Genomic DNA, 57,671 nt, shown 5'->3' on the forward strand with positions numbered 1-57,671 from the left:
GATCCTGCTTCACGGTTCTGCTGAGTGCTATCAAGCCCAGACCACAGAGCGAGAAGAACGCATACAGAATATTGCCACCCAGAGGGGCGATTAGCGCGCCCACAGCAAGTGGCCCGATACTGGCACCCACCCCGAATGACATCAGCAAACATGCCGCCAATGACACTCGTCGCTCAGGGGCAATTAGGTCATTCGCCAACGCCACCACTAATGGATAGAGTGTGAACTGCAACATGCTGACGATAAAGCCCACAACCAGTAAGAAGTGGAACGAAATATGGGGCACCAGCGCCAGTGGCAGGGCCGTTAATGCCAGTAATAACGCGTTAATTCGGATCAATAGCGTGCGGTTATAGCGATCTGACAACCAACTGAGTGGCAATTGAGCCACCAAACCGGCAAAAATAGATAACGCCATAAACAGCCCGGTCTCTTGCGTTGATAGCGATTGCAGGCTGGTATAGACCGGTGCTAGCCCATAAAACGAGCCAACAATCATGCCAATGACTAAGGTTGATGCCAGTATCTTGGGGATCGAGCGGATAAAGAATTTCAGCTCCATCGGGGCTGGAGACATCTGCTGGGCGTTACTGCGTGTGGTGAGTGCGACCGGGACCAGACAGAGGGCAAAAAATAGCGCAATAATTATCAGGGTGCTCAAACCTAGTTCGGGTTGGAGCATTAACACCACTTGGCCTAGCGCCATGCCTGCGTAGGTTGCCGCCATATAAAAACCAAACACTGTGCCGCGTTGATTGGACTCGGCCTGATCATTAAGCCAGCTTTCCAGCACCATGAATTGGCACATCATGCAGAGGCCAATGATCAAGCGTAGAATAACCCACGCGGGGATATATTCAGTAAGTCCATGGCTTAACACGGCAGCGGTGATAATACCGGCACAAGCTACATAAGCGCGAATATGCCCTACTCGGGCAATCAGGAAGTGGCCGACCTTACCGCCGATAACCAAACCAATATAGTTTGCGGCAATGATTGCCCCGATTAATGCTCCTGAGACATGGATGGCGGTCAAACGTAACGAGATATAGGTCGTCAGCAAGCCAGAGCCAAGCAACATCAAGACCGTTGCGCTATAAAGCGGGAAGAAGGCGTTAAGAATTTTTTTCACTGCCACGTCCTTAGTTCATCATCCCGGAAAAATGACTAGCACCACAGATGTCGCCAACTGGATCTCTTTGTTTCGATACTAACAGCTGAGTCCCTGAGGTAAAGCTTTGTACGGGAAAGTGCTTTTTTTCATTGCACCCTGCGAACTGTTTCGCATAACTGACAGCGGTTGTCGATCCGAGCTAAAGAAGTGCTACTATCGGCAGCGAAGATTTAATGACGGTGGGGGCAACAATGAGCGAAAAACAATTACGTCAGCTCAGTATTGCGGTCGGTGATAAATTGAAAGCGCGGGGGGGCTGGGTTACCTGCGCCGAATCCTGCACGGGTGGCTGGGTTGCCAAAGCGCTGACCGATATCGCAGGCAGTTCAGCGTACTTTGACCGTGGTTTTGTGACTTACAGCAATGCGGCAAAACATGATTTACTGGGTGTCGACGAAACCACTTTGGCAAATTTTGGGGCGGTAAGTGAAGCCGTGGTGCGTGAGATGGCAAAAGGGGCATTGAGAGCCGCCAACGCCGACTTTGCGATAGCTATCAGCGGTATTGCTGGGCCTGAGGGGGGCAGCGCCGATAAGCCAGTGGGTACGGTGTGGTTCGCTTTTGCGACACGCGAAGGGCAAGCCGCAGCACACAGGCAACTTTTATCTGGTGATCGTGACGCTGTAAGGCTGCAAGCGGCTGTTTTCGCACTACAAACACTATTCGATGATTTTCTGTAAAAATAGGCTTGATACTGTATGATTGTACAGTATAATTAGCGTTAATTTCCTGTACAAAACAACATTCAGTGGTGATGGCAGGGGCAACCCCGACATACCAGAGAGGGAGTAAAAATGGCTATTGATGAGAATAAACAAAAGGCGTTAGCAGCAGCACTGGGCCAAATTGAAAAACAATTCGGCAAAGGCTCTATCATGCGTCTTGGCGAAGACCGCTCAATGGATGTTGAAACCATCTCTACCGGTTCACTCTCTCTTGATATCGCATTGGGGGCTGGTGGCCTGCCAATGGGGCGTATTGTTGAGATTTATGGCCCTGAATCATCCGGTAAAACAACACTGACGTTACAGGTTATTGCTGCCGCACAGCGTGCAGGCAAGACCTGCGCATTTATCGATGCCGAGCATGCTCTTGACCCAATTTATGCCAAGAAATTAGGCGTAGATATTGATAACTTGCTGTGTTCTCAGCCAGATACTGGCGAGCAAGCACTGGAAATCTGTGACGCATTAACCCGCTCTGGTGCTGTTGACGTCATCATCGTTGACTCTGTGGCAGCACTGACACCCAAAGCTGAAATCGAAGGCGAAATTGGTGACTCTCACATGGGCCTCGCGGCGCGTATGATGAGCCAGGCCATGCGTAAATTGGCAGGGAACCTTAAGAACGCGAATACGTTGCTGATCTTCATCAACCAGATTCGTATGAAAATTGGCGTCATGTTCGGTAACCCTGAAACCACTACCGGTGGTAATGCGCTTAAGTTTTACGCCTCCGTACGTTTGGATATTCGTCGTATTGGTGCAGTAAAAGATGGCGATGTGGTTGTGGGCAGCGAGACTCGCGTTAAAGTCGTGAAAAACAAAATTGCCGCACCATTTAAGCAAGCTGAGTTCCAGATTCTGTACGGCGAAGGCATCAATATTAACGGCGAGCTGGTTGACTTGGGTGTTAAACACAAACTGATCGAGAAAGCTGGTGCATGGTATAGCTATAACGGTGACAAGATTGGTCAGGGTAAAGCGAATGCTAGCAACTACTTAAAAGAAAACCCAGCCGTTGCTGCTGAGTTAGATAAAAAACTGCGCGAAATGCTGCTCAACGGCGGTAACGGCGAGCAACCTGTAGCAACCGCAACAGTTGCCGACGAAACTGATGAAACCAGCGAAGAGTTTTAATTCCTCGGTTTAACAGCGTTAGCGAGTTAATTAGTTAGCAAATGGCCCAGAGATTGGGCCATTTTAATAAATAGCGGTTCGTATATAGCCTTCCATTTATATCCATCCCCAAATTAATTCGATACGTTGCTTGCAACTGCCACTTCAAGTAAGAAGGGTATTACCCAAAGTAATTGGAGTGACAGCAAGGCAGCAAACGAACGACAAGTCGGTCGAAGACCGGTTTGAACAGCATTTATGCTAGCCCGCAGGGTGAGCCTCAAGGATGAGGCTCATTAATCCCGATGAGCTGACATCAGTCAGTGATTCGGGTAAGCGAGAGCCGCTAACACCGCTGCCACTTCAAGTAAGAAGGGTATATGAATGACCTACTAAGTCGCGCTATGAGACTGCTCTCCCAACGCGATCATAGTGAATCTGAACTGCGTCGAAAACTCGCAGCTCAACCCTTTTCGGCCAAAGGCAATTGGGGGAAGCGCACGAATAGTGAAGGTGGCAAAATTGTCGACGATATCGATCCAAAAGTTATCGATCAGGTGATTGCGTATTGCTACCAACATGATTGGTTAGATGATTCCCGGTTTGCTACCAGCTACATTAATAGCCGTAGTCGTAAAGGATATGGCGCACAACGTATCCGCTCAGAATTGATGCAAAAAGGCGTCGATAAAGAGAGAATTCAAGCCGCATTTGAAATCAGTGAAATCGACTGGTGTAGACTCGCAAAAGAGGTGGCTCAGCGTAAATTTAGTGAAACTTTGCCTGTTGAATGGAAAGAAAAGGCTAAAGTTCAGCGTTATCTCCTCTATCGTGGCTTCTTCCAAGAAGAAATTCAGTCGATTTACAATGATTTTGCCGAATGAATGCACGTGGGATTTTACTTCCCCTCGAAGAAAATTTATCTTATTCCCACTTTTTGTTCGTGAGCTTACCCCGTGTGTTGCCAGTTACAGGCATACGATGTGCTCACGGACTATTCTTCTAGCTTGTTTCCGGGACAATTATGAGCAAGAGCACCGCTGAGATCCGTCAAGCGTTTCTCGATTTCTTCCATAGCAAGGGACATCAGGTTGTATCAAGCAGCTCTTTGGTCCCTAATAACGACCCTACGCTGTTGTTTACCAATGCCGGGATGAACCAGTTTAAGGACGTATTCTTAGGTTTAGATAAGCGGGCTTACTCCCGTGCGACAACCTCTCAGCGCTGTGTGCGAGCAGGTGGTAAGCATAATGACCTTGAAAACGTAGGTTATACTGCGCGTCATCACACCTTCTTTGAAATGTTGGGTAACTTCAGCTTTGGTGATTATTTCAAACATGACGCCATCAGTTTCGCGTGGGAATTATTAACCGGCGAGCAGTGGTTCAATTTACCTAAAGAAAAGCTTTGGGTGACTGTTTATGAAACTGACGACGAAGCCTACGAGATCTGGGCTAACGACGTTGGTATACCTCACGAGCGTATCATCCGTATTGGTGATAACAAAGGCGGTGCTTTTGCCTCAGATAACTTCTGGCAAATGGGTGATACCGGCCCTTGTGGCCCATGTACAGAGATTTTCTTTGACCATGGTGATCATATCTGGGGTGGCCCTCCTGGCTCGGCAGAAGAAGATGGCGACCGCTATATTGAGATCTGGAATATCGTCTTTATGCAGTTCAATCGGCAATCTGATGGCACAATGTTGCCATTGCCTAAGCCGTCAGTTGATACTGGCATGGGGCTTGAGCGTATTGCTGCGGTATTACAACACGTCAACTCTAACTACGAGATTGACTTGTTCCGTGATTTGATTACTGCGGTGGCTGATGTCACGGGGGCTACAGATCTTTCAAGTAAGTCACTGCGTGTCATCGCGGACCATATCCGTTCATGTGCTTTCCTGATCTCTGACGGTGTCATTCCATCAAATGAAAACCGTGGCTATGTTTTACGCCGCATCATTCGCCGTGCCATTCGTCATGGCAATATGTTGGGCGCTAAAGAAACTTTCTTCTATAAATTGGTTGCTCCATTGATCGCTGTAATGGGGTCTGCCGCTGATGAATTGAAGCATCAACAGGCAATGGTTGAGCAAGTTCTGAAAACCGAAGAAGAGCAGTTTGCGCGAACATTAGAGCGCGGTTTAGCTTTGCTGGATGAAGAACTCAGTAAATTGACTGGTGACACCCTCGACGGTGAAACCGCCTTCCGCTTGTATGACACCTACGGCTTCCCAGTTGATTTAACGGCTGATGTCTGCCGTGAGCGTAATCTGAAAGTGGATGAAGCGGGTTTTGAGCAAGCGATGGAGGCTCAACGCCGCCGCGCTCGTGAATCCAGTGGCTTTGGTGCAGACTATAACAGCCTGATTCGCGTTGATAGTGCGAGCCAGTTCTCCGGTTATGACCACGTGCACCAGCAAGCCACGGTTACGGCATTATTCCGTAATGGCGAGGCTGTTGATGAAATCCATGAAGGCGAAGAGGCGGTTGTCGTACTGAATCAAACGCCATTCTACGGTGAGTCTGGCGGGCAGGTTGGTGATACCGGTGAGCTGAAAAATGCGACTGCAACTTTCGCTGTCGCTGATACCCAGAAATATGGTCAGGCTATTGGGCATCTGGGGAAATTGACTCACGGCACTTTACGGGTAAACCACAGCATTGATGCTCAAGTTGATGTCACTCGGCGTAACCGTATTCGTCTGAACCACTCTGCAACTCATTTACTGCATGCTGCATTGCGTAAAACGCTGGGCGAGCATGTGGCGCAGAAAGGCTCCTTGGTGAATGACAAATATCTGCGTTTCGATTTCTCGCATTTTGAAGCAATGAAACCAGAACAAATTCGCTTGGTAGAAGATTTAGTTAACGAGCAGATTCGTCGTAACTTGCCCATTCAGACTGAAGTGATGGAACTGGATGCAGCGAAAGAAAAAGGTGCCATGGCCCTGTTTGGCGAGAAATATGATGATCAAGTGCGCGTCTTGAGCATGGGTGATTTCTCAACCGAACTTTGTGGTGGTATCCATGCGAGTCGTACTGGCGATATTGGCCTGTTCCGCATATTGTCAGAGTCAGGCACTGCTGCGGGCATCCGCCGTATTGAAGCTGTGACGGGTGAGGGTGCGATTGCATTGGTGCATCAGCAAAGTGACTTACTTCAGGATGTTGCTCACTTGGTAAAAGGTGATACCAATAATCTGACAGAGAAAGTCCGTGCAGTGCTCGATCGCAGCAAAATGCTTGAACGTGAACTCCAGCAGCTAAAAGATCAGCAGGCGGCTCAGGAAAGTGCCTCTTTGTCATCCAGCGCAAAGCTGGTCAGTGGCGTGAAACTTTTAGTGAGTCAGTTGGATAATGTTGAACCAAAAATGTTGCGTACTATGGTTGATGATCTTAAGAATCAACTGGGTTCGGCCATTATTGTGTTGGCAACGACAGCAGATGATAAGGTCAGCCTGATTGTTGGCGTAACCAAAGATCTTACGGGTAAAGTAAAAGCGGGCGAGTTAATCGCTGATATTGCCCAACAGGTAGGCGGTAAAGGCGGTGGACGCCCTGATATGGCTCAAGCAGGCGGTACTGATGTGCAGGCATTGCCATCAGCATTGGCAAGCGTAGAGGCATGGGTAGAATCCCGGCTATAAACAAGTAATGATCCATTAAATCAATACGCCATATCTCTGTGTTGGATATGGCGTTTTTCAATTTTCCTGTCATAGTTCGATAACAAAGTTAAACGCAAAGTTGTTTGCTTCAGCTAAACTTGTTTTAGGGATTAGTTAAAGACTCGACCAAGCTACTTACATTTTATGTGAATGTGATGGCTTACGTTTTCACGGTGTATGATGGATAATGGCGGGGAAACTGAGAGACCCGACTCTTTTAATTTTTCAAGGAGCAAAGAATGCTTATTCTGACTCGTCGAGTTGGTGAAACACTCATGATTGGCGATGAGGTTACGGTTACTGTATTAGGAGTTAAAGGCAACCAGGTTCGAATTGGTGTAAATGCTCCGAAAGAGGTTTCTGTTCACCGTGAAGAAATCTACCAGCGCATCCAAGCAGAAAAGTCTCAACCGACGACTTACTGATTTTGAAGCAGCGTCTCGTGTCAAACGAGGCGCTACTGCTGCTTATTCCCCTCGTTTCGTTGTTTTAGTCCCTTTTTGGGTTTTTTCTTCAGCTCTCATTCCTATTTTCGCCCTATTTGGCAGACTGCCGAGATAATTTCTTTTTTACCCCCATGACGGTTGCACCTCAATAAGTCCTATCTTGCCTGTTGATAAAACACTCTTTTCGGCGTCAAACTAGTCATGTTGCGTGTGAATTGTGCAAATGAACGTGAGTTGGGAAAAATTGTTTGACTTATAAGTGCGGGAAAGTAATATGTGCGCCACGCAGTGCCGATGAGCTTCTTCAAAAGCAAGTTAGGCACAATTCGAAAGAAGCGTATGGTGAGGTGGCCGAGAGGCTGAAGGCGCTCCCCTGCTAAGGGAGTATACGGTCAAAAGCTGTATCGAGGGTTCGAATCCCTCCCTCACCGCCATTTACTATGCACCCATAGCTCAGCTGGATAGAGTACTCGGCTACGAACCGAGCGGTCGGAAGTTCGAATCTTCCTGGGTGCACCATATTTTGCAGTATGGTGAAATAGTCAAATGAACATCAGGTAGTGTCAAAGAATTAATTGCACCCATAGCTCAGCTGGATAGAGTACTCGGCTACGAACCGAGCGGTCGGAAGTTCGAATCTTCCTGGGTGCACCATCTTCTCGGTCATACATCTTGTTGTTAGTTTCACTTGTTGAAACGCCTTCGTAAAACTAGAAACACAAAATCGCACCCATAGCTCAGCTGGATAGAGTACTCGGCTACGAACCGAGCGGTCGGAAGTTCGAATCTTCCTGGGTGCACCATATTAAGAAACCTCGCTACGGCGGGGTTTTCTGCTTTCTGGCTTTGCGCGACTCAACTGCTTGAAATCTTTTGACTCTCCAATCTTACTATTAACCGCCAAACTCACTTGTTTTCCTTATGAAGAATATGACCATACTTCAGTGGAAAATATTTTTTATTCATTAAATTCATATGATTATACAGTCAGCGACAATGTGGTTAGTTTGCGATAAAGTAGCTTTTCATTTTCTGCCTGGTCGTGGGGTCACGATGTACGATCATTATGATGGCCTGATCTTTGATATGGATGGCACCATTCTGGACACCGAGTCCACGCATCGTCAGGCATGGCGTCAGGTGCTCACACCTTACGGGATACATTTTGATGAGCAAGCCATGGTCGCTTTAAATGGTTCGCCTACTTGGCAAATTGCCCGCGTAATCATCGCTAATCATCAATCAGATCTAAACCCTCATTTATTGGCTGCGGAAAAAACTGCGCTGGTGAAAACGATGCTGCTGGATAATGTGAAGCCTCTGCCGCTCATAGACGTGGTTAAAGCCTATTATGGGCGTAAACCTATGGCTATAGGCACTGGGAGCGAACACTCTATGGCAGAGATGCTTTTACGGCATCTGGGTCTGCGAGACTATTTTGATGTGATTGTTGGTGCTGATGATGTCACCAAACACAAACCCGAGCCTGAGACATTCCTGCGTTGCGCAGAGCTACTCGGCGTGCGCCCGGATCACTGCGTGGTCTTTGAAGATGCTGATTTTGGTGTTGAGGCTGCGAAACGGGCGAATATGGCAATAGTTGATGTGCGCCTACTGTGAGTAGTACGCTAGCCATTGCTTCATTGTTTGGGAGTAGTTTTCTCAGCGCGACGCTCTTACCCGGAAATTCTGAAATTCTGTTAGTCACCCTACTAACGACAGGAAGTGCGCCCGCCATGGTGCTGGTGTTGTCTGCCACTGTTGGAAATACCTTGGGGGGGCTAACAAATGTTGTTATAGGGCGTTTATTACCGGAACTAAAGCCACAGCGTGGAATGAGTACAGCACTCGGCTGGCTTCAGCGTTTTGGGCCGGCAGCTTTGCTGCTGAGCTGGCTACCGATAGTGGGCGATTTGATGTGTGTGTTGGCAGGCTGGTTGCGTATGCCTTGGGCTCTTGTCGCTTTTTTTCTCTGTTTGGGAAAAGCATTGCGTTACATCGTGTTAACGGTGATCACGCTGCAAGGAATCGCTTGGTGGCAGTAAAGCATGTGACAAACTTACGTAGTCACATCTATGCAGTTTCAGTATGCTGACGAGTTATGGTTTTCAAGAGCGGGAGGTCGATTTGATCCCGGATGTATCACACGCGCTGACTTGGTTGGAAGCGCACCCTAAAGCCCTGAAAGGGATCCGTCGCGGTATCGAGCGGGAAACATTGAGAGTGACTGCCGATGGCCAATTAGCCTCGACGGGCCATCCAGAATCATTGGGTGCAGCACTGACACATCAATGGATTACCACTGATTTTGCTGAGGCATTGCTGGAATTTATTACGCCAGTCGATGGTGATATTGACCATCTACTGACGTTTTTACGTGATATCCACCGTTATACCGCCCGTAAATTGGGTGACGAGCGCATGTGGCCACTTAGCATGCCTTGTTTCATCGGGGCTGAGCAGGATATTGAGCTGGCTAAATATGGTTCTTCTAATATTGGTCGCTTCAAAACACTCTACCGTGAGGGTTTAAAAAACCGTTACGGGGCGTTGATGCAAACCATTTCAGGTGTGCACTATAACTTCTCTCTGCCGCTGGAGTTCTGGCAGGCATGGGCAGGTGTCACTGATGAGAAAAGTGGTAAAGAAGAGATTTCAGCGGGATATTTCCGCCTGATTCGCAATTACTATCGCTTTGGTTGGGTTATTCCTTATCTGTTTGGCGCATCACCGGCGATTTGCTCATCATTCCTGCAAGGGCGTGAGACTGCATTGCCGTTTGAACGCAACGATAAAGGGATGTGCTATTTACCTTATGCCACCTCATTGCGCTTGAGTGATTTGGGATATACCAATAAATCGCAAAGTAATTTGGGCATTACGTTTAATGACCTGAACACCTATGTTGCTGGGCTGAAGCGTGCGATTCAAACGCCATCAGAAGAGTATGCAGTACTGGGGCTTAAAGATGGCGATCATCACCTGCAACTGAATACCAATGTGTTGCAGATTGAAAATGAGCTCTACGCGCCTATCCGACCTAAGAGAGTGACTCGTGCGGGGGAGTCACCTTCTGATGCCTTGTTGCGTGGTGGCATTGAGTATATTGAGGTGCGTTCGCTGGACATTAACCCATTCTCTCCGATTGGTGTTGATGCGGTTCAGGCTCGTTTCCTCGACCTGTTCCTGATTTGGTGTGTGTTGGCAGATGCGCCTGAAATGAGCAGTGACGAATTACTGTGTACCCGTAAGAACTGGAATCGGGTCATTTTGGAAGGGCGTAAGCCAGGGCAAACAATTGGTATGGGATGTAACGATACCCGTGAGCCGCTGGAGAAAGTCGGTAAAGATCTGTTTGCAGACTTGCGCCGCGTGGCAGAAGTATTAGATGGAAAAGAGAGCACGCAGTATCAACAGGTCTGTGACGAACTGGTTGCGTCGTTTGATGACCCGAGCCTGACGTTCTCTGCGCGTATTTTGCAAGCGATGAAAGAAGGTGGTATTGGTGGTGTCGGTCTTGATTTAGCTGAGCACTACAGAACCCTGCTGCAAAGTGAGCCATTGGAGTTGCTGACAGAAGAGCAGTTGGTCGCAGAGGGCGAGGCGTCATGGCAGCGTCAACGTGAGATAGAACTGAAAGATAAGCTAAGCTTTGAAGAGTATTTGGTGCTTCACGGCGGCCAGTAAAAAGAAAAGGCCACATAACTTCTGTGGCCAAATTAACATCTCTGGTAAAACAGGGATGATGATAACAAATGCGCGTCTTTCACATATTAAGACGCGTGGGATAGAAAAAAGTTTCACCGGTTGCGAAAAAAGATCGAATAAAAATTACTTTTTTTATGAGGAGGTGACTAAATGCCATTATTGGATAGCTTTACCGTAGATCATACCATTATGAAAGCACCGGCAGTGCGTGTTGCTAAGACGATGAAAACCCCTCATGGCGACGAGATAACGGTATTTGATTTACGCTTCTGTGTGCCGAACAAAGAAGTGATGCCAGAGCGTGGGATTCACACGTTGGAACACCTGTTTGCGGGTTTCATGCGTAACCACCTTAATGGTAACGGTGTTGAGATTATCGATATCTCGCCAATGGGGTGCCGTACTGGTTTCTATATGAGCCTAATTGGTACGCCAGATGAGCAGCGGGTAGCGGATGCTTGGAAAGCGGCAATGGCCGATGTGCTGAAAGTAACGGATCAACGGAAAATTCCTGAGCTTAATGAATACCAGTGCGGGACTTATCATATGCACTCGTTGGAAGAAGCGCAGGAAATTGCCAAAGGTATTATCGACCGTGGTGTACGTATTAACCATAACGAAGAGCTGGCCTTGCCGAAAGAAAAACTGACTGAGCTGCATATTTAGTTTTAAGTTGGCATCTGTTTGATTTTAGGTGAGTGCAAAAGACGCTGAAAGGCGTCTTTTTTATGCTTACGAGGCCATGTTCGTGGTGTACTTAGACTGAATTGGAATGATCCTGAGAAACAATAGGTTTTACTCGCACCCGCTTAATCATATTTTCTTGCACATCCAGTACATCAATCAAATAATTGCCAATACGAACTTGAGTCTCTACCTGCGGAATTTCTTCCAGTGCTTCCAGTAACATGCCATTGATCGTGCGGGCATCAATGGGTAATGACCAGTTAAAGGCTTTGTTGAGTTCACGGACACTGGCGCTGCCCTCAATCAGCACTGAACCATCACTTTGCGGATTGACCTCTTCGGCAAGTGTAGGAGACATTGAAGTGGTAAAGTCACCAACGATCTCTTCCAGAATGTCTTCAACCGTCACCAGCCCTTGAATATCACCATACTCATCGACAATCACGCCGACTTTCTCTTTATTTCTCTGAAACTTCACCAATTGCACATTCAGCGGCGTACCCTCGGGGATAAAGTAGATTTCATCGGCTGCCCGCAGCAGGTTTTCTTTATTGAACTCTTTCTTTTCCGTCATGAGCCGATAGGCTTCTCGCACACGTAGCATACCTATTGCATCATCCAATGATTGGCGATACAGCAAAATACGACCGTGAGGAGAGTGGGTGAGTTGGCGCATGATTGATTTCCAATCATCATTGATGTCAATGCCTACCACCTCATTACGCGGCACCATAATGTCACTGACCGTGACCTTTTCCAGATCCAGTACGGATATCAGCATATCTTGATTACGGCGGGAAATTTGTGATTGGGATTCATTCACAATGCTGCGTAATTCATCTTTGCTGACTGCATCGCTGCGGTGCACATTCCCACGAATACCACATAGACGCATCAGCCCACGAGTGATGGTATTGAGTAACCATACCAGCGGTAGCATGATTTTCTGCAAGGGAGCCAGCAGGACGCTGCTGGGAAACGCAACACGCTCAGGATAAAGGGCCGCGATAGTTTTCGGCATCACTTCAGCAAAAACCAGCACAACAAAGGTAAGTACCCCGGTTGCGATGGCGACTCCGGCATTTCCGTATAAGCGGATGCCCACGATAGTCGCGAGTGCTGAAGCTAGAATATTAACCAGATTGTTACCGATCAAAACCAAACTTATCAGGCGGTCAGGGCGGCGCAGCAGCTTCTCAACCCGGCGAGCGGCACGATTACCTTGCTTGGATAAGTGGCGCAGACGATAGCGGTTAAGTGTCATCATGCCAGTTTCAGAAGCAGAAAAATAAGCCGAAACCACGACCATGATGACAAGAATGATGATCAGCGTACTCGTTGAGACATGATCCAACACAGTGTTCCTTAATGGAGGTGAAGGACCCTGTCAGCTAAGCAGGGCCATGTGTGGATGGTAATAACTGACTAAGAAACCATGATTTCCTGAACCAGGCGGCTACCAAAATAAGCTAGCGTAAGCAGAAATGCGCCGGCAAAACTGAACCAAATCACTCTACGCCCGCGCCAGCCTTCATGGTAATGGCCCCACAGTAAAACAATATAGACAAACCATGCCATGATCGATAACACCGCTTTATGGACGTTCTCTTTACTGAATATGTTGTCCATGTAAAGCAAGCCAGTACAGAGGGTGAGTGTAAGCAATACCACACCAATCTGGGTAATATGGAACATTTTGCGCTCAATGCTCATCAATGGTGGCATGTCGGTATTAAAGGTCACTTTCTTATTCTTTAGCTGATAATCGAGCCACGCCAACTGTAGTGCATAGAGTGCCGCGATGATAAGTGTCGCATAAGCAAAGAGTGCCAGCCCAATGTGGACAAATATTGTGGGGCTGGCCTCTAGGTGGGTAATAAATTCACCGGGGAGCAAGCTGGCAAGGGCCAGATTGATCATGGCAAAACTGTAAACAATGGGCAGCAAGAACCAGCCGCGTCCCTGTGAGGCGACAATAGTCATGATTGAACAGATCATCAGCCCGACAATAGAGCCGATATTCAATAAAGTGAGATTTTGACCACCACCAACATCAAATATCTGATGCTTCAGCGCAATAGCATGGCACACTAGCGCAACGACAGCAGAAATCAGCGCTAACCGTCGGTAAGCACTATTTTTCTGCACCAAGCTTGGGACAATCAAGCCCAGACTGAGCGAATAAGCGATCAAAGCCAAAATGGAGAACACGGGCATAGCGTTATATAAGCATCGGCTAAGTGAATTAGATTGCCAGTATAGCGTTGAGCGCGTCCTGCTCCAACCGTTCTCCGACGTGAGGGCAGAGATCGTTTACGCTTCGTGTTATAATCCTCCTATTGTGTCGCCAGAGCGGCCTGTTTCCACGTTGAGTATGAGACAATGTTTGAGAACTTAACTGATCGATTGTCGCGCACACTGCGCAATATCAGCGGCCGTGGCCGGCTGACAGAAGAAAATATTAAAGAAACGCTACGTGAAGTGCGCATGGCGTTACTGGAAGCTGACGTTGCTCTGCCGGTTGTTCGTGACTTTATCAACCGGGTAAAAGAGCGTGCTGTCGGGCATGAGGTGAATAAAAGCCTTACGCCAGGGCAGGAATTCGTCAAAATAGTTAAAAATGAACTTATTGCCGCTATGGGCGAGGTCAATAACGAACTGAATCTGGCCGCGCAACCGCCAGCAGTAGTGTTAATGGCGGGTCTACAAGGGGCGGGTAAAACTACCAGTGTCGCCAAACTGGGTAAGTTCCTTAAAGAGAAACACAAGAAAAAAGTGCTGGTGGTCTCTGCCGACGTCTATCGCCCTGCGGCGATCAAACAGCTAGAAACGCTGGCACAACAGGTTAGCATCGATTTCTTCCCGTCTGATGTGCAAGAGAAACCGATTGATATCGTTAATCGCGCTCTGCAACAGGCAAAGCTAAAGTTTTATGATGTTCTGATTGTCGATACCGCTGGTCGTCTGCACGTTGATGAAGCGATGATGGACGAGATCAAACAGATTCATGCCGCGATTAATCCGGTTGAAACGCTGTTTGTTGTTGATGCCATGACCGGGCAGGATGCTGCGAATACCGCAAAAGCTTTCAATGAAGCACTGCCCCTCACGGGGGTGGTACTGACCAAAGTTGATGGCGATGCTCGTGGTGGTGCTGCGTTGTCTATCCGCCATATTACCGGCAAGCCGATTAAATTCCTCGGTGTCGGTGAGAAAACTGAAGCGCTTGAGCCGTTCCATCCCGATCGCGTGGCTTCACGTATTCTGGGGATGGGCGACGTTCTCTCCCTGATTGAAGACATTGAGAGCAAAGTTGACCGCGCACAGGCGGAAAAACTGGCAACCAAGCTGAAGAAAGGCGATGGCTTCGATCTGAATGACTTCCTCGATCAGCTCAAGCAGATGCGTAACATGGGCGGTATGGCCAGCATGTTAAGTAAAATGCCGGGTGCGGGTCAGTTGCCAGAAAATGTGAAATCGCAGATGGATGATAAGGTAACAGTGCGCATGGAGGCCATCATCAACTCGATGACGCTGAAAGAGCGCGCAAAACCAGAAATCATCAAAGGTTCACGTAAGCGCCGCATTGCTACCGGTTCTGGTGTGCAGGTGCAGGACGTTAACCGCCTGCTGAAGCAGTTCGATGAAATGCAGCGCATGATGAAGAAAATGAAAAATGGCGGGTTGGCTAAAATGATGCGTGGCATGAAAGGTATGATGCCACCGGGTTTCCCAGGTCGCTAAACGTCATTTCACGCTGTGAGGTTCGCCAGTGTGAGATGTGTGAAGATTTCCCGCTGAAAACGGCGGTAAACGAAGGAAATTGCACTCATTACAAAACTAGCGCATAGGAATCTACGCTTTAGATTGCTTTTTGCGCCAAAATGAGTAAAATTTTCGGGCTTTTTATATTGCAACTGGACCCCGTTCCCCGATGGGGTCCAGTTGTTTTATTAACTAAAGAGGATGTTATGGTAACAATTCGTTTGGCTCGTGGCGGCGCTAAAAAGCGTCCGTTCTATCAAGTAGTAGTGACCGACAGCCGTAATGCTCGTGACGGTCGTTTCATCGAACGTGTAGGCTTCTTTAACCCGATCGCATCTGGTCAGGCTGAAGCTCTGCGTTTAGATCTAGACCGTATCGAACATTGGATCGGCCTGGGTGCTACCGTTTCTGATCGCGTATCTGCGCTGATCAAAGACGCTAAGAAAGCAGCTTAATCTGTCGCGGTGGTGGTTATTATGAGCAAGCAACTCAATCCAGTCGTTCCCGAACAGCCGATTGTTCTCGGTAAAATGGGGTCGACTTACGGCATTCGCGGTTGGCTCAGAGTATTTTCATCCACCGAGAACGCCGAAAGCATTTTCGATTACCAGCCATGGTTTATCCAGCAGGCCGGTAAGTGGCAGCATGTCGAGTTGGAAGACTGGAAGCGCCACAGTCAGGATCTGATCATCAAAGTTAAAGGTGTTGATGATCGGGATGCCGCGAATTTACTGACTAATTGCGAAATTATCGTAGATTCCAAACAGCTACCCGCACTGGAAGAGGATGATTACTACTGGAAAGACCTCATGGGTTGTCAGGTAGTAACAACCACGGGTTACGAACTGGGTAAAATCATCGATATGATGGAAACCGGTTCTAACGATGTGATGGTAGTGAAAGCAAACCTGAAAGATGCATTCGGTATGAAGGAGCGGTTGGTCCCGTTTCTTCATGGGCAGGTTATCAAGAATGTCGATCTCACTGCTCAACGTGTTGAAGTAGATTGGGATCCTGGTTTTTGACCTCCGAATTAAACGGCAAAAGTGAGTGGAACAAAACAATGTGGATCGGTGTTATTAGCCTGTTTCCAGAGATGTTCCGCGCAATAACCGATTACGGGGTAACTGGCCGGGCAGTAAAAAATGGCCTGCTGAGCGTGCAGTGTTGGAGTCCTCGTGACTTTACCTACGATCGGCATCGTACCGTGGATGATCGCCCCTACGGCGGTGGCCCGGGAATGTTGATGATGGTGCAACCGTTAAGGGAAGCCATTCATGCAGCAAAAGCAGCGGCAGGCGAGGGAGCAAAGGTGATTTATCTGTCACCTCAAGGGCGCAAACTGGACCAACAGGGTGTTTGCGAACTGGCGATGAATCAGAAAATGATTTTGGTTTGTGGTCGGTACGAAGGAGTTGATGAGCGCGTAATCAAAACCGAAATTGATGAAGAGTGGTCAATTGGTGATTACGTTCTCAGCGGTGGCGAGCTACCGGCAATGACCCTGATCGATTCAGTATCCCGATTTATACCGGGCGTGCTAGGTCATCAGGCTTCAGCTGAAGAAGATTCTTTTGCTGACGGGTTGCTGGATTGCCCACACTACACTCGTCCTGAGGTGTTAGAAGGGATGGAGGTTCCGCCAGTATTACTGTCGGGTAACCATGCCGAGATTCGTCGCTGGCGCTTAAAGCAGTCGCTGGGCCGTACCTGGCTTAGAAGACCTGAACTTCTAGAAAGCCTAGCTCTGACTGACGAGCAAATGGTGTTGCTGGCTGAGTTCCAACGGGAACATAAGCCCTGAGCAACAGAACTATCAAAGGAGCATTGCACTACGTGCTAATGATCCTGATATATCAGTTTACCTAGGGTAAGAGACTTATTATGAGCAATATTATCAAGCAAATCGAACAAGAGCAGATGAAACAGGACGTACCTGCATTCCGTCCGGGTGATTCCGTGGAAGTTAAGGTATGGGTTGTTGAAGGTGCTAAAAAGCGTCTGCAGGCATTCGAGGGCGTGGTTATCGCTATTCGTAACCGCGGTCTGCATTCTGCGTTCACCGTTCGTAAAATTTCCAACGGCGAAGGTGTTGAGCGTGTATTCCAAACTCACTCCCCAGTAATCGACAGCATTACTGTGAAACGTCGTGGTGCCGTTCGTCAAGCGAAACTGTACTATCTGCGTGAGCGTACTGGTAAGTCTGCTCGTATTAAAGAGCGTCTTAACCGTATTAACTAAGATACAGCTCAGGCTTCATCCAAAAGTTAATAGTTATGAAGGGGTTAGCCATGTGCTAACCCCTTTTTTTATTTATTTTTGTGGCGACAAAATGGCAACAGAGATTTCAGTGCAGAAAATAAGTAGTGGAAATGGGGGGATATCTGGGGGAACTAGCGTGGCATTACACCACGCTAAGGATATTCATGAATAATTACAGGCCGTACACCAGAGTGACTGATGTTGTGGTATCCGTATTTTTTGGCGCACTGGCCGGTGGCTTGGTGTTATAGGTCACAACATAAGCTAAGCGCAATGCGAAGCTTTTATTGATGGCGACATTCAATGCTGTTTCTGAGTTCAGTGTCGTTTCTTCGTTCGCTAATGCTGAAACCCCTTCACTGAATACTGTGTTATCAGTCAACTGATAAGTATAGTTTGCACCGCCATAAGCTAATGCCTTAGTCGCGCGGCCACCTTCATAAAACTCATCGTGGCGAACACCGGGACCAAACTCCACCCGCAGGTTATGCAGCGGCGTGGTCATAATCTGGCGGCCGTAACCTGTCGTTAATACCGAACGGGAATCAAAACCGTTGTAACGGTCATTCAACCAGCTGGCTTGTCCAAACAGATAGTTACGATCCGTCAGATTGTAACGAGTACGTCCACCTAATTGATAACGTTCGGAAGAGCGCTGATCGTTCGCGCTGGTATTGCGCGCAGCGCCCCACAAACTGTAGGCCGTATTGGGCTGGAACCACGTCAACGTTGAGTTAGCGGTCAGTGTTGAGTTAGTCGTATTACCTGATTGAGCGGTATAACCAGCCTCGACCGTACCATCGAAGCTCTTCTTGGCTGTGGCTGGATCGTCTAAGGCAGTAAAAACAGTGGCGTCAGCAAGAACTGATAGGCTGACTAGGGATAATGCGAGTGTGCTGATTTGAAACGGCAACGCCCTGGTATGACGCAAAGAAAACATAATAGGTCCATGGTGAAAAAAAGTAATGTTTGTGATGCGGCCCGCATTGTAGCAGTTGTGATCCAACTTATTCAGAAGATATTTCAGATTGAATAATTAATTATAATGAGGTGGTTTTAACGATGAGTTCATTCTTAAAATCTAATAAAAATCGGTACATTCTCTTTTTGCTCAGCGTGATGACGTAATAAAAAAGTGTTTTTTCGCAGATTAAAATTTTGATGTCCCATAAATAAAGAGACCAGAAATATAAACTGGTCTCTTCACATCCCATCCATGACAGCTTTTATCAGTGATTACATAAAAGTCGTCACCAGCAGGTAACCCGTAATACAGGAGCAGATAACACCGATAAGTCCCGGAATAATAAAGCTATGATTAATAATAAATTTACCAATCTTGGTGGTCCCGGAGCGATCAAAACCGATACAAGCCAAGTCACTTGGGTAGGTCGGTAGAACAAAATAGCCATAAGCTGCCGGGAAGAATGCAATCAGCATTTTGGGATCAACACCGAGCTGCAAGCCCATTGGTGCAATAGCTGCCAATGCGGCTGCCTGACTGTTAACCAGCTTGGAAACCAAGAATAGAACAATGGCATACGTCCATGGCTGACTTTTCACGACATCTTCCAATACGAGTTTCAAATCCCCCATATGGGCTTGGAAGAAGGTATCGCTCATCCAGGCAACACCAAATACTGAGAAAATGGCGACCATACCGGCTTTAAATACAGCGCCGTTAGAGATATCGCTAGGCTTAACTTTGCAGCCAATAAGAATAACTGCGCCTGCAATCAGCATCATCATCTGAATAACCAGATTCATCGACAGCGATTGCATTTTGCCTTTAACCTCAAATGCAGGACGCAGGTCAGCAAAAGCACCGAGTAATACCACAATGACGATAGCGGCGAAGAATATCCAGGTAGACCAATAAGCTTGCTTCGGAAAAACTTGATTTAATAAGGTATCTGTTGAGCCATAGATAAAGGCACGTTGCTCTGGATCTTTAATTTTCTCCTGAAAATCAGGGTCTTTATCCAGATCTTTACCGCGACGCAGGCTCCACAATGCGGCCATCAACACCCCAACTAAAGAGGCTGGGACTGAAACGGCCAGAATTTCCAGAATGCTGTACGCATGGCCAATGCCGTGGTTGGCTCCAATAATTGATACCAATGAAACTACCGCTACCGAGACGGGAGATGCGGTAATTGCCATTTGTGATGCGACAGATGCCACTGCCATTGGTCGTTCTGGGCGAATCCCTTTTTTAATTGCGATGTCTGAAATAATAGGGAACATGGTATAAACGACATGCCCTGTACCACATAAAAAGGTTAATGACCATGTAGTGAATGGAGCTAGTAGCGTAATATGCTGAGGGTGTCGACGTAATAATCGCTCAGCAAATTGCATCATGACATTTAATCCACCGGCAGTTTGTAATACAGACGCACAACCAATGACGGCTAATATTGTCAGCATCACATCAACGGGGGGTTTACCGGGTTCGAGTCCAAAGATAAAGGTCAGAATAAATAAGCCAATACCACTTATTAACCCCAGCCCCATACCTCCGTAGCGCGTGCCGGCTAATAGACATAAGATTATAATTATAAATTGTAGTGTTATCATAATATTACCTTGCTTCCAACATGAATAAAAATTCGGTTGTGTATTCGCTGGTTTTAAGCAATGAGCATGGCTCTTACTTGATTTTCTCTATCAGAGCACGGATCGCATTGATTAAAACTTGGCTAATATCAAGGGAGTATTGTTTAGTTATGTAATTAATTAAATCTGAGATCTGCCTCTATTTTTATATCAGATTAGACTTTTCTAATTAATTAAAGTGGCGTCGAAAGATTGAGGTGGAATATAAGGGTTAATTGTAAAAGTAATGTATTAATATTGTTTTAATTTGACGAGTTAATTAATCCACCGATAACCTCTATTAACTTGTTTATTTCTGTTTTAGCTCATTAACATCATAAATTCGGTTTCGCTTATATTTTGTGTTTCGCTCTCAGCGCCATAGGGATGTTGATAATAGGATGTTATGTGTTGAGTCATTTGGCGGTTAGGCCACTATTACACTCAATTTGGATGCAGAAGAATATTCAGCTAATCCCCAATTTCTCCTTTAGGGATTTTAAGTAACGGCGACTCACGGGGATATGCTTACCGCTGCGGGTAATGACTTCAGCTGAGCCATTATCCATCAGTTGGATTTCTCCTAACTGCTCGGTATTGACCATATATTGCCGATGGCAGCGGATAAAGGGGGTTTTCTCTTCTAATATTTTTAGCGATAACTGGGTATAGCCCGATTGTATTGTCCCGATGACATGTACCCCGCTCAGCTCGGAACTGAGATATTCGACCTCCTCAATTTTCAGCAAAAAAATTCGGTTATGGCCGGAACAGGGAATATGGCGCAACATGGGTTCGGTGATTTTGTGTAAGTTATTATTTACACTTGTGCCGCGTCTCAAGCGAATCAGTGTTTTTGCTAATCGTTGATGATCGAGTGGTTTGAGCAGATAGTCGAAGGCGTGCTCTTCAAAAGCACGGATAGCGTATTCATCGTAAGCCGTGACAAAAACGATATGCGGCATACTTTCTGGGTTCAACATTGAGGCCAGTTCCAGACCATTAATTCTGGGCATCTGGATGTCAAGAAACACCACATCAGGTTGCAGGCGTTGGATGGCGGGAATAGCTTCCAATGCATTGCTGCATTCGGCGACGATTTCAATATCTTGTTCTGCACTCAGTCTTTCGCGTAAATCTTCGCGCGCGGGTTGTTCATCGTCGACGATGATGACTCTTAACATACTGCCTCCACAAATTTTCCGCATCTTATCATGGCCTCAAAGTGAGGTTTGGACCATCTGCAGAAACTGCGACTCACCGCAAAAGTCCAACTGAAATATGCCTGTAAAGTTGGTGGTAATTATTTATTTACACATATGGATTGAAAACTTTACATGGCATGTTATTGTGAAGCCCTCAAACGACAAACACGCTAAAACGACATCCGCTAAACAGAGACAGGTAAAGAATATGATCATGCAAAAAGATGCGCTCAATAATGTCCATATCAGTGCCGAACAAATACTGATAACTCCGGAAGAGCTGAAAAATCAGTTTCCTTTGAGCGACAATGATCAGTATGCGATTGCCAATGCACGCAAAACTATTGCTGATATTGTTCAGGGACGTGACCCACGCTTATTAGTGGTGTGTGGCCCATGTTCGATCCACGATGTGGATGCTGCTCTGGATTATGCGCGTAGTCTGAAAAAACTCTCTGCTGAGTTGAGTGATAGCCTGTATATCGTGATGCGTGTCTATTTTGAAAAACCGAGAACCACTGTTGGCTGGAAGGGCCTGATTAACGATCCGGCAATGGATGGCTCATTTGATGTGGAAACGGGGTTACATATTGCCCGTCGATTACTGCTCGATTTAGTTGGTATGGGGTTGCCACTGGCAACGGAAGCGCTGGACCCTAACAGCCCACAATACTTAGGTGACCTGTTCAGTTGGTCAGCCATTGGTGCTCGCACCACAGAATCACAAACTCACCGTGAAATGGCTTCAGGTTTGTCCATGCCGGTCGGGTTCAAGAATGGGACGGATGGCAGCTTAGGTACGGCAATTAATGCTATGCGTGCCGCAGCGATGCCTCATCGTTTTATGGGGATTAACCAGTCGGGTCAGGTTTGCTTACTACAAACTCAGGGAAACCCGCATGGACATGTGATTTTGCGTGGCGGTAAAACACCTAACTACAGTGCACAAGATGTCGCTCAGTGTGAAAAACAGATGCAGGATGCGGGACTCATCCCATCCTTAATGATAGATTGCAGTCATGGTAATTCGAATAAAGACTACCGCCGTCAGGTTGCGGTCGCTGAATCTGTGGTTGAACAGATCAAGGCAGGCAATTGTTTTATCACGGGTGTAATGCTGGAAAGTAACATCCACGAAGGCAATCAATCATCTGAGCAGCCACGTGCTGATATGCACTACGGTGTTTCAGTAACCGATGCCTGCATTAACTGGGAAAGCACTGAGACATTGTTACGTAGCATGCATCAGGAATTGCGTTCAGCGCTGGCGGCCCGGACTGTAGAGGAAAAGTAAGTATGGTGGCTGAACTGACCGCTTTGCGCGATCAAATTGATGAAGTCGATAAAGCACTGTTGGATTTACTGGCTAAACGCCTGAATTTGGTGGCCGAAGTCGGTGAGGTTAAAAGCCGCTATGGCCTGCCTATTTATGTTCCAGATCGTGAGGCGGCGATGCTGGCTTCACGTCGACAGGAAGCCGAGGCTTTAGGCGTACCGCCGGATTTGATTGAAGACGTATTGCGTCGGATAATGCGAGAGTCTTATACCAGCGAAAATGACAAAGGTTTCAAGACATTGTGTCCAAGCTTGCGTCCAGTGGTCATCATCGGTGGTCAGGGGCAGATGGGGCGCTTATTTTCACGCATGCTGAATCTGTCTGGCTATCAGGTGAAAACACTGGAACAAGAGGACTGGCCGCAGGCTGAATCTATTCTGGCAGATGCCGGAATGGTGATTGTCAGTGTGCCAATCCACATCACGGAAGAGGTAATTGGTCGGTTACCTAAATTGCCGTCAGATTGCATTTTGTTGGATCTGGCGTCAGTTAAGAATAAACCACTGCAAGCTATGCTGGCAGCGCATGATGGGCCGGTTGTTGGCCTGCACCCGATGTTTGGCCCTGATGTGGGTAGTCTGGCGAAGCAAGTTGTGGTGTATTGTGATGGTCGCGATCCGCAAGCTTACCAGTGGTTGCTGGAGCAGTTGCAGGTTTGGGGCGCAAGGTTGCACCGGACCAGTGCCGTTGAGCATGACCAGAACATGGCGTTTATTCAGGCGTTGCGCCACTTTGCGACTTTCGCCTATGGGCTGCATTTGGCTGAGGAAAATGTGCAATTAGAGCAGTTGCTGGCACTCTCTTCGCCAATTTACCGTCTGGAGTTGGCCATGGTAGGGCGGCTGTTCGCGCAGGATCCTCAGCTTTACGCCGACATTATTATGTCTTCAGAAGATAATTTGGCGCTGATTAAGCGCTACTACAAACGTTTCGGTGAGGCGATCACACTGCTAGAGCAGAGTGATAAAAAAGCGTTTGTCGAAAGCTTCCAGAAAGTCGAACACTGGTTTGGTGACTATGCAGAGCGCTTCTTGGTTGAGAGCCGTTCACTACTGCGTCAGGCCAACGATAACCGTCAATAATCTAAGTCAGCAATTCATTCAGCTTGATCAAAAAGTCATCCCAGCAGCATTCATTGGGATGACTTTTTGCATTTTAGCTTGGGTTGACTGGCACCACGTTTTCACTCGGGTAGCAGCCTAATACTTTTAGTGAACGGGTTATCGGTGTCAGATTCGCCAGCGCCTTTTGCATTGCTTCAGAACGCAAATTTGCCTGCACATCAATATAAAACATCTCCTCCCACGGATTGCCATTAATTGGTCGGGACTCAAGTTTCGTCATGATGATACCTTGGTCCCTCAGCACCAGCAGCGCTTCAACCAGTGCCCCTGATTGCTGGCCTGTTGCCATAATTAAGGTGGTTTTGGCTGGGATCTGCTCAGAAACATCAATGGCCTTGCGGGCAAGAATAATGAAGCGGGTAATGTTTTGCTGCTGATTTGCTAAATTATGTTCCAGCACCTGCAAATTATAGAGTGCGCCACCGGCCTCACTGCCTAATGCGGCGGCTTTTGGCGACTTCATTTGCGCGACTTTTTCCATTGCCGCAGCGGTACTTTCGCAATACTCAATTTTCCAATGGGGGAAGCGATTAATAAATTGGCTGCATTGCTGGAAAGGTTGCGGATGGCTGTACACTGTTTCTATTTGATTGAGGTCAGTCTCGGTTGCCACCAAGACGCAATGGTCAATCGGATTGGTGATTTCACCCACAATAGACAAGCTGGTGTGTTGCAGCAAATCATACACGTCATTAATAGACCCTGAACTGGTGTTCTCTATTGGCAATACGGCGTAATCAGCTTGCCCGGTTTCTACCTGAGTAAAGATATCTTGAAACTTCTGGCAACCACACTCAATCAATTGCTCAAAATGACGCGCAGCATATTGGCGAGCGGCAAGATGTGAATAGGAACCTTTCGGCCCAAGAAAGGCGATGCGGGCAGAGTGCAAGGTAGTTTGATTAAGTTGATGCTGTAACAGCGCCTGCTGCGTCAAGACAGAATCTTCGATAATCAATTGGAACAGACGCGTGACATAGAATCCATCAAGGTCATAAGGTTTAGCGGCGGCAACCAGCGCCTCTAGCAAATCACGTTCGCGTTCTTTATCGCGAATCGGGCGATGATGAAGTTGCTTCGCTTTGGCAACATCCACCGCCAATTCACGTCGTTCTGCCAGTAACGCCAGCAGTTTTAAGTCTAGTGCACTGATGCGCTCACGTAGCACCAGTAATGGATTATCGGTCATAGGGTCTGCCTTCTTATCATTCTAAATGTCTTATGCATAAAAAAAGCCTCCCGCTTGGGAGGCTTTATTGTTCGTCTTCGCATTCTTTATCACACGACGAAACGCCTCCCAATCAGGGGAAGGTAAAAAAGAATGCGAAGAAAAACACTTTATTGATCATCGTCGTTGGCGACCTGTTTTTGATGCTGGTAAAAGTAAGCAGCCTTTAAACTAACCGCGAGCCTGAATTGCTGTCAATAAAAAACGCGCCCGAAAGCGCGTTAGATCCGAAATGAGATGGATTTACCCGGCTATTGTTCCTGCTCGGATTCTTCTTCCTCTACATCTACTGACTCCAGATTAGTCTCTTTAACACTGTTTGCTGCGCGGCGAGCTTCACCTTTGTGTTGAACTTTATTTAATTGACGTTCTAGTTTAGTGATCAGTTCGTTAATAGCAGCATACATATCGTCATGTTTGGCACTGGCAACCAAGGGGCCCATCGGCGTACTGATAGTTGCATCGGCAACAAATCCTTGTGGATCTTTGGACAGTACAATATGTGGGTTTATCAACTGGGCCTGCCATTTATCCAGTTTGGTGAGACGGTCTTCAACATGCTTGCGAATTGCTGGGGTGATATCCATTTGCTTACTGGTAATGTTGACTGTCATATGACTTACCTCTCTGTCTGCTCCGTCTTGGATAACTTCAGCATACCTCGCTTTTTCGTAAAATGTATGACCAAGATCACTTTTTTTTGTCACTTTTTGCAAAGGTCATGGGAACTGTGATTTAACGTCAGGAATAGGGGCTGAGGGCTTGAATCATTGATTGTAATGTCGCATTATCGATAAGTTATATTGCCTGCGTATAGTTAAAAATGACGTTATTTTCCTATCTTAAATGCGATGTCAGCGCAATAGTCTGAAGTGGCCAATCCCTCGCGGTTGCCCCCATAAAAGTCAGAATTGAAAACGGCAGCCTAGGCTGCCGTTGGGTATTTTAGCGGTTCAGATAATATCAGGCTGGGTTCGCTGCAATTATCTTGGCAACTTTGTCTGCCTGAGCATTTAGTTGCAGCTGTTTGTAAGCATTTTCCATCAGCGGCAACGCATCACGGGTTGCTTTAGTATCAGGATAATCTCTCAGCATTTGCTCAACACGGTTAACTACCGCGACGTAAGCGCCTCGTTTAGTGTAATATTGCGCCACGGCCAGTTCATGCTTGGCCAGACGATCTTTCAGGAACATTAGGCGCTTTTGCGCATCCGTTGCATATTGGCTGTTCGGATAGCTTTGAATCAACTGGCTAAAGTCGCGGAATGCGGCCTTGGCATGTTGCGGATCACGGTCTGAACGATCAATCCCGAAGAAGCCTTGCAATGCACTGTCATCCAGAGCCATGTCAGTCAAACCACGCATATATAATACGTAATCGATGTTAGGATGTGTGGGATTGAGGCGCATAAAGCGATCAATTGAGGCTTGTGCCAACGGCAGATCAGCTGATTTATAATAGGCATAAATCAAATCAAGCTGAACCTGTTGGGAGTAAGGCCCGAAAGGATAGCGGTTATCTAACGCTTCTAGTTGCGTAATTGCTCCCTTAAAGTTACCGTCCTGCAATTTTTGCTGAGCGGTAGCATAGAGCTCAGAAGGCGGGTTATCGGGAACCACGTCCTTGTTACTGGAGCAACCGGTCAGCACCAGGCTCAACGTGGCGGCAGCCACCAGATATTTCATACGCGTCATGACGTTTTGATTATCCTCGAAGTGTTATTCCGGGAGACTGTCCGTTAAGCTCCCGACAAAGATCTAGATACAATAGCACATTATATTAAACGGCATCGCCGTCAAAACCCAACGTTAACGAACAAGAAGCTGCATATGGCACAACAAGTACAACTCAGCGCAACGGTGGCCGAATCACAACTCGGTCAACGGTTAGATCAGGCTTTGGCCGAATTGTTCCCTGATTATTCAAGATCCCGCATAAAAGAGTGGATTTTGGAAGACAGGGTCACAGTCGACGGTAAAACAATTAACAAGCCTAAAGAAAAAGTGTTGGGTGGTGAGCTCGTCGCAATTGACGCGCAAATTGAGGAAGATGCCCGCTGGGCGCCTCAAGAAATCCCATTGGATATCGTCTACGAAGATAGCGATATTTTGGTGATTAATAAACCCCGTGGTTTGGTGGTGCACCCCGGGGCAGGTAATCCGGATGGTACTGTATTGAATGCGTTGCTCTATTATTATCCAGAAATTGTTGATGTCCCTCGTGCGGGTATCGTACATCGTCTGGATAAAGATACCACTGGTCTGATGGTAGTCGCAAAAACGGTTCCTGCGCAGACCCGTTTGGTTGAAGCACTGCAAGCACGTGAAATCACGCGTGAATATGAAGCTGTTGCTATCGGCAATATGACGGCAGGTGGCCGTGTGGACGAACCGATTTCTCGTCACTCTACCAAACGCACTCATATGGCTGTGCACCCAATGGGTAAACCGGCGACCACTCACTACCGCATTATGGAGCATTTCCGTGCCCATACTCGCCTGCGCCTGCGTTTAGAGACCGGTCGTACGCATCAGATCCGCGTGCATATGTCTCATATTAACCATCCGCTGGTGGGTGATCAGCTTTATGGTGGACGTCCGCGTCCGCCAAGAGGGGCTTCTGATTCCTTTATTGCTATTTTGCGCGGTTTTGATCGTCAGGCACTGCATGCAACTATGTTGCGTTTGTATCACCCAATCAGTGGTATTCAAATGGAATGGCATGCGGCATTACCAGAAGATATGGTTGAGCTGATTAATGCGCTGAAGGCCGATACCCTAGAATTCAAAGACCAGATGGATTGGTAATGAACGAGCTGATACTCCCCGACTGGCCGATGCCTGCTGGTGTTAAGGCCTGTAGCACGACTCGTCATGGCGGTATCAGCGCCCCGCCTTATGATTCATTAAACCTTGGTACCCATGTGGGCGATATCACCGCTAGTGTGGTCGCCAACCGCCAATGTTTAGTGGAACTGGCGGGGTTGCCGCAAATGCCGGTCTGGCTAGAGCAGGTGCACGGTATCCGTGTCTTGCATCTGGAGGGAGAGGCAATTTCTGATGTGCAGGCCGATGCGGTCTATAGCCGTGTCGCTGGGCAAGTCTGTGCGGTCATGACCGCCGATTGCCTGCCAGTCCTATTTTGCTCTTTAGCCGGTGATGAAGTCGCTGCCGCCCATGCGGGCTGGCGTGGTCTATGTGCTGGCGTCCTTGAACAGACGTTGGCACAGTTCAATGCTGCACCCTCTTCTATTATGGCCTGGTTAGGCCCTGCAATTGGCCCTCAGCAGTTTGAAGTGGGCGAAGACGTAAAACAGGCATTTAGCGATATCGATGCTCAATCGGCTACCGCCTTTACTCCCTCCGGTTCCAAATATCTTGCAGATATCTATTCATTGGCTCGCTTGCGGTTACGGGCCGCAGGTATTCATGCTATTTATGGCGGCAATCACTGTACTGTGAGTGAAAAACAGCAATTTTTCTCTTATCGGCGTGATGGAATCACCGGACGTATGGCAAGTTTAGTCTGGCTGATATAACCTATTGAATTAGGACGATCCGCTGACGCATGACGTATTACTTTAAATATAGTGTCAAAATAACCTTGAAAATTTGAGGTATGACCTCATCTAATCTCCAGTAGCAATTTTGACCAATATTGGAGGTGTTATGCGTCTGGATCGTCTTACCAGTAAATTCCAGCTTGCCCTCGCCGATGCTCAGTCTTTAGCACTTGGGCGCGACAATCAATTCATTGAACCATTACATTTGATGAGCGCACTGCTCAATCAGGATGGGGGTACGGTTCGCCCATTGTTGACCTCGGCGGGGATTAATGTTGCCAATTTGCGCAGCGAGATTGAGCAAGCGTTAGGTCGTCTTCCACAAGTTGAGGGCACAGGCGGTGATGTTCAACCATCAAACGAGCTGGTCCGTGTACTCAATCTTTGTGACAAATTAGCGCAGAAACGCGCTGATAAATTTATCTCTTCAGAGCTGTTCGTTCTGGCAGCACTTGAGGATCGCGGTACCTTAACTGACATGTTAAAGGCTGCGGGTGCAACAACTGACAATATAGATAAGGCAATTGAAACTATGCGTGGTGGTGACAAAGTCGATGACCAAGGGGCTGAAGACCAGCGTCAGGCATTGAAAAAATTCACTATCGACCTGACTGAGCGTGCGGAACAAGGCAAGCTCGATCCGGTTATTGGTCGCGATGAAGAGATTCGCCGCACTATTCAGGTATTGCAGCGCCGCACCAAAAATAACCCGGTGTTAATCGGTGAACCCGGTGTCGGTAAAACGGCTATTGTAGAAGGTCTGGCGCAACGTATCGTGAATGGCGAAGTGCCTGAAGGCTTGAAACACAAACGTGTGCTTTCCTTAGATATGGGGGCACTGATCGCGGGTGCTAAATACCGTGGTGAGTTTGAAGAGCGCTTGAAAGGCGTGCTGAACGATTTATCAAAACAAGAAGGCAGTGTGATCTTGTTCATTGATGAATTGCATACCATGGTTGGTGCCGGGAAAGGTGACGGGGCAATGGATGCCGGTAATATGCTGAAACCGGCGTTAGCACGCGGTGAATTGCATTGTGTGGGTGCAACAACACTTGATGAGTATCGTCAATATATAGAGAAGGATGCGGCGCTGGAGCGGCGTTTCCAGAAAGTTTATGTAGCAGAGCCGAGTGTAGAAGATACCATCGCCATTTTGCGTGGGTTGAAAGAGCGCTATGAGCTGCATCACCATGTGCAGATCACTGACCCGGCGATTGTTGCCGCAGCAACACTGTCACACCGCTATATTGCGGATCGCCAGTTACCGGATAAAGCCATCGACCTTATCGATGAAGCCGGTTCCAGCATCCGTATGCAGATGGATTCAAAACCAGAATCCTTAGATCGGTTGGAACGTCGGATTATTCAGTTGAAACTGGAGCAGCAGGCACTGAAGAAAGAGTCTGATGATGCCAGTAAAAAACGGCTGGAAATGCTCAATACCGAATTAGAGCAGAAAGAGCGTGAATATTCTGAGTTGGAAGAGGAGTGGAAAGCTGAAAAAGCCTCACTAACCGGGACTCAGAATATTAAAACTGAACTGGAACAAGCCAAAATCACCTTAGAGCAGGCACGTCGTGTGGGTGACTTGGCACGAATGTCAGAGCTTCAGTACGGTAAGATTCCTGAGCTGGAAAAACAGCTAGCAGCGGCCACTGCGCTGGAAGGGAAAACCATGAAGCTACTGCGCAATCGCGTCACTGAGGTAGAGATTGCGGATGTGCTGGCGCGTTGGACGGGTATCCCAGTATCGCGCATGCTGGAAAGTGAACGAGATAAACTGCTGCGTATGGAACAAGATCTCCATAAGCGAGTGATAGGGCAGGATGAAGCGGTTGAAGCGGTATCCAATGCGATCCGCCGTAGTCGCGCTGGGTTATCAGACCCGAATCGCCCAATTGGTTCCTTCTTATTCTTAGGGCCAACTGGGGTGGGTAAAACCGAGCTATGTAAAGCACTGGCAACGTTCTTGTTCGACAGTGATGACGCGATGGTGCGTATCGATATGTCCGAGTTTATGGAGAAACACTCCGTATCTCGGCTGGTGGGTGCGCCTCCGGGCTACGTTGGCTATGAAGAGGGTGGCTATCTGACAGAAGCGGTACGCCGTCGTCCTTATTCTGTGATTTTGCTGGATGAGGTGGAGAAAGCGCATCCGGATGTCTTCAACATTCTCTTGCAGGTGTTGGATGACGGGCGCTTGACTGACGGGCAGGGTAGAACGGTCGATTTCCGTAACACGGTCGTTATTATGACCTCTAACCTGGGTTCAGATCTGATTCAGGAACGTTTCGGCGAAAGAAGTTATACCGAAATGAAGAATATGGTGATGGAAGTTGTTACCCATCATTTCCGTCCTGAATTCATTAACCGTATAGATGAGGTTGTCGTCTTCCATCCGCTGGGTCGGGCGCATTTGGCTTCAATCGCCAGCATCCAACTGGAGCGGTTGTACAAACGTCTGGAAGAGCGTGGCTACCAAGTCACTATTACTCAGTCTGCGTTGGAGTTCTTGGGTGAAGCGGGTTTCGACCCTGTGTATGGTGCACGACCATTGAAACGTGCAATCCAGCAGGAGATCGAAAACCCACTATCGCAACAGATACTTTCCGGCAAATTAATACCGGGAGTACCTGTAACTCTGGATGTAGAGAATGGGCATATTGTTGCCAAACAGTAATAGCCAATCCTTTGGGGGCGAGAAATCGCCCCCTTTTTGTTTCCTTTTTCACCATATTTGGTGTTTTCGCCGCATTAATGAGCGGTTGAAAAGTTTTTTCAAATTAGGGGTTGCAGCCTGTCAGGAACTCCCTATAATGCGCCTCCACTGACTGGGAACAACGAAACACACTTCGCCGGGTCAGGAAGAGAAAAGAAGGCGTTTGAGTTCGAAAGAAACCAAATAAAACCTTGACTCTTCAGCGGGAAAGCGTATTATCTGCCTCCCGCGTTACCGTAAGATTCGCCGCAAGGCAAACGGGTAACGAACGCTCTTTAACAATTTATCAGACAATCTGTGTGGGCACTCGCAAGACGATATCGAAGCCTGTTTCGGCAGGCAGAAGCAATATCAAAGTCTTGAAGAGTGACCAAAGCAGTACACATTTGAACTTCGGTTCGAATGCATATTTGCAGAAAGTAATCTTTGAGCATCGCTACTTTCATTAGTAGCAAATCAAACAAATCTTAAATTGAAGAGTTTGATCATGGCTCAGATTGAACGCTGGCGGCAGGCCTAACACATGCAAGTCGAGCGGCAGCGGAAAGTAGCTTGCTACTTTGCCGGCGAGCGGCGGACGGGTGAGTAATGTCTGGGAAACTGCCTGATGGAGGGGGATAACTACTGGAAACGGTAGCTAATACCGCATGACCTCGCAAGAGCAAAGTGGGGGACCTTCGGGCCTCACGCCATCGGATGTGCCCAGATGGGATTAGCTAGTAGGTGAGGTAATGGCTCACCTAGGCGACGATCCCTAGCTGGTCTGAGAGGATGACCAGCCACACTGGAACTGAGACACGGTCCAGACTCCTACGGGAGGCAGCAGTGGGGAATATTGCACAATGGGCGCAAGCCTGATGCAGCCATGCCGCGTGTGTGAAGAAGGCCTTCGGGTTGTAAAGCACTTTCAGCGAGGAGGAAGGCAGTCGTGTTAATAGCACGGTTGATTGACGTTACTCGCAGAAGAAGCACCGGCTAACTCCGTGCCAGCAGCCGCGGTAATACGGAGGGTGCAAGCGTTAATCGGAATTACTGGGCGTAAAGCGCACGCAGGCGGTTTGTTAAGTCAGATGTGAAATCCCCGCGCTTAACGTGGGAACTGCATTTGAAACTGGCAAGCTAGAGTCTTGTAGAGGGGGGTAGAATTCCAGGTGTAGCGGTGAAATGCGTAGAGATCTGGAGGAATACCGGTGGCGAAGGCGGCCCCCTGGACAAAGACTGACGCTCAGGTGCGAAAGCGTGGGGAGCAAACAGGATTAGATACCCTGGTAGTCCACGCTGTAAACGATGTCGACTTGGAGGTTGTGCCCTTGAGGCGTGGCTTCCGGAGCTAACGCGTTAAGTCGACCGCCTGGGGAGTACGGCCGCAAGGTTAAAACTCAAATGAATTGACGGGGGCCCGCACAAGCGGTGGAGCATGTGGTTTAATTCGATGCAACGCGAAGAACCTTACCTACTCTTGACATCCACAGAACTTAGCAGAGATGCTTCGGTGCCTTCGGGAACTGTGAGACAGGTGCTGCATGGCTGTCGTCAGCTCGTGTTGTGAAATGTTGGGTTAAGTCCCGCAACGAGCGCAACCCTTATCCTTTGTTGCCAGCACGTAATGGTGGGAACTCAAGGGAGACTGCCGGTGACAAACCGGAGGAAGGTGGGGATGACGTCAAGTCATCATGGCCCTTACGAGTAGGGCTACACACGTGCTACAATGGCAGATACAAAGTGAAGCGAACTCGCGAGAGCCAGCGGACCACATAAAGTCTGTCGTAGTCCGGATTGGAGTCTGCAACTCGACTCCATGAAGTCGGAATCGCTAGTAATCGTAGATCAGAATGCTACGGTGAATACGTTCCCGGGCCTTGTACACACCGCCCGTCACACCATGGGAGTGGGTTGCAAAAGAAGTAGGTAGCTTAACCTTCGGGAGGGCGCTTACCACTTTGTGATTCATGACTGGGGTGAAGTCGTAACAAGGTAACCGTAGGGGAACCTGCGGTTGGATCACCTCCTTACCTAACGATACGCATTGCGCAGTGTCCACACAGATTGTCTGATAGAAAGTAACGAGCAAATAAGGCCGGACTGAGAAATTAGTCGGGCTTTAGTACCTTGTTGGGTCTGTAGCTCAGGTGGTTAGAGCGCACCCCTGATAAGGGTGAGGTCGGTGGTTCAAGTCCACTCAGACCCACCAACTCACCATTCCCTGTTGAGTTGCAGCAATAAGGTGATTTGCTTTTTATATGGGGCTATAGCTCAGCTGGGAGAGCGCCTGCCTTGCACGCAGGAGGTCAGCGGTTCGATCCCGCTTAGCTCCACCATATAAAAAACTATTTCAAAACGTACTGCGGTCGCAAGACACAGTGGGTTGTGAAATATTGCTCTTTAACAATCTGGAACAAGCTGAAAATTGAAACAATACAGCTGAAACTTATCTCTCCGTAGCAGTACTGAGATAAGAAGTAACCTGTATTAGAGTCTCTCAAATAATCGCAATGCGAATGTGTTTATTCATTCTGCAGTGTGAGCGAGAAGATACTCGGCAAGGCGTACAGCGCACAGCAACCGGAGTGAACTTCATGTTCATGAGGATTGCGCGCACTGCACAACGACGCAGAGTGTGTTCGCAGCCACAGCAGTAAAGAAAAGACACCTTCGGGTTGTGAGGTTAAGCGACTAAGCGTACACGGTGGATGCCTAGGCAGTCAGAGGCGATGAAGGGCGTGCTAATCTGCGATAAGCGTCGGTAAGGTGATATGAACCGTTACAACCGACGATACCCGAATGGGGAAACCCAGTGCAATTCGTTGCACTATTGCATGGTGAATACATAGCCATGCAAGGCGAACCGGGGGAACTGAAACATCTAAGTACCCCGAGGAAAAGAAATCAACCGAGATTCCCCCAGTAGCGGCGAGCGAACGGGGAAGAGCCCAGAGTCTGAATCAGTTTGTGTGTTAGTGGAAGCGTCTGGAAAGTCGCACGGTACAGGGTGATAGTCCCGTACACAAAAATACACCTTCTGTGAACTCGATGAGTAGGGCGGGACACGTGACATCCTGTCTGAATATGGGGGGACCATCCTCCAAGGCTAAATACTCCTGACTGACCGATAGTGAACCAGTACCGTGAGGGAAAGGCGAAAAGAACCCCGGCGAGGGGAGTGAAATAGAACCTGAAACCGTGTACGTACAAGCAGTGGGAGCACCTTCGTGGTGTGACTGCGTACCTTTTGTATAATGGGTCAGCGACTTATATTTTGTAGCAAGGTTAACCGAATAGGGGAGCCGTAGGGAAACCGAGTCTTAACTGGGCGTCTAGTTGCAAGGTATAGACCCGAAACCCGGTGATCTAGCCATGGGCAGGTTGAAGGTTGGGTAACACTAACTGGAGGACCGAACCGACTAATGTTGAAAAATTAGCGGATGACTTGTGGCTGGGGGTGAAAGGCCAATCAAACCGGGAGATAGCTGGTTCTCCCCGAAAGCTATTTAGGTAGCGCCTCGTGAACTCATCTTCGGGGGTAGAGCACTGTTTCGGCTAGGGGGTCATCCCGACTTACCAAACCGATGCAAACTCCGAATACCGAAGAATGTTATCACGGGAGACACACGGCGGGTGCTAACGTCCGTCGTGAAGAGGGAAACAACCCAGACCGCCAGCTAAGGTCCCAAAGTCATGGTTAAGTGGGAAACGATGTGGGAAGGCATAGACAGCCAGGATGTTGGCTTAGAAGCAGCCATCATTTAAAGAAAGCGTAATAGCTCACTGGTCGAGTCGGCCTGCGCGGAAGATGTAACGGGGCTAAACCATGCACCGAAGCTGCGGCAGCGACGCTTAGGCGTTGTTGGGTAGGGGAGCGTTCTGTAAGCCGTTGAAGGTGGCCTGTGAGGGCTGCTGGAGGTATCAGAAGTGCGAATGCTGACATAAGTAACGATAATGCGGGTGAAAAACCCGCACGCCGGAAGACCAAGGGTTCCTGTCCAACGTTAATCGGGGCAGGGTGAGTCGACCCCTAAGGCGAGGCTGAAAAGCGTAGTCGATGGGAAACAGGTTAATATTCCTGTACTTGGTGTTACTGCGAAGGGGGGACGGAGAAGGCTAGGCTAGCCGGGTGACGGTTGTCCCGGTTTAAGCATGTAGGCGGAGCGACTTGGTAAATCCGGTTGCTTATCAACGCTGAGGTGTGATGACGATGCACTACGGTGCAGAAGTAGTTGATGCCAAGCTTCCAGGAAAAGCCTCTAAGCATCAGGTAACATTGAATCGTACCCCAAACCGACACAGGTGGTCAGGTAGAGAATACTCAGGCGCTTGAGAGAACTCGGGTGAAGGAACTAGGCAAAATGGTGCCGTAACTTCGGGAGAAGGCACGCTGGCATTAGGTAAAGAGACTTGCTCTCGGCGCCGAAGCCAGTCGCAGATACCAGCTGGCTGCAACTGTTTAATAAAAACACAGCACTGTGCAAACACGAAAGTGGACGTATACGGTGTGACGCCTGCCCGGTGCTGGAAGGTTAATTGATGGGGTCAGCCGCAAGGCGAAGCTCTTGATCGAAGCCCCAGTAAACGGCGGCCGTAACTATAACGGTCCTAAGGTAGCGAAATTCCTTGTCGGGTAAGTTCCGACCTGCACGAATGGCGTAATGATGGCCAGGCTGTCTCCACCCGAGACTCAGTGAAATTGAACTCGCTGTGAAGATGCAGTGTACCCGCGGCAAGACGGAAAGACCCCGTGAACCTTTACTATAGCTTGACACTGAACATTGAGCCTTGATGTGTAGGATAGGTGGGAGGCATTGAAGTGTGGACGCCAGTCTGCATGGAGCCAACCTTGAAATACCACCCTTTAATGTTTGATGTTCTAACTCGGCCCCGTAATCCGGGGTGAGGACAGTGTCTGGTGGGTAGTTTGACTGGGGCGGTCTCCTCCCAAAGAGTAACGGAGGAGCACGAAGGTTAGCTAATCACGGTCGGACATCGTGAGGTTAGTGCAAAGGCATAAGCTAGCTTGACTGCGAGAGTGACGGCTCGAGCAGGTACGAAAGTAGGTCTTAGTGATCCGGTGGTTCTGAATGGAAGGGCCATCGCTCAACGGATAAAAGGTACTCCGGGGATAACAGGCTGATACCGCCCAAGAGTTCATATCGACGGCGGTGTTTGGCACCTCGATGTCGGCTCATCACATCCTGGGGCTGAAGTAGGTCCCAAGGGTATGGCTGTTCGCCATTTAAAGTGGTACGCGAGCTGGGTTTAGAACGTCGTGAGACAGTTCGGTCCCTATCTGCCGTGGGCGTTGGAAGATTGAGAGGGGCTGCTCCTAGTACGAGAGGACCGGAGTGGACGAATCACTGGTGTTCGGGTTGTCATGCCAATGGCATTGCCCGGTAGCTAAATTCGGAAGAGATAACCGCTGAAAGCATCTAAGCGGGAAACTTGCCTCGAGATGAGTCTTCCCTGGGGCTTTAAGCCCCCTGAAGGAACGTTAAAGACTATGACGTTGATAGGCTGGGTGTGTAAGTGCAGCGATGCATTGAGCTAACCAGTACTAATGATCCGTGAGGCTTAACCTTACAACACCAAAGGTGTTTTGGTGATTTGAGAGAGTCGATTTTCAGCGAATGTTCCGAGATTGGATTGGCTGGCTACACCTATTGATGGTGAGCGAGTTAATTGAAACAGAATTTGCCTGGCGGCCTTAGCGCGGTGGTCCCACCTGATCCCATGCCGAACTCAGAAGTGAAACGCCGTAGCGCCGATGGTAGTGTGGGGTCTCCCCATGCGAGAGTAGGACACTGCCAGGCATCAAACACGAGTTATCAGAGTGACATCTGGTAACTGACAAAATCGCCAAAGGCGGTTTTGTACAGCGCGGAGCGCTGGCCCTTAGGGGTAAGTATCGGGAAGATACACGTAAAAGAATCGGTGGAGCGGTAGTTCAGTTGGTTAGAATACCTGCCTGTCACGCAGGGGGTCGCGGGTTCGAGCCCCGTCCGTTCCGCCACTTATTGCAAAACCCCTGAATCATAGATTCAGGGGTTTTTTGCATTACTAAAATAGATAAATAAGTCATCCTATATTATTGTCACTGAATCAATTAAAGGTGACTATTCACTCAACGACTCAACGACTCAACGACTCAACGACTCAACGACTCAACGACTCAACGACTCAACGACTCAACGACTCAACGACTCAACGACTCAACGACTCAACGACTCAACGACTCAACGACTCAACGACTCAACGACTCAACGACTCAACGACTCAACGACTCAACAACTCAACAACTCAACAACTCAACCCAGTTTATGGGAAAACAGGTCGAGCACAACGGCCAGATACGTCCAACGTTTTCCTGTCCAGCCATAAGTGATATCACCGCACCAGACCCGATTAGGCTCTGTTACAGCAAACTGGCGCTCCAGATAATTGGGGATCTCAACATGCTCCTTGGACGCGTTCTTATAACGATGGTCAGGTTGCTGGCAGCTGATAATATGCCCGCCATCGGCTCAGTTTCATGCCTTTCGTCGTGACCATCACCGCAATATTACGTGCGCCTGCTGAGCCGTTACTTCCGCAATAAGCTTCACGAACAAACTGAGAAATACCACCCACGCGGTATCAGGTTGCTTTGGCTGCCGCGAGTATTTATAACCGCATTGATGGATTTGGATATCAGTGTGAATGATGCGCTGGGATCATGCTTTTATATCAGGATTTGGGAGCTATGAAAGTAGATATAGGAAGGGGACTTGCTAAGAGTGATACAACGCCACAAAAAAACACCCTGCCAGCTTATCGCTCACAGGGGGAGTGACTATCTCATTAACTCGGTATATAACCCGTTTTTTACAGTATGCGGCTAATCAAACGGTCGATACGAATTCTGCGTAAACGACGGATCAGTTTGCGTACCTTGACGGGATATTGCTGAATATTCTCTAACTCAAGGTAGTGTGAGACGACTTTGGTATGAGTACGGATGCAATCCAGCTCTTTGGCTCGCTGCTCATGCATCTCATGCTTAGGATCGTGGATCAAAATGGCATTTTCCAGATCCAAGCGCCATGCACGTGGATTCAGGTTATTACCCGTAATCAACTGCCAGTTATTATCGACCCACATTCCTTTCAGGTGGTAGGTATTGTCACCATCTTTCCACAAACGAACGATCAGTTGTCCGTTATCCACAAAGCGCTGTAAGCGACTGAGGAAACGGCGGAGGTTGATTTCGTATAAATAAGGCAATGCGCCTATAATTTTAAATGGTTGATCTTCTGGGATATAAAAGTCATTTGCTGTTTTGTCACCGACAATAATCTCGACCTGTTTACCTTCCCGCAGAAGATAAATGATATTGCGAACTAACAATGCAGGCAGGTTAAAATATGGCGTGCAAATCGTCAGGCGTTCATCAGCGGAAGCCATTAAGTGATGAATCGTTTTGTTTAACTGGCTTTTTTTACCTAACCCAACGAGTGGAGTGACAGCTAATTCATCGTTACCGGCTTGCGCTGGAAATTGATAACCGATGTCGCGCAGTGATGAACGGAACTGCCGGGTTTCGTTTTTGATTTCGGGATTCGTTGGCCGATCGGTGCGATCAAGGCGTTGAACGGCACCAGCACTCAGTACCCGCTGTTTCACGTAATCAACCATAATGCCGGCCAATGATGAATTCGTGATTAGCTGGTAGCGATCATAACGATATTTATCGTTTTGATGGAGATAGACATCATTGATGCTAGCACCGCTGTAAATCACAGTGTCATCAATGATAAAACCTTTCAGATGCAGCACACCAAGGGCTTCGCGGGTATTGACCGGAACACCGTAAATGGGAACGCAAACATTGGGATGCTGTGCTGCCATTTCGCAATACCAATCAGCATTAGTATTGACGGCTGCGGCCCCAATACGACCACGTTGGGCGCGGTGCCAATCGACCAGCACACAAATTTCTAGCTCAGGGCGCAACTGCTTGGCTTGATAGAGGGCGTTCATCACGTCACGGCCCGCATCATCCTGCTCAAGGTAGAGCGCCACCAGATAAATACGTTTGGTCGCCTGACCTATTAATTCCAAGAGAGTGGAGCGGAAAACCTTGGGGCAATAAAGCGTTTGGACATCATCAACTGGCTGGGGGAGTTTGGGCAGTTGTGCAAGGTGTTGTTGATGTTTACTACGTTTGAATTTTGACAACATCACAGTGCGCTTCTTCTCTTGTTATTTAATGGCAAAACCGCCATATCCAAAAAAACACTAATCCATAGAGTCGGGCGATAATACCACTACTTTTCCGGATTGTGCGCAAGTTTTGCCAGTTAATGACCGAATCGTTTGGGGTTGTGGCGTATATCACGGCGATTCATGTAACTGAAATCACAGTGTCAGTTCCAGATTCACGATCCCATCTTCCATCTGTACATCAATACTAAAACCGAGCTTTTTAGCCAAACCTATCATGCCACGGTTGTTGGGCATGGTGATCGCCGTGAGCCGTGTTAATCCATGGCTGCGGGTGTATTGAATCATCTTTTCCAGCAGTAGCCGCCCCAGTCCTAGCCCTTTGAGGTCTGAACGCACCAGTACGGCAAACTCGGCATCAATATTGTCCGGGTCTGACATCGCCCGTGTCACGCCGATAATTTCCGGCCCCGCCGCATTTTGGCGCACAGCAACAAAAGCCATTTCCCGATCATAGTCAATCTGCGTCATATTCGCCAAATCATCGTGGCTGAATTCACTGATTTCGCTGAAGTAGCGGTAGTAGAGATCCTCTTTAGTGACTTGATCGATAAACAGTTTTAGCAGCGGTTCATCTTCCGGCAAGATAGGGCGGAATAGGCACTGAGAGCCATCTTTTAGCACCACTGTCTCTTCTAATTCGTGCGGGTAGGGGCGAATAGCTAATCGCGCCTGTGGATCGCCGCTGACCGGTGCCAACTGCATTGAAACATCCAGCAGCGTAAACTCACTGCCAGAAGCCAGCACCGGGTGAATATCTAAACGGGTAATCTCGGGGCAATCGAGAATCAAGTTGGAGACTTGCACCAGCAGGCGGCTTAATCCCAGAATATCCAAGGGTTGCAGTGATCCACGGCTGCGGATTTTCCCGCCTTTGACCGCTTGTATGATCAGGTAGCGGGCCAGTGCCATATTGAGCGGCGGCAGTGCCACAGCGGCCTGTGTTTCGTGATGCCACTCAATGCCACCTTCACCCAACATAATCAGCGGGCCGAAAATAGCATCTTGCTCTACCGCAATGCGCAGCTCTTGTGCTCCGGCACGGTTAGCCATGCTTTGCACCAGCAAGCCCTGAATGCGGGCGTGTGGATAGGTGCGCTTGACCCGATCAAGGATATCGTCAGCGGCCCGCTGTACTTCAATCGCGGTGCGAAGGTAGAGCATGACCCCCTGAACTTCGGATTTATGCGGAATATCTGGTGAGCGCAGTTTGATGGCGACCGGATACCCCAAGCGCTCGGCGATATGCACCGCTTCGACGCTGTCACTGGCAATCCAAGTGGGCAGCATACTCAGGCCATAGGCTTCCAGTATCGGCTGCACTTCATGGGTGTCTAGCTGGGTAGTGCCTTCGGCCAGCGCCTGACGAATCAACTGATGCACATGCGCGGTGTTGGCGGTAAGGCCCACTGGCAGAGCGGGCGTCTCTTTCAGCTGTTTTTGGTTACGGCGATATTCCACCATATGCATAAACGCGGTAATGGCACCTTCCGGTGTGCGATAAGTGGGTATTCCTGCTTCGGTGAACAGACGGCGGGCATCTTGTGATGAATACTCACCGCACCAGTTAGTTAGCAGGGTGATGCGTTTACCCCGTGGATGCTGGCGGATGGCGGAAATCAACAGTTCAGCGGTTTTGCTACCCGGTGCGGCGGCGCTGGGTGAGTGAATCAGCAGCAGCGCGTCATAGTCGGTGCTGTCCAGCAAGGGTTTAACCGCCGCTAAATAGCGCTCAGCGCTGGCGTCATCTCGCAGGTCTATTGGGTTGCGTAAGGTAACAAAAGAGGGTAGCGCCGCACTCAGGGCAGATTGCGTGGTATCAGACAGGGTAGCGAGCTTACCATTACGGCTGATGAGTTCATCCAATGCCATAGCCGCCGGTGCGGCACCATTACTGACAATAAGTAAGCGCTCACCTCGCAATGGGTGCATATGGCTCAGGGTTTCGACCGCCGAGAACAGCTCGTGCGTATCCTGCACCCGCAATAGGCCCGCGCGTTGAATCGCGGCGTCATAAGCGGCATCTAACCCTTCTTGACCATTCAGTAACTGCTGCGCCCGCTGGGTGCGGCCACTTTTGACCACTAGAATGGGCTTATTTCGTGAGGCGCTACGCGATGCGGATAAGAAGCGGCGTGCATCGCTGATATGTTCAATATACAACATAATGGCGCTGGTTTTGCCGTCTCTGGCGAGGAAGTCGAGTAAGTCATCGACATCAATATCCAAGCTATCGCCCAGTGCAATAAAGTAAGAGAATCCCACTTCCCGCTGCTGCGCCCAGTCGAGAATGGTGTTTGCCACCGCCGCTGACTGGGAGATAAACGCCAGTCGCCCTTTCTTGATGGGTACGGGCGAGAAGCTGGCATTCAGTCCTTGCCAAGGGGCCAGTAAGCCGAGGCTGTTGGGGCCAAGTAGCCGCATATGATGCCGATGCGCACAGGCTTTCAGCTCGGCGAGTTGTTCTGTCGCGGCAGAGAGAATAATCACCGCCTTGCAGCCACGGACACCCAAGTCTTCGAGTAGTGCCAGATTGCGGCGATCATGAGTACAAAGGATAGCCAAGTCGGGTGTGATCGGCAGGCTGGCGATATCGGCGTAAGCTAGCACGCCGCAAACGGCTTTATGAGTCGGGGTGACCGGCAGAATAGGGCCACTGAAGCCACCATCCAGCAAATTACGCATCATCAGAAAACCCGCGCGCTCAGGTTTTTCAGAAGCGCCAATGACCGCAATCGATTTCGGGCGTAGTAGGGCTTCTAATCCGCGTTGACTCATTATTTATCCCCGTCATCAAGTTACAGGCGTGTTGGCCGCCTTCCTGCACCCTGGAATCTATTGGGGACAAGTCAAAGGCCGCTTGAATGATTTTATGCGATTTTTTCGAGACTTGCTGTGACTCGCCCCACTGGATGATGAGGTTTTCCAGCTAAATATTGCTGGCGAAAATAGTGGAAATGGGCGGTTAATCCCTCCGCAGCGAGAGTATCACCCGCTTGCTGAAGCAGCGCAGCAGCAACCTCGACGGTACAGTGCTGCTCTGGTCGCGGGGCTTCGCGCAAAAGATAATCGGAGGCTGTCGTGACATTCAATGACAGCATCGGTAAATCGGCGAGATAGGGACTTTTGCGAAACATTTTTTTCGCTTCGTTCCAGGTGCCATCCAGCAGAATAAATAGCGGCGGCTTATCACTGGCAGGCAATTCATTGAGCACCTGCCGTGGCGGCTCGGCATACTTTTCCGGAAATACCACATAGGGTTGGCGTGTGGGATCACCAATAGCGGCTAACAGTGCAGGGTCAACTTCCGTGCGCGCCCAGAGAAAGGCTTGGGTCTCTGGCAGGATATCGGCAATCAGGCGGCCCGTATTGCTGGGTTTGAGCGGCTCAGTATCAAACATAATCAAGCAAAAACGGCTGTTCGCCAGTTGCGGTTTGATGGTGTCGCACAGGCACAATCGCTCTGCCAGCAGGCAGTTCTGGCAACGAATAGCGCGACAGCCCCGGGCGCGATAGGCACGAGTGGAGGCGGCTAAGCGCTGTTGGCGCAAACGCAGTACGGCATTCGTCGTCATAACCGTGGGCGAAACACTCTGTGCCATCAATTCGTGGTCAGTCGTTAATTTAGGGTTGATAGCTGATGATTCGGTCACGACGGACTCCTGAGAAATAGCGCTATTCTAATCAACCCACCCCATGAGTTATACAATAAAACCCCGCCCCGGCAGAAAACTGTCAGGGCGGGGTTTTTATCGGAGCCTCGAACTGAGCCGCCCCGAGAGGCAATAAATGGGTTAAACTAGCTTAGCGGGCAACCGGTTCTGCGGCTAATTGTTCATCTAACCAATGTTCAAACGGTGCCTTCGGTACTGCACCGCTGAGCATGTCGAGCATTTTACCGTTCCGATACAGCATAATCGTGGGAATGCTGCGAATCCGGAAACGGGTGCTGAGCGCAGGTTCTGCTTCAGTATTGACTTTCACGAAGCGGATTTTTCCAGCGCGCTCTGCGGCGACAGCTTCAAAGATCGGTGCGAAGCTGCGGCAAGGGCCACACCACGGTGCCCAGAAATCGATAACGACGGGCAGATCATCTTGCAGCAGTTTATCCAGTGTGTCGGCGGTGGCGTTAATCACTTCGCCATCAAATAAAGAGTGGCCGCAGCGCCCACATTTAGCGCCGTCATCAATACGTTCTTCCGGCAGGCGATTGGTCGCCATACAAGCTGTGCATACCGTATTCATACATTAGCCTTTATTTTGTCTCTGAGTCGATAAGAGAAACCAAACAGCCAAGGGGCGCTGAATTGTTTCGTTGTTGTTATCTATTATGGGTATAAATGGGGGCTGTGCCAAAAAGGTTTATTCGATGAATACGATAGTTGGTAGCTTTTAGTGCTTGCTTATGGCTAACCGGGCGGACATCAGGTAATCTTCGCGCCCTGCGCGTTGGTGGAGAAGACAATGAACGATTCATTTAGTGGCAAAAACGGCAAAGTTAAAGTGATGTACGTCCGCAGTGACGAAAGCAGCGACGACCGTAACAAAGATAAACGTCCGGCAGGTAAAGGCCGTCCGGGTGATCATGCGGGTCGGGGCAGCTCACCGCGTAATAATGACTCACGTCGTAATGATTCTGGCCGTAATGAACGCGATCGTCCTAGCCGTCCGGCACGTTCTGAAAGCAGCGGTCCTTACGATTCACCGTGGAAAACTGTCTCCCGTGCTCCATCGGAAGAGCCAGAGTTTGACCACGGAGGTATCAGCGGTAAAAGTCATGTTGACCCTGCGCAGTTGCGCCGTCAGCGGGCTGAAGAGACACGTGTTTATGGCGAAAATGCCTGTAAGGCGCTGTTCGAAAGCCGCCCTGATGCGATCGTCCGTGCTTGGTTTGTGCAGTCAGTCACCCCACGTTTCCGCGAAGCGCTGAAATGGATGGCGGCTAACCGCAAGGCTTACCATGTGGTTGAGGAAGATGAGCTGGCGAAGGCATCTGGCACTGAACACCACGGCGGCGTTTGCTTCCTGATTAAAAAACGTCAGGGTTTGGATGCAGAAACTTACCTGCAACAGCAGACTCAGGCGAAAGATTGCGTATTGGCGCTGGAAGATGTGGGTAACCCACATAATCTGGGTGGCATTATGCGGACCTGCGCACATTTCGGTATTAATGGCGTGCTACTGCAAGATCCGGCGATTCTGGAGTCGGGTGCCGCAGTGCGCACAGCGGAAGGCGGAGCGGAGCATATCAAGGCGATCAATGCCGATGATTTCCTCTCGGTGCTGGATACCTTCCGTAAAGCGGGTTACACCATCGTCACCACCTCAAGCCACAAAGGTGTCAGCCTGTCGAAAGCGGAACTGCCCGCCAAAATGGTGCTGGTATTAGGCCAAGAGAGTGATGGTCTGACCGACAGCGCGTGGCAGCAGGGCGACATGAGTGTGTCGATCGGCGGGACCGGGCGAGTTGAGAGTCTGAACGTTTCAGTCGCGACAGGTATCCTGCTCGCTGAGTGGTGGCGTCAAAATAGTGCTCAGTAATACCCTGCGCCCTTGAAGCTGCAGGGGCGGCGCGCACTCACCCGAATCACTGACTTGCTGTTAGCCTTGCTTATAAATAAGCTCATCGGGATGTGTTTGCTGGCTGCCTACCTGCAACTCCAATGGCTTTGGGTATACTCTGCGCCCTTGAAGCCGCGGGGGTATTGACTGAATCATAAAGTAAAAAGGGGCGCTGAAATTAATCATCAGCGCCCCTTTTGTTTGGCCTGCGTTTACGCCGCTAGTGCGCGCCGCCACCCCCACCACCGGAAGTGAATGGCGGCCGTGCAAACCAGACCAATGCCAACAGGAGCAGGAACACCCCCGCAGAGAGCCAGAAGATCTCGTTGGCCGAGATAATCAGCCCCTGATTGGTGATCTCCCGCGCCAGATAAGCCGAGGCTTGCTGCTGACTCATCCCAAGCTTTTCCAACTCCTCATAAGCCTGCGTGGCGTTCGGGTTGAACGGATTAACAAACTCCGTCAACTGCGAATGGTGCATCGACTCTCTTTGTGTCCATAGCGTGGTGGTGATTGAGGTACCAATCGACCCCGCCAATGTTCGCAGGAAGTTAGATAAACTGGACGCCGCCGCCATACGCTCTGGCGGTAAGCCGGAGAGAGTGATGGCCGTCAATGGCATAAAGAAGCAGGCAATGGCAAAGCCTTGCACAAACTGCGGCCATGCCGAGGCACCAAAATCCATCCCTGGTTCGAATGTATATGCCCGCCAGTAGAAACAAACCGCATACATAATGAAGCTGAATGTCACTAACTGCCGCATATCAATTCGATGCGAGAAGCGACCAATAATCGGCGACAGCAATACCGGCAATATCCCGACGGGTGCGGAGGCCAAACCGGCCCAAGTGGCGGTGTAGCCGTAGACCTCCTGAAGTAGCTGCGGCAGCAAGACGATGGCACCGAAGTACAACATATAGGCGAGGCTGATACACAAGCACCCAATGGTAAAGTTTCTCGATTTGAATAGTGACAAATCGATCACCGGATGGTCGTCGGTTAGCTCCCAAACGATCAGGAAGGTAATGGCAATCACGGCAATGACCGTCAGGACGATAATCTCGGTCGAGTTAAACCAATCCAGCTCCTTGCCTTGGTCGAGCATGATTTGCAAGGCACCGATACCGACCACCAATAACACCAGCCCCACGGTATCGATGGGTTTGATCTCGGTTTTGGTTTCTCGCCCTTTCAGGGTGCTGCCCGCCATCAGAATCACCACCAACCCGATCGGGATGTTGATAAAGAAGATCCAGCCCCAGTGATAGTTGTCGCTGATATAACCGCCGAGGATCGGCCCAAATATCGGGGCCACGACAATTGTCATCGACCACAATGCCAAGGCCATACTTCGCTTCGCGGGCGGATAGTTATTCAGCAGCAAACTTTGTGATAGCGGAATCAATGGCCCAGCAACCAAGCCCTGAATCACGCGGAAGAAGATCAGCATCCCCAGACTGTTTGAGATGCCGCACAGCCATGAGGCCAGAGCAAACAGCCCCGTCGCCCAAAGGAACAAGCGCACTTCGCCGATGCGCTTCGCTAACCATCCCGTGATTGGGATTGAGATCGCATTCGCCACACCAAATGAGGTGATAACCCAAGTGCCCTGCGAGTTGGACGAGCCAAGATCGCCAGCAATAGTGGGGATTGCCACATTAGCAATGGTGGAGTCCAGCACCTGCATAAAAGTCGCTAATGAGAGCGCGACCGTCATCCAAGCGAGTTGGGCACCTTCAAGCGGTTTTTGTGCCACGGCAGCCTCCGCGCTTAACCTGCGTTTGCATGCACATTAACCTGCATTCGCATGAATAATGTCGCTAATCATTTGATTCACTGGCGCTAAATCCAGTGACAACGCATTGGTGACAAAAGCAGGATCTTTACGCCCGATTTGCGCTAACACTTGACCATCGGGATTGGCGGTGTCCACTCTCACGGTGGTAGAGAGACCAATACGCAGCGGGTGCTCAGCCAGTTGTTTTGCATCCAGCGAGATACGAACTGGCAGGCGCTGAACCACTTTGATCCAGTTGCCGGTGGCATTCTGCGCTGGCAACAGGGAGAAAGCGCTACCCGTCCCCATATCCAGACCAACCACTTTCCCCTGATAAACCACGTCATCGCCATAGAAATCGGTCACGACAGTTGCGGATTGGCCGATGCGCATATTGGCTAACTGGGTCTCTTTAAAGTTGGCGTCAACCCACATCTGATTTGCTGGGATCACTGCCATCAAAGGTGAACCATTGGCAATCTTTGCCCCCACCTGCACACTGCGGCGTGAAACATAGCCGGAGACTGGGCTGAGAACCTTGGTGCGTTGCAGCGCTAACCAAGCATCACGCAGCTTAGCCGCAGACTGCTCGACCGCCGGTTGTTTTTCCAATGGTGTATCCAGCACCAGCGCCTGATTGGCGTTGTACTGTTGAATCGCCACATCCAGCGAGGCTTGTGCTGCATCGACGGCATCGCGAGCATGTTGCAGCTCTTCACGGCCAATGGCAGCAGCAGCGCCAAGCACCACACGGCGTTTCAGATCACTTTGTGCTTGATTCAGCTCGGTTTTTCTCAGGGCAATATTGGCCTGATACTGTTTGCTGTTAATGATGAGCTGGTGGGTTTGGCGCACGCTGTTTGCCAGCGCCGTTTTCGCCTGCTCATAGGCTTGTTCGGCATCTGTTGGGTCTAGCGTGACCAGCACATCGCCGCTTTTGACCACGTCCGTATTGTCAAAGTTGACACTGACCACGCTGCCGGAAACCTGCGACATGATCTGTACCTGATTGCCTGAAATATAAGCATTATCAGTCTCTTGGTGATGGCGCAGCACCAGGAACCAATAGATCAGATAGGCCACGCCAAGAATAATAAAAATCACCGTCAGTGAGAGCAATACGCGTTTCCGTTGCTTCTTTTTATTCTGCGGTTGTGGCGGGGTTTGGTCTTCCGCATTCGTACTCATGGTATTCTCCAAGCCTGATACCCGTCATCTTGCAAGCCGCCTTCCAGCACCTTGAAATTTATAGGGTAAAAATTACTTTATATTGTTTTATTTTATGGGCCATCACTGGCAGGGGCTTGATAGCCGCCAGCTAATGAACGGGTGAAACCCATCTTGGCCTGCAATAGAGGAGCGTTAACCGAACAAATCGGCCATCAACTCGCTCTTAGGGGCTTTGGCCCGTCAACGCGGCCACTCAAAAAGCTGCGAATAAGGGCGTGAGTCTCTAGCTATGTGGGGGTGACATAGTTATTTACCTGAGTAGCAATGCGGCTGAGTAGCAACGCGGGAATTACTGTTCCGGTATTTCCATTTGATCTAGTCGGGACAGTAACTTACGCGTGAGGGTTTCAAGCTGTTGCTGCTCGTCAGCGTCAAGTGTTGACCAAAGAAAATGCAGACACTTATGTTGTGGGGGCAGCAGTTGATTTAAGAATTCAACACCCGCCTCGGTCAGATGTAAGTGTAAGCAACGGCGATCGTTTTGGCTTTCGCGGCGCTCAATCCAGCCTTTTTTCTCCAGCTCGTCAGCAATGCGGGTGGCATTCGTTCGTGAAGAACCCAGTGCGGCACTCAATTCTGACGGTTGGATACTGTGGCTTTCTTGCGCATCCAGCGTAATTAACGCCATAAATAGGGTTTCGTTAATCCCTTGCGCTTTTAGCATTTTGTTGCGATTTTCAAGCAATTTACTGTGCATATGCATACACAAACGCGTCAGCAGAATCTCCTGATAAGGGAAATCTTTCTGGCGTTTTGCGCGAAAATTAAGCATCTGTTCTATGGGACTAAACGAACTTTCCATTATAGGGAGCCTCATTAATTTCAAATGGTACAGTAACGATAGTTACTAATAATGTAAACGGTATAATTCGATAAAAATTTAGCAATTCGTGTTATTCAGTCACTGTTTGTGAGTAATTGGTATCACTAATTGTAAGGATATTGTGTTTCATCTCACAATTCAGGTGAATTGTTACGCCAGAATCATAAGTAGCTTGAATGTCAGGCCATAGCTGAGTGCGCCAAGTAAGGTGGCGAAGATAATACTGTGGGTTTTATAGAAGCATCCGCAGATCACTAAAAAACCAATGAGAGTAGGAAGTAACTTTTGTGGGTTATGGATGATTTCTGGCGTGCTGGAGACCACCAACAAGGCACAAATCGAAGCAATACCAATGCTGTCGAGCAGCAGTGACACTCTCCCCCGTTGCAAGCCCGCTTGTTTACGCGCAGGCCCCAGCCGCAGTGGCAAATAGCGAAACAGGTAATTAACTGTCCCCACCACTAACCCAATGATCAGAACATCCGTATTCATGGTGCTGACTCCTGTTTACTATTTTCGGGCGGTTCGGTGGTGACTTCGGGGACGGGTTGAAGCAGGGTAGCTAAACATCCGCCGCCAATGCCCGCCAAAATGGCGACCGGAATAGAGAACAGCAATGCGCCCAGTAATGCCCCGCTCAATGAGGCGATCACGGTCAGACTGTATTGGCGCTTAAATGATGCCAGTAGGAAACTGAGGAACAGCGCGGGTAACATAAAGGAGAGCGAAGCTTCAATCGCTGGGAAATTCTCCAGCGGGCCATTACCAAACATCGCCCCGACAGCGGTTCCCGCCACCCAAGAGAGCCAAGAGGTCAAGGCGATGCCGATCATCCAATTTTCGCTCCAGCGCCGTTGGTCTTTCATCAGTTTGGTGGTGGCGGCGGCAAAGACTTCATCCGTCAAACCGAAGGCCCAAAGGGCGGTCTTCTTGCTGGATAGTTTCGTCAAAATACGGTGTTTGAGTGCGGGGCCATACAGGATATGGCGGATATCCATTGCCATCACGGTCAGTGCTGAGACCCACAATGACATTCCGGCGCTCAATAGTGCGGTGATAACAAATTGGCTGGCACCGGCATAAATGATGCAAGAGAAGAAAATACCTTCCCACGGGGTAAAGCCAAGTTTTACCGAACTCAGGCCAAAGGCGAATGCCACGGGCAGATAACCAATAACAATGGGCAGGCTATCGGTTATCCCTTCGGTAAAGGTAGCGATCGACTGAGTCGTCGGCGGGGCATCGGTGATTTGGCTTTGCATAACAAGGGGTCACAGAGTAAAAAACACATTATGTAACATTAACAGAGTGGGAATTGTCTTAACACCCTATAACCCATATTTATATCCGCATTGATTATTAGTTAGCTAACTAATCGAGCTCATTCGGCCAGTTGATTTGCTGGCGGATCAAATCGTTTACCGGCCGCCAAGTGGTGATATTCAAGATACACAGCACCAAACCGGTGCTGGCAACCCCATACCAGCCCGCGTGTTGATAGGCTGCGGCTGAGATCAGCGACCCTAGCGCACCACCAATAAAGTCAGTGGTCATATAGCCTGCGGTGACGATAAATCCAGCCTGATTGAGTGAGAGATTCGAGGTTATTGAACTGCCGACTCGGATTACAGCAGTAAAAATTTGTCGGTGTCGCGCCAAGCAGGGAATGCTTTGCGATAAGCCTGTAAGGCTTCCAAAGATAATTCGGCATCCAATTGTGCCGCTTGCTCAGGTTCTGCCTGAACCAAAGCCTCGCCCTGCATCTCCAGAATCACACTGTCGCCCTGATAGTGATGGCCGTTGTCATCATCGCCGACGCGATTACAACCCGCGACGTAAGCTTGATTCTCTATCGCCCGCGCCGCCAGCAAGGTTTGCCACTGTTTAGTGCGGGCAGCGGGCCAATTCGCCACATACAGTGCCAAATCATAGTCTTGCTGATTGCGCGCCCACACCGGAAAGCGCAGGTCATAACAGATTTGCGGCATAATCCGCCAACCGCGCCATTCAATGATTTTGCGCTCAATACCCGCCAGATAGTGGTGGTGCTCATCGGCCATGCGGAATAAGTGGCGTTTATCGTAGTGATGAACCTTCCCGCCCGGCTCCACCAGCAGAAAACGGTTAACAGCTCCATCGGCTATTTTCAACGCCACACTGCCGCCGATCATCGCATTCGTTTGGCTAGCCCAGTGGCGCAACCAGCCGACGATTTCGGCTTCTGGCTGCGCATTTTCAGCCGCGTTCATGGCGAAACCGGTGGTAAACATCTCGGGCAGCACAATCAGATCGCGCTGGCGCAGTGGCTCCAGCAGCATCTCAAAGTGACGCAAATTAGCCTGCGCATCCAGCCACACCAGCGGCTGTTGCAGCAGCGTCAGTTTTAAAGTTGACATAATCGCTCCGCAGCGGCGTCCAGCGTAGCCTCCTGTTTGGCGAAGCAGAGCCGGATCAGTTTATGGGGGAAGGGGCCTTCGCAGAACACCGATAAAGGTATCGCGGCCACACCCACATGTTCAGTCAGCCATTGGCAGAATTCAACATCATTAAGGTCTGAAATGGCGCTGTAATCAGCCAGCAGGAAGTAAGTGCCCTCGCTAGGCAGGATTTTCAGGCGGCTGGTGGACAGGGCATTAATGAAGCGATCACGGCGAGCGCGGTAAAATGCCGGCAACTGTTGCCAATGTTCAGGTTCGGCAGTGAGCATATCGGCCAGCGCTAGCTGCACCGGCGTACACACTGAGAATGTCAGGTATTGATGAATTTTGCGCACTTCAGCACTGATGGCCGCAGGGGCGATGCAGTAGCCCACTTTCCATCCGGTCATATGGAAGGTTTTACCGAACGATGAAACGGCAATCGCCCGCTGACGCAATTGGGGATGCGCCAAGATGCTGGCATGACCCGAGGCACTAAAGCAGATGTGTTCGTACACTTCATCGCTCAGCACATAAATATTGCGCTGGGCAATCACTTGCCACAGTTGCTCAAAATCTTCTGTTCGCCACACGGTCGCCGACGGGTTATGCGGGGTATTGACGATCACCAACCGCGTGCGCTCTGACACCAGATCGGCGAACTCAGCCCAATCCGTGGTAAATGTTGGCGGCGTGAGCGCAATACGCTTGAGGATGCCACCCGCCAATTTTACCACTGGCGCATAGCTGTCGTAGCTCGGATCAAAGCAGATCACTTCATCGCCGGGGCGCACCAACGCGGTAATCGCCGCAAATAAAGCTTCGCTGGCCCCAGTGGTAATGGTGACTTCGCTATCCGCATCGGGCCGCCAGCCATAGATGTTAGCCGTTTTCTCGGCGATAGCATGGCGTAGCGGAGCTACCCCCGCCATTGGGGCATATTGGTTAGCACCTTGGCTGACATGGTGGGCCAGACGCTGTTTTAGGTAGTCTGGACCATCAAAATCGGGGAACCCCTGCGACAAGTTAATCGCCTGATGTTTTTGCGCCAAGGTACTCATTTGCGTGAAGATGGTGGTGCCTTGTGCAGGCAATTTACTGTCGGGAATAAAAGATAAGTTGCTCATGGCAGGGGAGGACTCCTGGCGCTAAATATTGCTGTCAGCTGTATGTTGTCGTAAATATAACACGATGTTAAGATTTGGCAATCAAGACGCTTAGATGTATAAACGGCTAAATGACGTAATTTGCTAAGCATAGATAAAAATGTGCTAAACATCGCCGTCGGGATGATGGTCGTGGCAACATGCTATGGCACACCAACACCACAACAGGGATATGCAATGACAGAGAATGTACAACTTGGCGCGCTGTTAGCCGCCTGCCACTGGATCGGCGAGAAAGGCTGGTGCCCGGCGACTGGCGGTAATATGTCCCTGCGACTGGATTCGGTTCACTGTTTGGTGACCGAATCTGGCAAAGATAAAGGTAGTCTGACCGCCAACGATTTTTTGCTGGTGGAAACCGCGAATAACCATGTTCCCAGTGGTCGTACTCCCTCGGCAGAGACGGGGCTGCACACCTTACTTTATCGCCTGTATCCTGAAATCAATGCGGTGCTACACACTCACTCGGTGAATGCCACCGTGCTATCACGGGTCGAGCGCAGCCATGAGTTAGTGCTGCAAGGCTACGAAATGCAGAAGTCGTTATCGGGTCAACGCAGCCATCTGGATAGCGTGGTGATCCCGATTTTTGATAATGATCAGGATATTCCGGCGTTGGCACAACGGGTGGCTGCACTGGCCGATAACCGCCCGTTACAATACGGCTTTTTGGTCCGTGGTCATGGCCTCTATTGCTGGGGGGCGAGTGTGGCTGAAGCTCGTCGCCATTTGGAAGGGCTGGAGTTCCTGTTCCAGTGTGAACTGCAACGGCGGTTGCTAGAGGTGAGTTTGCCAAAAGGAGAGGCTCAATGATTCAGGCTATTGTTACCGATATTGAAGGCACCACCACGGATATCCGTTTTGTCCATCAAGTGCTATTCCCCTATGCGCGCGAACGGCTGACCCCTTTTTTGCTTGAACATCAACAGGATGACAATATTGCTGGGGCGCTGGCGGATTTGCGCCACGAACTGGCGCAGCCAGATGCTGATATTGAAACGTTGATTGCTGCTTTGCACCGTTTTATGGATGAAGATCGCAAATCCACCGCGCTGAAAGCCATCCAAGGCATCATCTGGCGCACCGGTTATCTGCAAGGGGATTTTCGCGGCCATCTCTATCCAGAAGTCGCTCAACAATTGGCGGATTGGCAACAGCAGGGGCTGGGGCTGTATGTCTACTCCTCCGGCTCGGTCGCGGCCCAGAAATTGCTGTTTGGTTACAGTGATGCGGGGGATTTACGCCCCCTGTTCAGCGGCTATTTTGATACCCATGTGGGGGCAAAACGCGAAATTGCCTCTTATCAGAATATTGCCAGCCAGTTAGCTCTCGCGCCGCAAGACTTGCTGTTTTTGTCTGATATCCGCCAAGAGCTGGATGCCGCACAACTTGCGGGCTGGCACACCTGCCAGTTAATTCGTGATCTCCCTGACAACGAGAGCCATCACCCCCAAGTAAACCGTTTCGATCAGATTGATTTAGCCAATTTTAAATCGTGAGCAGAGGATATAACAGCATGAGCGGATTAACGATTTTCAGTGACCAACAGCCCGAGCAGCCGCTGTGGCAGAGCCGTGATGCGGACGAGATTCAGCAGCAATTGACGGCGATTGGCGTGCGCTTTGAGCGCTGGCAGGCGGATCGTGAGCTGGGTGAGAACCCACAACCTGAAGCGGTTATTGCGGCGTATCAGCATGAAATTGACCGGCTGGTGGCTGAAAAAGGCTATCAGAGCTGGGATGTGATCAGTATGCGGCCCGACAATGCGCAGCGCGAAGTTTTGCGGCAGAAATTTTTGTCCGAGCACACACACGGCGAAGATGAAGTACGCTTTTTCGTTGAGGGTTTCGGGCTATTTTGCTTGCATCTCAACGGCAAAATTTATCAAATTCTGTGTGAAAAGAATGATTTGCTGTCAGTGCCAGCGGATACCCGCCACTGGTTTGATATGGGATCAGCACCCAATTTCACCGCGATCCGCGTGTTTGATAATCCAGAGGGCTGGGTGGCGAATTTCACCGGCGATAAGATCGCCGATGCCTATCCGCGTTTAGCATAATAGAGATAAAACCTATTTTATAGTCCGGAATCTGGCGGGGCGACAGCACCGATGGGCGCTCCGACGGCTCACGTCGTTACGACCGATTCGGAACATTTCCCCGCCTATCAGCCCTCTTATCAACCAGAGAGCAACATCTCGCTAGCGCTGAGGCTGGAAGAAGCCTGCGCCGACTTGCTCTGGCGTGATAACGCCGCTGTCTAATACCCAACCACTGATTAATGCTGCCGGAGTGACATCAAACGCCGGGTTGTACACGGAGGCACTTTCGGGTGCCCATTGGCAATGACCAAAACTCCCCGTCACTCCCATCACTTCACTGGCGGCCCGCTGCTCAATGGGGATCGCCGCGCCATTAGGGCAAGCGGGATCATGGGTGGTGTGCGGGGCGGCAACATAGAAGGGAATGCGGTGGTAGTGGGCCAATACTGCCAGACTGTAGGTACCAATTTTATTTGCCACATCGCCATTGGCAGCAATGCGATCCGCGCCGACCCAGACAGCATCCACTTTGCCTTGAGCCATCAGGCTGGCGGCCATCGAATCACAAATCAATTGATATGGAATGCCCAGTTCACCCAACTCCCAAGCGGTTAAGCGCCCACCTTGTAATAGAGGCCGGGTTTCATCCACCCAGACTTGACGAATATTGCCTTGCTGATGTGCGCGCAGTAACACGCCGATAGCAGTGCCGATGCCTGCCGTCGCTAGCCCGCCCGTGTTGCAGTGGGTGAGTAGGTTGCTGCCCGGCTTAACCAATGCCGCACCATGCTGAGCAATGCGTTCGCACAATTCGCGATCCTCCTCCACCAGACGCAGTGCCTCGTAGGTCATGGCCTCGACCCAATTGGCCTGCAATAGCGCCTGCTGCATCCGTGCCAAATTATTCATCAAATTCACGGCAGTCGGGCGCGACTCCCGCAGCGCAATCAGTGCCTGCTCAAGCTGAGCCTGTGATAAGCCGCGCTGTGCCAACAAGGCCAGCAATAGACTGGCGGAGAGGCCAATAAGGGGCGCACCACGGACGCGCAGTGTTTGAATGTGCTCAATCAGCAATGCCACGCTATCCGCTGAAAGCCACTCCTGACGCTGTGGCAGTGCCTGCTGGTCTAGTATCCAAAGCTGGTTATCGACAATTTTTAAGCTGGTCGTTTGTAGAGTGATCGTTTGTCGAGTGATCGTAGGTAGCGTGGGCTTGTTAAACGTCTGCATTGTCAGTTAAATCCATGTTGCGTTATTGCATCTGGTTTCTTATTCTGCCAACATGCCATACGGATGTGTAGACGTCCATACTCTTTTACGTCTAAATAAAAATTACTTTTACATTAATGCAGAATAATTTCACGGCTCAGCAAATGGTTGGCAGTGAGTGGATCAAAATCAGGATAGAACAAAGAGGTTGAAGATGTCGCGCTACTATACATTTACTGCTGCGGATGCCGTTGAATACGCTCGTCAATTTGGTCAAGTGGCCGATCCGCTGACCCTAGTCACGGCAGATGAAATTGGGGATGGTAACCTTAATCTGGTGTTTAAAATCCGTGATGCGGCGGGCATCAGTCGGGTGATTGTCAAACAGGCGCTACCTTATGTCCGCTGTGTTGGTGAATCTTGGCCGCTCACCTTGGATCGCGCCAGAATTGAGGCCGAAACCTTGCTGACACATAGCCAATTCTGCCCGCAACACACGGTCAATGTGCTGCATCACGATGCGGAGCTGGCCGTGATGGTGCAGGAGGACTTATCTGACCATGAAATCTGGCGTAGTGAACTGATTCAGGGGAAATATTATCCGCAGGCGGCTTCGCAACTGGGCGAGTATCTGGCACAAACCCTATTCCATACCTCAGATTTTTATCAGTCTGCGCAAGCTAAAAAGGCGGCCGTAAGTCGCTATACCAATCCTGAACTGTGCCAAATCACCGAAGATCTGTTCTTTACTGACCCCTATATTGACCATGAGCGCAATAATTTCGACCCAGCGCTCTTACCGGATGTGTTGGCGTTGCGGCAGGATAATGGACTCAAGCTGGCAGTGGCGTCGCTAAAACATCGCTTCCTGAGTAAAGCTGAGGCACTGCTGCATGGTGATATTCACAGCGGTTCTATTTTTGTCGCTGATGGTCGATTGAAAGCCATTGATGCTGAATTTGGTTTCTATGGTCCCATCGGGTTTGATATCGGTACGGCGTTGGGGAACTTACTGCTGAATTATTGTGGTTTACCCGGGCTGGCTGGACCTCGTGATGCGGCGGCAGGGCGTGAGCAGCGGCTGAAGGATATCCACCTGATTTGGCAAACATTTTCTCATCGCTTTGTGGCGTTAAGTCAGGAAAAAACGCAGGATTCATCTCTGGCGACAGAGGGGTACGCACAACAGTTTCTACAACAGGTTTGGGTTGATGCGGTTGGTTATTGCGGCAGTGAGTTGATTCGCCGCACCATTGGTTTGGCGCATGTGGCGGATTTGGATAGCATCACTGATGATGAGATGCGCAGATCATGCCAACGCCATGCATTAAGTCTGGGGTCTACCCTGATATTAGCGGCACCCCATATTGGCAGCATTGATGATCTAGTGGCTCGCATTCGGCAAAATGGATGATCAAACCTTTTTGCTCACTGAGCAAGAGAGCCTTTGGTGCATCGTGAAACCTGCAAATTAATGCAGGTTTTTTATTTATTATTGACTATCTATTTTTATGTGAATATTGATATACCACTGACTCGCCTTGTTAGTATTATTTTTCTCACCTTTCTTTTTTATATAACTTTTTAATATATAAATCTGAGTCGATACTATTATTGCGGAGGCGTGTTTTTTTATAAACCCCTATTATTCATTGTGTTATATGGTTATTTTTGTAATTAATATCAAAAAAACAGTTGTGAAATTATTTTTTATAACAACTTACTATTATTTAATGTTATTGATTTCTCTTTTATCTTAAATAACTATTTGTGATAAATATGATTGATATATTAGTCTGCCATATTAAAGAGTACGTTTATTTCCATGAGGAAAAATTGGTAATGTATTATTTTGATGCTTATTTTATTC

46 protein-coding genes, 7 tRNA genes, 3 rRNA genes, 2 pseudogenes and 1 other annotated feature (1 of these 59 cut by a window edge) are annotated in these 57,671 nt (G+C 49.3%); of the genes and pseudogenes, 35 read left to right on the plus strand and 23 right to left on the minus strand.

What is annotated here, in order from left to right:
* Positions 1-1,132: the 5' portion of an MFS transporter gene (locus HRD69_RS09955; RefSeq protein WP_032815140.1), read on the minus strand. 212 nt of this gene lie to the left of the window's left edge; 1,132 of the gene's 1,344 nt are visible here — the first part of the coding sequence; it begins with the start codon at positions 1,130-1,132; its stop codon lies beyond the left edge, outside the window.
* A 233-nt stretch (positions 1,133-1,365) separates the two neighbouring features.
* On the opposite strand from HRD69_RS09955, the gene pncC reads away from it, so the two are divergent.
* The 13 genes from pncC (at position 1,366) to luxS (ending at position 11,505) form a co-directional block, all read left to right on the plus strand.
* Entirely contained in the window at positions 1,366-1,854 is a 489-nt protein-coding gene (gene pncC / locus HRD69_RS09960; RefSeq protein WP_032815139.1) for a nicotinamide-nucleotide amidase, read from the plus strand.
* 114 nt (positions 1,855-1,968) lie between these two features.
* The gene (gene recA, locus HRD69_RS09965) at positions 1,969-3,033 is read left to right on the plus strand and encodes a recombinase RecA (protein ID WP_004876454.1); all 1,065 of its coding nucleotides are present in this window, start codon (positions 1,969-1,971) and stop codon (positions 3,031-3,033) included.
* A 359-nt stretch (positions 3,034-3,392) separates the two neighbouring features.
* A complete protein-coding gene (recX, locus tag HRD69_RS09970) occupies positions 3,393-3,896 on the plus strand; it encodes a recombination regulator RecX (protein WP_032815655.1) in 504 nt (167 codons plus the stop codon).
* 140 nt (positions 3,897-4,036) lie between these two features.
* Positions 4,037-6,664 carry an alanine--tRNA ligase gene (alaS, locus tag HRD69_RS09975; RefSeq protein WP_004878233.1) on the plus strand — a complete coding sequence of 876 codons (2,628 nt, stop codon included), beginning with the start codon at positions 4,037-4,039 and terminating at the stop codon, positions 6,662-6,664.
* Positions 6,665-6,924: 260 nt separating this feature from the next.
* Positions 6,925-7,110 carry a carbon storage regulator CsrA gene (gene csrA, locus HRD69_RS09980; protein WP_002209449.1) on the plus strand — a complete coding sequence of 62 codons (186 nt, stop codon included), beginning with the start codon at positions 6,925-6,927 and terminating at the stop codon, positions 7,108-7,110.
* 362 nt (positions 7,111-7,472) lie between these two features.
* Positions 7,473-7,565 (plus strand) — tRNA-Ser (locus HRD69_RS09985).
* An 8-nt stretch (positions 7,566-7,573) separates the two neighbouring features.
* Positions 7,574-7,650 (plus strand) — tRNA-Arg (locus HRD69_RS09990).
* Positions 7,651-7,708: 58 nt separating this feature from the next.
* Positions 7,709-7,785 (plus strand) — tRNA-Arg (locus tag HRD69_RS09995).
* Positions 7,786-7,857: 72 nt separating this feature from the next.
* A tRNA-Arg gene (locus tag HRD69_RS10000) sits at positions 7,858-7,934 on the plus strand.
* 250 nt (positions 7,935-8,184) lie between these two features.
* A complete protein-coding gene (gene yqaB, locus HRD69_RS10005) occupies positions 8,185-8,751 on the plus strand; it encodes a fructose-1-phosphate/6-phosphogluconate phosphatase (RefSeq protein WP_004877250.1) in 567 nt (188 codons plus the stop codon).
* Positions 8,748-9,176 carry a YqaA family protein gene (locus HRD69_RS10010; RefSeq protein ID WP_032815385.1) on the plus strand — a complete coding sequence of 143 codons (429 nt, stop codon included), beginning with the start codon at positions 8,748-8,750 and terminating at the stop codon, positions 9,174-9,176. The genes yqaB and HRD69_RS10010 overlap by 4 nt, the downstream gene beginning before the upstream one ends.
* A 43-nt stretch (positions 9,177-9,219) precedes the next feature.
* Positions 9,220-10,818 carry a glutamate--cysteine ligase gene (gene gshA / locus HRD69_RS10015; RefSeq protein ID WP_004877246.1) on the plus strand — a complete coding sequence of 533 codons (1,599 nt, stop codon included), beginning with the start codon at positions 9,220-9,222 and terminating at the stop codon, positions 10,816-10,818.
* A gap of 171 nt (positions 10,819-10,989) precedes the next feature.
* Positions 10,990-11,505, plus strand: coding sequence for an S-ribosylhomocysteine lyase (luxS, locus tag HRD69_RS10020; RefSeq protein ID WP_004877244.1), 516 nt, complete (start codon positions 10,990-10,992; stop codon positions 11,503-11,505).
* A 91-nt stretch (positions 11,506-11,596) separates the two neighbouring features.
* Here the strand turns inward: luxS and HRD69_RS10025 are convergent, their stop codons facing one another.
* Both HRD69_RS10025 and HRD69_RS10030 read right to left on the minus strand, forming a co-directional pair.
* The gene (locus HRD69_RS10025) at positions 11,597-12,880 is read right to left on the minus strand and encodes an HlyC/CorC family transporter (RefSeq protein ID WP_161597843.1); all 1,284 of its coding nucleotides are present in this window, start codon (positions 12,878-12,880) and stop codon (positions 11,597-11,599) included.
* 71 nt (positions 12,881-12,951) lie between these two features.
* Positions 12,952-13,743, minus strand: a complete 792-nt coding sequence (locus tag HRD69_RS10030; RefSeq protein WP_004877240.1) for a cytochrome C assembly family protein — start codon at positions 13,741-13,743, stop codon at positions 12,952-12,954.
* A 165-nt stretch (positions 13,744-13,908) separates the two neighbouring features.
* Here HRD69_RS10030 and ffh point away from each other — a divergent pair, with 165 nt between their 5' ends.
* The 5 genes from ffh (at position 13,909) to rplS (ending at position 17,532) form a co-directional block, all read left to right on the plus strand.
* Positions 13,909-15,270, plus strand: coding sequence for a signal recognition particle protein (gene ffh, locus HRD69_RS10035; RefSeq protein ID WP_004877238.1), 1,362 nt, complete (start codon positions 13,909-13,911; stop codon positions 15,268-15,270).
* A gap of 227 nt (positions 15,271-15,497) precedes the next feature.
* A complete protein-coding gene (rpsP, locus tag HRD69_RS10040; protein WP_004877236.1) occupies positions 15,498-15,746 on the plus strand; it encodes a 30S ribosomal protein S16 in 249 nt (82 codons plus the stop codon).
* A gap of 21 nt (positions 15,747-15,767) precedes the next feature.
* Entirely contained in the window at positions 15,768-16,316 is a 549-nt protein-coding gene (gene rimM / locus HRD69_RS10045; RefSeq protein ID WP_032815382.1) for a ribosome maturation factor RimM, read from the plus strand.
* A 38-nt stretch (positions 16,317-16,354) separates the two neighbouring features.
* Positions 16,355-17,095, plus strand: coding sequence for a tRNA (guanosine(37)-N1)-methyltransferase TrmD (gene trmD, locus HRD69_RS10050; RefSeq protein WP_004877231.1), 741 nt, complete (start codon positions 16,355-16,357; stop codon positions 17,093-17,095).
* A gap of 80 nt (positions 17,096-17,175) precedes the next feature.
* Positions 17,176-17,532, plus strand: a complete 357-nt coding sequence (rplS, locus tag HRD69_RS10055; protein ID WP_004877229.1) for a 50S ribosomal protein L19 — start codon at positions 17,176-17,178, stop codon at positions 17,530-17,532.
* 193 nt (positions 17,533-17,725) lie between these two features.
* Here rplS and HRD69_RS10060 read toward each other — a convergent pair whose 3' ends face one another.
* From HRD69_RS10060 to btsR, 3 genes are all read right to left on the minus strand, one after another.
* Positions 17,726-18,493, minus strand: coding sequence for a DUF481 domain-containing protein (locus tag HRD69_RS10060; RefSeq protein WP_004877227.1), 768 nt, complete (start codon positions 18,491-18,493; stop codon positions 17,726-17,728).
* 296 nt (positions 18,494-18,789) lie between these two features.
* The gene (locus HRD69_RS10065; RefSeq protein WP_032815380.1) at positions 18,790-20,133 is read right to left on the minus strand and encodes an anaerobic C4-dicarboxylate transporter; all 1,344 of its coding nucleotides are present in this window, start codon (positions 20,131-20,133) and stop codon (positions 18,790-18,792) included.
* 485 nt (positions 20,134-20,618) lie between these two features.
* Positions 20,619-21,335 carry a two-component system response regulator BtsR gene (gene btsR / locus HRD69_RS10070; RefSeq protein WP_004877221.1) on the minus strand — a complete coding sequence of 239 codons (717 nt, stop codon included), beginning with the start codon at positions 21,333-21,335 and terminating at the stop codon, positions 20,619-20,621.
* A 229-nt stretch (positions 21,336-21,564) separates the two neighbouring features.
* On the opposite strand from btsR, the gene HRD69_RS10075 reads away from it, so the two are divergent.
* Together HRD69_RS10075 and tyrA are read left to right on the plus strand one after the other, a co-directional pair.
* Positions 21,565-22,650 carry a 3-deoxy-7-phosphoheptulonate synthase gene (locus HRD69_RS10075; RefSeq protein ID WP_004877219.1) on the plus strand — a complete coding sequence of 362 codons (1,086 nt, stop codon included), beginning with the start codon at positions 21,565-21,567 and terminating at the stop codon, positions 22,648-22,650.
* 2 nt (positions 22,651-22,652) lie between these two features.
* Entirely contained in the window at positions 22,653-23,774 is a 1,122-nt protein-coding gene (tyrA, locus tag HRD69_RS10080; protein WP_004877215.1) for a bifunctional chorismate mutase/prephenate dehydrogenase, read from the plus strand.
* A 73-nt stretch (positions 23,775-23,847) separates the two neighbouring features.
* On the opposite strand, the gene pheA is transcribed toward tyrA, so the two are convergent.
* The 3 genes from pheA to bamD all read right to left on the minus strand — a co-directional run bounded on the left by pheA (position 23,848) and on the right by bamD (position 26,739).
* Positions 23,848-25,005, minus strand: coding sequence for a bifunctional chorismate mutase/prephenate dehydratase (gene pheA, locus HRD69_RS10085; protein ID WP_004877213.1), 1,158 nt, complete (start codon positions 25,003-25,005; stop codon positions 23,848-23,850).
* 36 nt (positions 25,006-25,041) lie between these two features.
* Positions 25,042-25,166, minus strand: a sequence feature (Phe leader region).
* A 129-nt stretch (positions 25,167-25,295) separates the two neighbouring features.
* The gene (gene raiA / locus HRD69_RS10090) at positions 25,296-25,658 is read right to left on the minus strand and encodes a ribosome-associated translation inhibitor RaiA (protein WP_004877211.1); all 363 of its coding nucleotides are present in this window, start codon (positions 25,656-25,658) and stop codon (positions 25,296-25,298) included.
* Positions 25,659-26,007: 349 nt separating this feature from the next.
* Entirely contained in the window at positions 26,008-26,739 is a 732-nt protein-coding gene (gene bamD, locus HRD69_RS10095) for an outer membrane protein assembly factor BamD (protein WP_032815376.1), read from the minus strand.
* A gap of 135 nt (positions 26,740-26,874) precedes the next feature.
* Between bamD and rluD the strand changes: the two genes are divergently transcribed.
* The 10 genes from rluD to HRD69_RS10145 all read left to right on the plus strand — a co-directional run bounded on the left by rluD (position 26,875) and on the right by HRD69_RS10145 (position 37,699).
* Positions 26,875-27,852, plus strand: a complete 978-nt coding sequence (gene rluD / locus HRD69_RS10100; RefSeq protein WP_004877207.1) for a 23S rRNA pseudouridine(1911/1915/1917) synthase RluD — start codon at positions 26,875-26,877, stop codon at positions 27,850-27,852.
* Positions 27,852-28,583: a purine nucleoside phosphorylase YfiH gene (gene yfiH, locus HRD69_RS10105; protein WP_032815374.1), complete on the plus strand. Its 732-nt coding sequence runs from the start codon at positions 27,852-27,854 to the stop codon at positions 28,581-28,583. Before rluD ends, yfiH begins: the two co-directional genes overlap by 1 nt.
* Positions 28,584-28,713: 130 nt before the next feature.
* Positions 28,714-31,287, plus strand: a complete 2,574-nt coding sequence (gene clpB, locus HRD69_RS10110; protein WP_004877205.1) for an ATP-dependent chaperone ClpB — start codon at positions 28,714-28,716, stop codon at positions 31,285-31,287.
* Between the two features lie 508 nt (positions 31,288-31,795).
* Positions 31,796-33,338: ribosomal RNA gene (locus tag HRD69_RS10115) — 16S ribosomal RNA — on the plus strand.
* A 102-nt stretch (positions 33,339-33,440) separates the two neighbouring features.
* Positions 33,441-33,517 (plus strand) — tRNA-Ile (locus tag HRD69_RS10120).
* 51 nt (positions 33,518-33,568) lie between these two features.
* Positions 33,569-33,644: transfer RNA gene (locus tag HRD69_RS10125), tRNA-Ala, on the plus strand.
* 345 nt (positions 33,645-33,989) lie between these two features.
* A 23S ribosomal RNA gene (locus HRD69_RS10130) occupies positions 33,990-36,896 on the plus strand.
* Between the two features lie 115 nt (positions 36,897-37,011).
* Positions 37,012-37,127 (plus strand): 5S ribosomal RNA (rrf, locus tag HRD69_RS10135).
* Together the 16S, 23S and 5S rRNA genes with 3 tRNA genes alongside form the textbook arrangement of a ribosomal RNA operon.
* 123 nt (positions 37,128-37,250) lie before the next feature.
* A tRNA-Asp gene (locus HRD69_RS10140) sits at positions 37,251-37,327 on the plus strand.
* Between the two features lie 99 nt (positions 37,328-37,426).
* Positions 37,427-37,699 carry a hypothetical protein gene (locus HRD69_RS10145; protein WP_172984580.1) on the plus strand — a complete coding sequence of 91 codons (273 nt, stop codon included), beginning with the start codon at positions 37,427-37,429 and terminating at the stop codon, positions 37,697-37,699.
* On the opposite strand, the pseudogene HRD69_RS10150 reads toward HRD69_RS10145, so the two are convergent.
* From HRD69_RS10150 to trxC, 5 genes and pseudogenes are all read right to left on the minus strand, one after another.
* Positions 37,632-37,997, minus strand: a pseudogene (locus tag HRD69_RS10150) (DDE-type integrase/transposase/recombinase); the annotation flags it as partial. The gene HRD69_RS10145 and the pseudogene HRD69_RS10150 sit on opposite strands and share 68 nt — an antisense overlap.
* 181 nt (positions 37,998-38,178) lie before the next feature.
* Entirely contained in the window at positions 38,179-39,531 is a 1,353-nt protein-coding gene (gene pssA, locus HRD69_RS10155) for a CDP-diacylglycerol--serine O-phosphatidyltransferase (RefSeq protein ID WP_390898373.1), read from the minus strand.
* A 180-nt stretch (positions 39,532-39,711) separates the two neighbouring features.
* On the minus strand, positions 39,712-42,354 hold the full coding sequence (locus HRD69_RS10160; protein WP_004873546.1) for a bifunctional acetate--CoA ligase family protein/GNAT family N-acetyltransferase: 2,643 nt from the start codon (positions 42,352-42,354) through the stop codon (positions 39,712-39,714).
* A gap of 92 nt (positions 42,355-42,446) precedes the next feature.
* Entirely contained in the window at positions 42,447-43,178 is a 732-nt protein-coding gene (locus HRD69_RS10165; RefSeq protein ID WP_032813025.1) for a tRNA-uridine aminocarboxypropyltransferase, read from the minus strand.
* Positions 43,179-43,380: 202 nt separating this feature from the next.
* Positions 43,381-43,821: a thioredoxin TrxC gene (trxC, locus tag HRD69_RS10170; RefSeq protein ID WP_032813002.1), complete on the minus strand. Its 441-nt coding sequence runs from the start codon at positions 43,819-43,821 to the stop codon at positions 43,381-43,383.
* 219 nt (positions 43,822-44,040) lie between these two features.
* Between trxC and HRD69_RS10175 the strand changes: the two genes are divergently transcribed.
* On the plus strand, positions 44,041-45,117 hold the full coding sequence (locus HRD69_RS10175) for a tRNA/rRNA methyltransferase (RefSeq protein ID WP_004873543.1): 1,077 nt from the start codon (positions 44,041-44,043) through the stop codon (positions 45,115-45,117).
* A 241-nt stretch (positions 45,118-45,358) separates the two neighbouring features.
* Here HRD69_RS10175 and emrB read toward each other — a convergent pair whose 3' ends face one another.
* From emrB to HRD69_RS10215, 8 genes and pseudogenes are all read right to left on the minus strand, one after another.
* Positions 45,359-46,855 carry a multidrug efflux MFS transporter permease subunit EmrB gene (gene emrB, locus HRD69_RS10180; protein WP_208759721.1) on the minus strand — a complete coding sequence of 499 codons (1,497 nt, stop codon included), beginning with the start codon at positions 46,853-46,855 and terminating at the stop codon, positions 45,359-45,361.
* Between the two features lie 75 nt (positions 46,856-46,930).
* Positions 46,931-48,103 (minus strand): multidrug efflux MFS transporter periplasmic adaptor subunit EmrA, encoded by a 1,173-nt coding sequence (emrA, locus tag HRD69_RS10185; protein WP_004873541.1) that lies wholly within the window; start codon positions 48,101-48,103, stop codon positions 46,931-46,933.
* 331 nt (positions 48,104-48,434) lie between these two features.
* Positions 48,435-48,947, minus strand: coding sequence for a transcriptional repressor MprA (mprA, locus tag HRD69_RS10190; RefSeq protein ID WP_032813001.1), 513 nt, complete (start codon positions 48,945-48,947; stop codon positions 48,435-48,437).
* A 171-nt stretch (positions 48,948-49,118) separates the two neighbouring features.
* Positions 49,119-49,460 carry an L-valine transporter subunit YgaH gene (gene ygaH / locus HRD69_RS10195; protein WP_032813000.1) on the minus strand — a complete coding sequence of 114 codons (342 nt, stop codon included), beginning with the start codon at positions 49,458-49,460 and terminating at the stop codon, positions 49,119-49,121.
* On the minus strand, positions 49,457-50,230 hold the full coding sequence (locus HRD69_RS10200) for an AzlC family ABC transporter permease (protein WP_004873538.1): 774 nt from the start codon (positions 50,228-50,230) through the stop codon (positions 49,457-49,459). The genes ygaH and HRD69_RS10200 overlap by 4 nt, the downstream gene beginning before the upstream one ends.
* 119 nt (positions 50,231-50,349) lie before the next feature.
* Positions 50,350-50,537, minus strand: a pseudogene (locus tag HRD69_RS10205) (MFS transporter); the annotation flags it as partial.
* 56 nt (positions 50,538-50,593) lie between these two features.
* Entirely contained in the window at positions 50,594-51,364 is a 771-nt protein-coding gene (locus tag HRD69_RS10210) for an amidohydrolase (protein WP_032812999.1), read from the minus strand.
* Positions 51,352-52,512, minus strand: coding sequence for a pyridoxal phosphate-dependent aminotransferase (locus HRD69_RS10215; protein ID WP_004873535.1), 1,161 nt, complete (start codon positions 52,510-52,512; stop codon positions 51,352-51,354). Before HRD69_RS10215 ends, HRD69_RS10210 begins: the two co-directional genes overlap by 13 nt.
* A 216-nt stretch (positions 52,513-52,728) precedes the next feature.
* On the opposite strand from HRD69_RS10215, the gene HRD69_RS10220 reads away from it, so the two are divergent.
* Genes HRD69_RS10220 through HRD69_RS10230 form a run of 3 tightly spaced genes read left to right on the plus strand, consistent with a single transcriptional unit; the run spans position 52,729 to position 54,610 of the window.
* Complete coding sequence (locus tag HRD69_RS10220; protein ID WP_032812998.1) at positions 52,729-53,364, plus strand: methylthioribulose 1-phosphate dehydratase; 636 nt, start codon at positions 52,729-52,731, stop codon at positions 53,362-53,364.
* Positions 53,361-54,050, plus strand: a complete 690-nt coding sequence (gene mtnC, locus HRD69_RS10225; protein ID WP_032812997.1) for an acireductone synthase — start codon at positions 53,361-53,363, stop codon at positions 54,048-54,050. The genes HRD69_RS10220 and mtnC overlap by 4 nt, the downstream gene beginning before the upstream one ends.
* A gap of 17 nt (positions 54,051-54,067) precedes the next feature.
* Positions 54,068-54,610, plus strand: coding sequence for a 1,2-dihydroxy-3-keto-5-methylthiopentene dioxygenase (locus HRD69_RS10230; RefSeq protein ID WP_004873532.1), 543 nt, complete (start codon positions 54,068-54,070; stop codon positions 54,608-54,610).
* 141 nt (positions 54,611-54,751) lie between these two features.
* Here the strand turns inward: HRD69_RS10230 and mtnA are convergent, their stop codons facing one another.
* Positions 54,752-55,822, minus strand: coding sequence for an S-methyl-5-thioribose-1-phosphate isomerase (gene mtnA / locus HRD69_RS10235; protein ID WP_004873531.1), 1,071 nt, complete (start codon positions 55,820-55,822; stop codon positions 54,752-54,754).
* A 193-nt stretch (positions 55,823-56,015) separates the two neighbouring features.
* On the opposite strand from mtnA, the gene mtnK reads away from it, so the two are divergent.
* On the plus strand, positions 56,016-57,215 hold the full coding sequence (gene mtnK, locus HRD69_RS10240) for an S-methyl-5-thioribose kinase (protein WP_004873530.1): 1,200 nt from the start codon (positions 56,016-56,018) through the stop codon (positions 57,213-57,215).
* Positions 57,216-57,671 lie beyond the last annotated feature (456 nt).

This window comes from Yersinia mollaretii ATCC 43969 (genome assembly GCF_013282725.1).
Classification (GTDB): domain Bacteria; phylum Pseudomonadota; class Gammaproteobacteria; order Enterobacterales; family Enterobacteriaceae; genus Yersinia; species Yersinia mollaretii.

Bases quoted from the DNA above. Each gene is read 5' to 3' on its own strand.
- pncC (WP_032815139.1), top strand. From the start codon at position 1,366: ATGAGCGAAAAACAATTACGTCAGCTCAGTATTGCGGTCGGTGATAAA.
- recA (WP_004876454.1), top strand. From the start codon at position 1,969: ATGGCTATTGATGAGAATAAACAAAAGGCGTTAGCAGCAGCACTGGGC.
- recX (WP_032815655.1), top strand. From the start codon at position 3,393: ATGAATGACCTACTAAGTCGCGCTATGAGACTGCTCTCCCAACGCGAT.
- alaS (WP_004878233.1), top strand. From the start codon at position 4,037: ATGAGCAAGAGCACCGCTGAGATCCGTCAAGCGTTTCTCGATTTCTTC.
- csrA (WP_002209449.1), top strand. From the start codon at position 6,925: ATGCTTATTCTGACTCGTCGAGTTGGTGAAACACTCATGATTGGCGAT.
- yqaB (WP_004877250.1), top strand. From the start codon at position 8,185: ATGTACGATCATTATGATGGCCTGATCTTTGATATGGATGGCACCATT.
- gshA (WP_004877246.1), top strand. From the start codon at position 9,220: ATGCTGACGAGTTATGGTTTTCAAGAGCGGGAGGTCGATTTGATCCCG.
- luxS (WP_004877244.1), top strand. From the start codon at position 10,990: ATGCCATTATTGGATAGCTTTACCGTAGATCATACCATTATGAAAGCA.
- HRD69_RS10030 (WP_004877240.1), bottom strand. From the start codon at position 13,743: ATGCCCGTGTTCTCCATTTTGGCTTTGATCGCTTATTCGCTCAGTCTG.
- ffh (WP_004877238.1), top strand. From the start codon at position 13,909: ATGTTTGAGAACTTAACTGATCGATTGTCGCGCACACTGCGCAATATC.
- rpsP (WP_004877236.1), top strand. From the start codon at position 15,498: ATGGTAACAATTCGTTTGGCTCGTGGCGGCGCTAAAAAGCGTCCGTTC.
- rimM (WP_032815382.1), top strand. From the start codon at position 15,768: ATGAGCAAGCAACTCAATCCAGTCGTTCCCGAACAGCCGATTGTTCTC.
- trmD (WP_004877231.1), top strand. From the start codon at position 16,355: ATGTGGATCGGTGTTATTAGCCTGTTTCCAGAGATGTTCCGCGCAATA.
- rplS (WP_004877229.1), top strand. From the start codon at position 17,176: ATGAGCAATATTATCAAGCAAATCGAACAAGAGCAGATGAAACAGGAC.
- HRD69_RS10060 (WP_004877227.1), bottom strand. From the start codon at position 18,493: ATGTTTTCTTTGCGTCATACCAGGGCGTTGCCGTTTCAAATCAGCACA.
- HRD69_RS10065 (WP_032815380.1), bottom strand. From the start codon at position 20,133: ATGATAACACTACAATTTATAATTATAATCTTATGTCTATTAGCCGGC.
- btsR (WP_004877221.1), bottom strand. From the start codon at position 21,335: ATGTTAAGAGTCATCATCGTCGACGATGAACAACCCGCGCGCGAAGAT.
- HRD69_RS10075 (WP_004877219.1), top strand. From the start codon at position 21,565: ATGATCATGCAAAAAGATGCGCTCAATAATGTCCATATCAGTGCCGAA.
- tyrA (WP_004877215.1), top strand. From the start codon at position 22,653: ATGGTGGCTGAACTGACCGCTTTGCGCGATCAAATTGATGAAGTCGAT.
- pheA (WP_004877213.1), bottom strand. From the start codon at position 25,005: ATGACCGATAATCCATTACTGGTGCTACGTGAGCGCATCAGTGCACTA.
- raiA (WP_004877211.1), bottom strand. From the start codon at position 25,658: ATGACAGTCAACATTACCAGTAAGCAAATGGATATCACCCCAGCAATT.
- bamD (WP_032815376.1), bottom strand. From the start codon at position 26,739: ATGACGCGTATGAAATATCTGGTGGCTGCCGCCACGTTGAGCCTGGTG.
- rluD (WP_004877207.1), top strand. From the start codon at position 26,875: ATGGCACAACAAGTACAACTCAGCGCAACGGTGGCCGAATCACAACTC.
- yfiH (WP_032815374.1), top strand. From the start codon at position 27,852: ATGAACGAGCTGATACTCCCCGACTGGCCGATGCCTGCTGGTGTTAAG.
- clpB (WP_004877205.1), top strand. From the start codon at position 28,714: ATGCGTCTGGATCGTCTTACCAGTAAATTCCAGCTTGCCCTCGCCGAT.
- HRD69_RS10160 (WP_004873546.1), bottom strand. From the start codon at position 42,354: ATGAGTCAACGCGGATTAGAAGCCCTACTACGCCCGAAATCGATTGCG.
- HRD69_RS10165 (WP_032813025.1), bottom strand. From the start codon at position 43,178: ATGGCACAGAGTGTTTCGCCCACGGTTATGACGACGAATGCCGTACTG.
- trxC (WP_032813002.1), bottom strand. From the start codon at position 43,821: ATGAATACGGTATGCACAGCTTGTATGGCGACCAATCGCCTGCCGGAA.
- HRD69_RS10175 (WP_004873543.1), top strand. From the start codon at position 44,041: ATGAACGATTCATTTAGTGGCAAAAACGGCAAAGTTAAAGTGATGTAC.
- emrB (WP_208759721.1), bottom strand. From the start codon at position 46,855: ATGACGGTCGCGCTCTCATTAGCGACTTTTATGCAGGTGCTGGACTCC.
- emrA (WP_004873541.1), bottom strand. From the start codon at position 48,103: ATGAGTACGAATGCGGAAGACCAAACCCCGCCACAACCGCAGAATAAA.
- mprA (WP_032813001.1), bottom strand. From the start codon at position 48,947: ATGGAAAGTTCGTTTAGTCCCATAGAACAGATGCTTAATTTTCGCGCA.
- ygaH (WP_032813000.1), bottom strand. From the start codon at position 49,460: ATGAATACGGATGTTCTGATCATTGGGTTAGTGGTGGGGACAGTTAAT.
- HRD69_RS10200 (WP_004873538.1), bottom strand. From the start codon at position 50,230: ATGCAAAGCCAAATCACCGATGCCCCGCCGACGACTCAGTCGATCGCT.
- HRD69_RS10210 (WP_032812999.1), bottom strand. From the start codon at position 51,364: ATGTCAACTTTAAAACTGACGCTGCTGCAACAGCCGCTGGTGTGGCTG.
- HRD69_RS10215 (WP_004873535.1), bottom strand. From the start codon at position 52,512: ATGAGCAACTTATCTTTTATTCCCGACAGTAAATTGCCTGCACAAGGC.
- HRD69_RS10220 (WP_032812998.1), top strand. From the start codon at position 52,729: ATGACAGAGAATGTACAACTTGGCGCGCTGTTAGCCGCCTGCCACTGG.
- mtnC (WP_032812997.1), top strand. From the start codon at position 53,361: ATGATTCAGGCTATTGTTACCGATATTGAAGGCACCACCACGGATATC.
- HRD69_RS10230 (WP_004873532.1), top strand. From the start codon at position 54,068: ATGAGCGGATTAACGATTTTCAGTGACCAACAGCCCGAGCAGCCGCTG.
- mtnA (WP_004873531.1), bottom strand. From the start codon at position 55,822: ATGCAGACGTTTAACAAGCCCACGCTACCTACGATCACTCGACAAACG.
- mtnK (WP_004873530.1), top strand. From the start codon at position 56,016: ATGTCGCGCTACTATACATTTACTGCTGCGGATGCCGTTGAATACGCT.